The organism is Delftia sp. 60 (assembly GCF_002754395.1).
Lineage (GTDB): Bacteria > Pseudomonadota > Gammaproteobacteria > Burkholderiales > Burkholderiaceae_C > Comamonas > Comamonas acidovorans.
The window spans coordinates 687,455-742,500 of sequence record NZ_PEFD01000001.1 but is presented as its reverse complement, the minus strand read 5'-3'; the positions used below and the strand labels follow the sequence as shown (position 1 = coordinate 742,500).

General features: G+C 62.7%; 55 protein-coding genes and 2 pseudogenes (2 of these 57 running past the window's edge). 26 read left to right on the top strand and 31 right to left on the bottom strand.

Features of this window, described 5'->3' with window-relative positions:
- Nucleotides 1-1,264, top strand: a pseudogene (locus CLV01_RS03380) (ATP-binding cassette domain-containing protein) (it extends 613 nt beyond the left edge of the window).
- 77 nt (nt 1,265-1,341) lie between these two features.
- On the opposite strand, the gene CLV01_RS03375 reads toward CLV01_RS03380, so the two are convergent.
- From CLV01_RS03375 to CLV01_RS03345, 7 genes are all read right to left on the bottom strand, one after another.
- Complete coding sequence (locus CLV01_RS03375) at nt 1,342-2,475, bottom strand: protein-glutamate methylesterase/protein-glutamine glutaminase (protein WP_013800377.1); 1,134 nt, start codon at nt 2,473-2,475, stop codon at nt 1,342-1,344.
- A 15-nt stretch (nt 2,476-2,490) separates the two neighbouring features.
- Complete coding sequence (gene cheD / locus CLV01_RS03370; protein ID WP_012202590.1) at nt 2,491-3,228, bottom strand: chemoreceptor glutamine deamidase CheD; 738 nt, start codon at nt 3,226-3,228, stop codon at nt 2,491-2,493.
- Nucleotides 3,229-3,261: 33 nt separating this feature from the next.
- Nucleotides 3,262-4,152, bottom strand: coding sequence for a CheR family methyltransferase (locus CLV01_RS03365; protein WP_013800375.1), 891 nt, complete (start codon nt 4,150-4,152; stop codon nt 3,262-3,264).
- 26 nt (nt 4,153-4,178) lie between these two features.
- The gene (locus CLV01_RS03360) at nt 4,179-4,667 is read right to left on the bottom strand and encodes a chemotaxis protein CheW (protein ID WP_012202588.1); all 489 of its coding nucleotides are present in this window, start codon (nt 4,665-4,667) and stop codon (nt 4,179-4,181) included.
- A gap of 115 nt (nt 4,668-4,782) precedes the next feature.
- On the bottom strand, nt 4,783-6,981 hold the full coding sequence (locus CLV01_RS03355) for a chemotaxis protein CheW (protein WP_099732392.1): 2,199 nt from the start codon (nt 6,979-6,981) through the stop codon (nt 4,783-4,785).
- A 39-nt stretch (nt 6,982-7,020) separates the two neighbouring features.
- Nucleotides 7,021-7,383, bottom strand: a complete 363-nt coding sequence (locus tag CLV01_RS03350; RefSeq protein ID WP_012202586.1) for a response regulator — start codon at nt 7,381-7,383, stop codon at nt 7,021-7,023.
- 52 nt (nt 7,384-7,435) lie between these two features.
- Entirely contained in the window at nt 7,436-7,882 is a 447-nt protein-coding gene (locus CLV01_RS03345) for a hypothetical protein (protein ID WP_012202585.1), read from the bottom strand.
- A 119-nt stretch (nt 7,883-8,001) separates the two neighbouring features.
- Between CLV01_RS03345 and CLV01_RS03340 the strand changes: the two genes are divergently transcribed.
- Nucleotides 8,002-9,150 carry a hybrid sensor histidine kinase/response regulator gene (locus CLV01_RS03340; protein ID WP_099732393.1) on the top strand — a complete coding sequence of 383 codons (1,149 nt, stop codon included), beginning with the start codon at nt 8,002-8,004 and terminating at the stop codon, nt 9,148-9,150.
- Between the two features lie 39 nt (nt 9,151-9,189).
- Nucleotides 9,190-9,819 carry a response regulator gene (locus CLV01_RS03335; RefSeq protein ID WP_012202583.1) on the top strand — a complete coding sequence of 210 codons (630 nt, stop codon included), beginning with the start codon at nt 9,190-9,192 and terminating at the stop codon, nt 9,817-9,819.
- Nucleotides 9,820-9,867: 48 nt separating this feature from the next.
- Here the strand turns inward: CLV01_RS03335 and fliR are convergent, their stop codons facing one another.
- From fliR to fliF, 13 genes are all read right to left on the bottom strand, one after another.
- Nucleotides 9,868-10,638 carry a flagellar biosynthetic protein FliR gene (gene fliR, locus CLV01_RS03330; protein WP_012202582.1) on the bottom strand — a complete coding sequence of 257 codons (771 nt, stop codon included), beginning with the start codon at nt 10,636-10,638 and terminating at the stop codon, nt 9,868-9,870.
- Nucleotides 10,639-10,667: 29 nt separating this feature from the next.
- Complete coding sequence (fliQ, locus tag CLV01_RS03325; RefSeq protein ID WP_012202581.1) at nt 10,668-10,937, bottom strand: flagellar biosynthesis protein FliQ; 270 nt, start codon at nt 10,935-10,937, stop codon at nt 10,668-10,670.
- 26 nt (nt 10,938-10,963) lie between these two features.
- A complete protein-coding gene (fliP, locus tag CLV01_RS03320) occupies nt 10,964-11,749 on the bottom strand; it encodes a flagellar type III secretion system pore protein FliP (RefSeq protein ID WP_099732394.1) in 786 nt (261 codons plus the stop codon).
- Complete coding sequence (locus CLV01_RS03315; RefSeq protein WP_012202579.1) at nt 11,742-12,077, bottom strand: FliO/MopB family protein; 336 nt, start codon at nt 12,075-12,077, stop codon at nt 11,742-11,744. The genes fliP and CLV01_RS03315 overlap by 8 nt, the downstream gene beginning before the upstream one ends.
- Before the next feature lie 10 nt (nt 12,078-12,087).
- Nucleotides 12,088-12,519 carry a flagellar motor switch protein FliN gene (fliN, locus tag CLV01_RS03310; protein ID WP_013800372.1) on the bottom strand — a complete coding sequence of 144 codons (432 nt, stop codon included), beginning with the start codon at nt 12,517-12,519 and terminating at the stop codon, nt 12,088-12,090.
- Nucleotides 12,509-13,513, bottom strand: coding sequence for a flagellar motor switch protein FliM (gene fliM / locus CLV01_RS03305; RefSeq protein ID WP_012202577.1), 1,005 nt, complete (start codon nt 13,511-13,513; stop codon nt 12,509-12,511). The genes fliN and fliM overlap by 11 nt, the downstream gene beginning before the upstream one ends.
- Before the next feature lie 18 nt (nt 13,514-13,531).
- Nucleotides 13,532-14,107, bottom strand: coding sequence for a flagellar basal body-associated FliL family protein (locus tag CLV01_RS03300; RefSeq protein WP_012202576.1), 576 nt, complete (start codon nt 14,105-14,107; stop codon nt 13,532-13,534).
- Between the two features lie 253 nt (nt 14,108-14,360).
- Complete coding sequence (locus CLV01_RS03295) at nt 14,361-15,872, bottom strand: flagellar hook-length control protein FliK (protein ID WP_099732395.1); 1,512 nt, start codon at nt 15,870-15,872, stop codon at nt 14,361-14,363.
- Nucleotides 15,873-15,875: 3 nt separating this feature from the next.
- Complete coding sequence (gene fliJ, locus CLV01_RS03290; RefSeq protein ID WP_012202574.1) at nt 15,876-16,340, bottom strand: flagellar export protein FliJ; 465 nt, start codon at nt 16,338-16,340, stop codon at nt 15,876-15,878.
- Between the two features lie 65 nt (nt 16,341-16,405).
- The gene (gene fliI, locus CLV01_RS03285) at nt 16,406-17,848 is read right to left on the bottom strand and encodes a flagellar protein export ATPase FliI (RefSeq protein ID WP_099732396.1); all 1,443 of its coding nucleotides are present in this window, start codon (nt 17,846-17,848) and stop codon (nt 16,406-16,408) included.
- Nucleotides 17,838-18,749: a FliH/SctL family protein gene (locus CLV01_RS03280; protein WP_099732397.1), complete on the bottom strand. Its 912-nt coding sequence runs from the start codon at nt 18,747-18,749 to the stop codon at nt 17,838-17,840. The genes fliI and CLV01_RS03280 overlap by 11 nt, the downstream gene beginning before the upstream one ends.
- The gene (gene fliG, locus CLV01_RS03275; protein ID WP_012202571.1) at nt 18,742-19,737 is read right to left on the bottom strand and encodes a flagellar motor switch protein FliG; all 996 of its coding nucleotides are present in this window, start codon (nt 19,735-19,737) and stop codon (nt 18,742-18,744) included. Before fliG ends, CLV01_RS03280 begins: the two co-directional genes overlap by 8 nt.
- A 27-nt stretch (nt 19,738-19,764) precedes the next feature.
- Entirely contained in the window at nt 19,765-21,474 is a 1,710-nt protein-coding gene (fliF, locus tag CLV01_RS03270) for a flagellar basal-body MS-ring/collar protein FliF (RefSeq protein WP_063327630.1), read from the bottom strand.
- Between the two features lie 177 nt (nt 21,475-21,651).
- Here fliF and fliE point away from each other — a divergent pair.
- Nucleotides 21,652-21,968: pseudogene (gene fliE, locus CLV01_RS03265) on the top strand (flagellar hook-basal body complex protein FliE).
- A gap of 457 nt (nt 21,969-22,425) precedes the next feature.
- On the opposite strand, the gene CLV01_RS03260 reads toward fliE, so the two are convergent.
- The 3 genes from CLV01_RS03260 to flgA all read right to left on the bottom strand — a co-directional run bounded on the left by CLV01_RS03260 (nt 22,426) and on the right by flgA (nt 24,037).
- Nucleotides 22,426-22,797 (bottom strand): hypothetical protein, encoded by a 372-nt coding sequence (locus CLV01_RS03260; RefSeq protein WP_012202568.1) that lies wholly within the window; start codon nt 22,795-22,797, stop codon nt 22,426-22,428.
- A gap of 76 nt (nt 22,798-22,873) precedes the next feature.
- Complete coding sequence (flgM, locus tag CLV01_RS03255) at nt 22,874-23,194, bottom strand: flagellar biosynthesis anti-sigma factor FlgM (RefSeq protein ID WP_012202567.1); 321 nt, start codon at nt 23,192-23,194, stop codon at nt 22,874-22,876.
- A gap of 78 nt (nt 23,195-23,272) precedes the next feature.
- A complete protein-coding gene (gene flgA / locus CLV01_RS03250) occupies nt 23,273-24,037 on the bottom strand; it encodes a flagellar basal body P-ring formation chaperone FlgA (RefSeq protein ID WP_013800366.1) in 765 nt (254 codons plus the stop codon).
- A 234-nt stretch (nt 24,038-24,271) separates the two neighbouring features.
- Between flgA and flgB the strand changes: the two genes are divergently transcribed.
- From flgB to CLV01_RS03190, 13 genes are all read left to right on the top strand, one after another.
- The gene (flgB, locus tag CLV01_RS03245; RefSeq protein ID WP_013800365.1) at nt 24,272-24,685 is read left to right on the top strand and encodes a flagellar basal body rod protein FlgB; all 414 of its coding nucleotides are present in this window, start codon (nt 24,272-24,274) and stop codon (nt 24,683-24,685) included.
- A gap of 30 nt (nt 24,686-24,715) precedes the next feature.
- Entirely contained in the window at nt 24,716-25,120 is a 405-nt protein-coding gene (gene flgC / locus CLV01_RS03240) for a flagellar basal body rod protein FlgC (RefSeq protein ID WP_012202564.1), read from the top strand.
- Between the two features lie 34 nt (nt 25,121-25,154).
- Complete coding sequence (locus tag CLV01_RS03235) at nt 25,155-25,817, top strand: flagellar hook assembly protein FlgD (protein WP_012202563.1); 663 nt, start codon at nt 25,155-25,157, stop codon at nt 25,815-25,817.
- Nucleotides 25,818-25,857: 40 nt separating this feature from the next.
- Nucleotides 25,858-27,123: a flagellar hook protein FlgE gene (flgE, locus tag CLV01_RS03230; RefSeq protein WP_099732398.1), complete on the top strand. Its 1,266-nt coding sequence runs from the start codon at nt 25,858-25,860 to the stop codon at nt 27,121-27,123.
- A 29-nt stretch (nt 27,124-27,152) separates the two neighbouring features.
- Nucleotides 27,153-27,893, top strand: coding sequence for a flagellar basal body rod protein FlgF (locus CLV01_RS03225; protein ID WP_013800363.1), 741 nt, complete (start codon nt 27,153-27,155; stop codon nt 27,891-27,893).
- Nucleotides 27,894-27,915: 22 nt separating this feature from the next.
- A complete protein-coding gene (flgG, locus tag CLV01_RS03220; protein WP_013800362.1) occupies nt 27,916-28,698 on the top strand; it encodes a flagellar basal-body rod protein FlgG in 783 nt (260 codons plus the stop codon).
- A 175-nt stretch (nt 28,699-28,873) separates the two neighbouring features.
- Complete coding sequence (locus tag CLV01_RS03215; protein ID WP_063327631.1) at nt 28,874-29,581, top strand: flagellar basal body L-ring protein FlgH; 708 nt, start codon at nt 28,874-28,876, stop codon at nt 29,579-29,581.
- 20 nt (nt 29,582-29,601) lie between these two features.
- The gene (locus tag CLV01_RS03210) at nt 29,602-30,750 is read left to right on the top strand and encodes a flagellar basal body P-ring protein FlgI (RefSeq protein ID WP_012202558.1); all 1,149 of its coding nucleotides are present in this window, start codon (nt 29,602-29,604) and stop codon (nt 30,748-30,750) included.
- Nucleotides 30,747-31,709, top strand: coding sequence for a flagellar assembly peptidoglycan hydrolase FlgJ (gene flgJ / locus CLV01_RS03205; protein WP_099732399.1), 963 nt, complete (start codon nt 30,747-30,749; stop codon nt 31,707-31,709). Before CLV01_RS03210 ends, flgJ begins: the two co-directional genes overlap by 4 nt.
- A gap of 14 nt (nt 31,710-31,723) precedes the next feature.
- Nucleotides 31,724-33,712, top strand: coding sequence for a flagellar hook-associated protein FlgK (flgK, locus tag CLV01_RS03200; protein ID WP_099732400.1), 1,989 nt, complete (start codon nt 31,724-31,726; stop codon nt 33,710-33,712).
- Between the two features lie 23 nt (nt 33,713-33,735).
- Nucleotides 33,736-34,647 carry a flagellin gene (locus CLV01_RS03195; protein WP_257221181.1) on the top strand — a complete coding sequence of 304 codons (912 nt, stop codon included), beginning with the start codon at nt 33,736-33,738 and terminating at the stop codon, nt 34,645-34,647.
- On the top strand, nt 34,551-34,967 hold the full coding sequence (locus CLV01_RS29380; protein WP_257221180.1) for a flagellin: 417 nt from the start codon (nt 34,551-34,553) through the stop codon (nt 34,965-34,967). The genes CLV01_RS03195 and CLV01_RS29380 overlap by 97 nt, the downstream gene beginning before the upstream one ends.
- Nucleotides 34,968-34,988: 21 nt before the next feature.
- On the top strand, nt 34,989-36,281 hold the full coding sequence (locus tag CLV01_RS03190; RefSeq protein ID WP_034398042.1) for an HDOD domain-containing protein: 1,293 nt from the start codon (nt 34,989-34,991) through the stop codon (nt 36,279-36,281).
- Nucleotides 36,282-36,425: 144 nt separating this feature from the next.
- Here the strand turns inward: CLV01_RS03190 and CLV01_RS03185 are convergent, their stop codons facing one another.
- The 6 genes from CLV01_RS03185 to CLV01_RS03160 form a co-directional block, all read right to left on the bottom strand.
- The gene (locus tag CLV01_RS03185; RefSeq protein ID WP_012202553.1) at nt 36,426-36,725 is read right to left on the bottom strand and encodes a flagellar protein FliT; all 300 of its coding nucleotides are present in this window, start codon (nt 36,723-36,725) and stop codon (nt 36,426-36,428) included.
- A 2-nt stretch (nt 36,726-36,727) separates the two neighbouring features.
- On the bottom strand, nt 36,728-37,141 hold the full coding sequence (gene fliS / locus CLV01_RS03180) for a flagellar export chaperone FliS (RefSeq protein ID WP_034399135.1): 414 nt from the start codon (nt 37,139-37,141) through the stop codon (nt 36,728-36,730).
- Between the two features lie 104 nt (nt 37,142-37,245).
- The gene (gene fliD / locus CLV01_RS03175; RefSeq protein WP_099734996.1) at nt 37,246-38,667 is read right to left on the bottom strand and encodes a flagellar filament capping protein FliD; all 1,422 of its coding nucleotides are present in this window, start codon (nt 38,665-38,667) and stop codon (nt 37,246-37,248) included.
- A 181-nt stretch (nt 38,668-38,848) separates the two neighbouring features.
- Nucleotides 38,849-39,718 carry a flagellin domain-containing protein gene (locus CLV01_RS03170; protein ID WP_099734997.1) on the bottom strand — a complete coding sequence of 290 codons (870 nt, stop codon included), beginning with the start codon at nt 39,716-39,718 and terminating at the stop codon, nt 38,849-38,851.
- Between the two features lie 290 nt (nt 39,719-40,008).
- Complete coding sequence (locus tag CLV01_RS03165; RefSeq protein WP_099732402.1) at nt 40,009-40,866, bottom strand: flagellin N-terminal helical domain-containing protein; 858 nt, start codon at nt 40,864-40,866, stop codon at nt 40,009-40,011.
- 248 nt (nt 40,867-41,114) lie between these two features.
- Nucleotides 41,115-43,910: an O-linked N-acetylglucosamine transferase family protein gene (locus CLV01_RS03160; RefSeq protein ID WP_257221179.1), complete on the bottom strand. Its 2,796-nt coding sequence runs from the start codon at nt 43,908-43,910 to the stop codon at nt 41,115-41,117.
- Between the two features lie 346 nt (nt 43,911-44,256).
- On the opposite strand from CLV01_RS03160, the gene CLV01_RS03155 reads away from it, so the two are divergent.
- From CLV01_RS03155 to CLV01_RS03125, 7 genes are all read left to right on the top strand, one after another.
- Nucleotides 44,257-44,481 (top strand): acyl carrier protein, encoded by a 225-nt coding sequence (locus CLV01_RS03155; RefSeq protein ID WP_012202547.1) that lies wholly within the window; start codon nt 44,257-44,259, stop codon nt 44,479-44,481.
- Between the two features lie 5 nt (nt 44,482-44,486).
- Nucleotides 44,487-45,527 carry a ketoacyl-ACP synthase III gene (locus CLV01_RS03150; protein ID WP_099732404.1) on the top strand — a complete coding sequence of 347 codons (1,041 nt, stop codon included), beginning with the start codon at nt 44,487-44,489 and terminating at the stop codon, nt 45,525-45,527.
- Nucleotides 45,524-46,264, top strand: a complete 741-nt coding sequence (locus CLV01_RS03145) for an SDR family NAD(P)-dependent oxidoreductase (RefSeq protein ID WP_099732405.1) — start codon at nt 45,524-45,526, stop codon at nt 46,262-46,264. The genes CLV01_RS03150 and CLV01_RS03145 overlap by 4 nt, the downstream gene beginning before the upstream one ends.
- The gene (locus tag CLV01_RS03140) at nt 46,264-46,905 is read left to right on the top strand and encodes an acetyltransferase (protein WP_099732406.1); all 642 of its coding nucleotides are present in this window, start codon (nt 46,264-46,266) and stop codon (nt 46,903-46,905) included. The genes CLV01_RS03145 and CLV01_RS03140 overlap by 1 nt, the downstream gene beginning before the upstream one ends.
- An 11-nt stretch (nt 46,906-46,916) precedes the next feature.
- Nucleotides 46,917-48,077: an aromatic ring-hydroxylating oxygenase subunit alpha gene (locus tag CLV01_RS03135; RefSeq protein WP_099732407.1), complete on the top strand. Its 1,161-nt coding sequence runs from the start codon at nt 46,917-46,919 to the stop codon at nt 48,075-48,077.
- A complete protein-coding gene (locus CLV01_RS03130; protein ID WP_099735275.1) occupies nt 48,052-48,480 on the top strand; it encodes a hypothetical protein in 429 nt (142 codons plus the stop codon). The genes CLV01_RS03135 and CLV01_RS03130 overlap by 26 nt, the downstream gene beginning before the upstream one ends.
- Before the next feature lie 238 nt (nt 48,481-48,718).
- Nucleotides 48,719-49,927 (top strand): FkbM family methyltransferase, encoded by a 1,209-nt coding sequence (locus tag CLV01_RS03125; protein ID WP_218968174.1) that lies wholly within the window; start codon nt 48,719-48,721, stop codon nt 49,925-49,927.
- A gap of 54 nt (nt 49,928-49,981) precedes the next feature.
- Here the strand turns inward: CLV01_RS03125 and CLV01_RS03120 are convergent, their stop codons facing one another.
- Nucleotides 49,982-51,139, bottom strand: coding sequence for a DegT/DnrJ/EryC1/StrS family aminotransferase (locus CLV01_RS03120; RefSeq protein ID WP_257221178.1), 1,158 nt, complete (start codon nt 51,137-51,139; stop codon nt 49,982-49,984).
- Nucleotides 51,136-52,797, bottom strand: coding sequence for an O-linked N-acetylglucosamine transferase, SPINDLY family protein (locus tag CLV01_RS03115; protein ID WP_099732410.1), 1,662 nt, complete (start codon nt 52,795-52,797; stop codon nt 51,136-51,138). Before CLV01_RS03115 ends, CLV01_RS03120 begins: the two co-directional genes overlap by 4 nt.
- A gap of 375 nt (nt 52,798-53,172) precedes the next feature.
- On the opposite strand from CLV01_RS03115, the gene motA reads away from it, so the two are divergent.
- Together motA and motB are read left to right on the top strand one after the other, a co-directional pair.
- A complete protein-coding gene (motA, locus tag CLV01_RS03110) occupies nt 53,173-54,033 on the top strand; it encodes a flagellar motor stator protein MotA (RefSeq protein WP_012202536.1) in 861 nt (286 codons plus the stop codon).
- A 24-nt stretch (nt 54,034-54,057) separates the two neighbouring features.
- On the top strand, nt 54,058-55,046 hold the 5' portion of the coding sequence (motB, locus tag CLV01_RS03105) for a flagellar motor protein MotB (protein WP_099732411.1). The gene runs 49 nt beyond the window's last position; the window shows 989 of its 1,038 coding nt (coding positions 1-989); it begins with the start codon at nt 54,058-54,060; its stop codon lies beyond the right edge, outside the window.

Below are 55,046 nucleotides of genomic sequence, written 5' to 3'. Positions count from 1 at the left end.
TCCTGGACCGCGTCTCCACGCGCATCGTGGAGCTGGATCGTGGAACGCTGCGCTCCTATCCCGGCAATTTCGTTCAATACCAGCAAACCAAGGAAGATCAGCTGGCCCAGGAAGCCGTGATCAACGCCAAGGCCGACAAGCTGCTGGCCCAGGAGGAGGTGTGGATCCGCAAGGGCGTGGAGGCGCGCCGCACGCGCAGCCAGAGCCGCATCGGCCGATTGGAGCAGTTGCGGGCCAACCGCGCTGCCCGCCGTGATGTGCTGGGCGGGGTGAAGATGGACATTGCCTCGGGCCGGGGCGATGGCTACCAGGGCAAGATCGTGGCCGAGCTGACCGATGTGGCCAAGTCCTTTGGCGACAAGCAGATCGTCTCGCATTTCAGCGCCACCATCCTGCGCGGTGACAAGGTGGGACTGATCGGGCCCAACGGTGCCGGCAAGACGACGCTGCTCAAGATGATTCTGGGCGAACTGGCGCCTGACAGCGGCAACGTGCGGCTGGGTGCGAATCTGCAGGTGGCTTACTTCGACCAGATGCGGCACCAGATCAACATGGATGCCACGCTGGAGGACTTCATCAGCCCTGGCAGCGAGTGGATAGAGATCGGCAACCAGAAAAAGCACGTGAAGAGCTATCTGTCGGATTTCCTGTTTTCTCCGGCACGCGCTCACTCTCCTGTGCGTTCACTGTCCGGCGGCGAGCGCAACCGCCTGTTGCTGGCACGCCTGTTTGCCCGCCCGCGAATGTGCTGGTTCTGGACGAGCCGACCAACGACCTCGATATCGAGACGCTGGAGATGCTGGAAGACCTGCTGCAGAACTACGACGGCACGGTGTTCCTGGTCAGCCATGACCGCAGTTTCCTGGACAACGTGGTCACCAGCACCATTGCCTGGGAAGGGCCGGGCAAGTGGCGCGAATACGAAGGCGGCGTGCAGGACTGGCTGGACCAGTCGCGCCGCAGCCAGGATCTGGCCGAGGCTGCACAGCCCAAGCCTGCCAAGGAAGAGGCCAAGCCGACGGCGGTGCGCAGCGACAGCAAGCCCAAGCGCAAGCTCAGCTACAAGGAGCAGCGCGAGCTCGATCAGTTGCCCGAAACCATTGCATCGCTGGAGGCGGAGCAGAAATCCATTCGCGAGGCCCTCGCCGACGGCTCGCTGTATGCCAACGACAACTCCCGCGCCGTTCAGTTGCACCAGCGCGATGGCGAGATCGATGAGCAGCTGATGGAGGCACTGGAGCGCTGGAGCGCCTTGTCCGAGTAAGCAACGTGTCGAACTGACAAAAAAAGAGCGCCATGCGCTCTTTTTTTCATGGAGGCCGCCAGAGCGGGCCGTTGCGCTCAGATGCGGTGGTGCACCTGGTCCGAACCTATGCGCAGCTTGCCCAGCAAGGCGGCGGCGATCTGGTTGAGGGGCAGCACTTCGTCGGCAGCGCCGTGGGCGATGGCCTCGCGCGGCATGCCGAAGACGATGCAGCTGGCCTCGTCCTGCACGAGGTTGTAGCTGCCTGCATCGCGCATTTCGCGCATGGCGACCGCACCATCGGCGCCCATGCCGGTGAGCATGATGCCGTAGGCGTTGCGGCCCGCGCAGGCGGCCACCGACTTGAACAGCACTTCGACCGAAGGCTTGTGGCGATTCACCGGCGGGCTGTCATCGACCACGGCGACATAGTTGGCGCCGCTGCGCTGCACGGAGAAATGCTTGCCACCCGGGGCGATATAGGCATGACCGGGCAGCAGACGCTCGCCGTGCTGCGCTTCCTTCACGGTCATCTGGCACAGGCTGTTGAGCCGGGCCGCGAAGCTGGTGGTGAAGCCCGGCGGCATGTGCTGGGTGATGACGATGGCCGGGCAGTCGGCCGGCAGATGGGTGAGCACTTCGCGGATGGCCTCGGTGCCGCCCGTAGAGGCGCCGATGGCAACCAGCTTCTCCGTGGAAAGCCGCCCGAGCAGCGACGTCGGTGCAGCCTGGCGCGGCACGGCCGAACCTGCAGAGGAAGCGACCGGCGCTGCCGCGCTGCCTGCGGCAGAGGCTGCACTGCGGGGAGCCACCGGCAGACGCCGTACCTGGGCCACGGCAGCAACGCGGATCTTGTCCACGATCTGCGCGGCCAGTTCCTGCAGGCCGTTGGAGACACCCACGCGCGGCTTGGCCACGAAGTCGATGGCGCCCAGCTCCAGTGCACGCATGGTGACCTCGGCGCCGCGTTCGGTCAGCGTGGAGATCATGACCACCGGCATGGGACGCAGGCGCATGAGCCGGCCCAGGAAGTCGATGCCATCCATGCGCGGCATTTCCACATCGAGCGTGATCACGTCGGGATTCATCTCGCGGATCATTTCGCGTGCGATCAGCGGGTCATTGGCCGAGCCGATGCATTCCATGTCGTGCTGGCGATTGATGATCTCGGACAGCAGACTGCGTACCAACGCAGAGTCGTCCACCACGATCACCCTGATTTTCCTGTCCATTCCTTTGAACCTTCCTCAAAACAGGTCGACCGAGCCGCCTGCCGTATTGCGTGCCACGACGGCTGCATTGCCGCGTGTGAATTCCTGCTGTACCAGCTCCTCCGGATGGGCATGTGCCAGGCGCTTGACCATGGCCTTGCCGCTGGCGGGGAAGAACACCACCTTGCGAGGGTAGATATCCAGCACATCCTCCGAGACGATGGGGATGCGTTCGGTCTGCAGGTACTGCGTGACGAAGGCGGTATTGCGTTCGCCCACGTTCATGGTGGTGAAGTTGTGCATCACCTGCCCGCCGCCGAAGATCTTGGCCTGCAGCGACTCGCGCCGGGCACCGAGCTTGAGCATTTCGTTGATCAGCAACTCCATGGCGTACGAGCCGTAGCGGCCCGATGCATCGGCAGAGTCGCCGTCGGGCAGCATGAAATGGTTCATGCCGCCCACGCGCATGGTGCGGTCCCAGATGCAGGCCGAGATGCAAGAGCCCAGCACGGTGACCAGGATCACGTCCTCGTTGGAGACAAAGTATTCGCCGGGCAGCACCTTGACGGCGTTGTGCTGGAAATGCGGGTCGTAATAGAAGAACGAAGCCTCGCCAGGGTAGCGCTGCTGGCGCTTGAGCTGCTCCAGCGAGGAACGCGGCACCGGATCGCCCGGCGCCGGATAGTCTGCAGCGGTATAGCTGTTGATGCGGGGCATCCGGCGACGCTCCGAGGGCGCCGGTGGCGGTGCGAAGGCAGGGCGGTCTCCGATCATGGGAGCACCCCCTGGCGTGCGGCAGGACCTGCGTCAGCGGCGCTCATAGACGGTCTTCCCCTTGAGCGTGAACAGATCGCGCGATTCACTGAAGTTCTCGGCATGCCCGACGAACAACAGGCCACCGGGCTTCATCACGCGGTGGATGCGCTCCAGCACGCGGCGCTGCGTGGCCGCGTCGAAGTAGATCATCACGTTGCGGCAGAAGACCACGTCGAAGGGGTCGCGGAACGGCCAGTCGTCACGGATCAGGTTGACGTTGAGAAACTCCACCAGGCGGCGCAGTTCGGGCTTGACGCGCACCAGGCCCGCATTGCCGGCCTTGCCCCGCAGGAAAAAGCGGTGCAGGCGCTCGGCGCTCATGCCCTTGATGCTTTCGGCGCGGTAGACGCCGGCCGATGCCGTGTCCAGCACGCGCGAGTCGATGTCGCTGGCCTGCAGCTGAAAGCTAGGCGTGGCACCCAGCGCTTCCAGCGCCGTCATGACGATGGAGTAAGGCTCTTCCCCAGTCGAGGCCGCATTGCACCAGACCTTCCAGGCCGTGCCGGCCGGCTTGCTGCGCAGATGCTGGGCAAAGATCTCGAAATGGTGCTGCTCGCGAAAGAACGCCGTGAGATTGGTGGTCAGCGCGTTCACGAACTCCTGCCACTCCACGCCGTCGGACTGCGACTCCAGCCAGTCCAGGTAGGTGGAGAAGCTGTCGTAGCCCGTCTCGCGCAGGCGCCGCGACAGGCGGCTGTAGACCATGGCGTGCTTGCCATCGTGCAGGCTGATGCCGGCCCGCTGGTAGATCAACGCCTGTACGCGGGCAAAGTCCCGCGACGACCATTCGAATTCGCGCCCCTGGGCCAGGGGCCCGTTGGCATCCCCGTCGTCGGCGACGGGACGTGCGGCCAGTGCCGCATTGGATGAGCCGGATCGCATGAGGGCGCTCAGTGCAAGAACGGGTCTCAGTCGACCGAGGCGACCAGGCCCATGTCCACGTTGTTCATGAGCTTTTCGATGTCCAGCAGGATGAGCATGCGCTCGCCCACGGAACCCAGGCCCAGAATGCAGCCGCTGTCGATGGCGCTTTCGATGTCCGGCGCGGGGCGCACGGCTTCGGGAGCCAGTTCCATCACGTCGCTGACCGAGTCCACCACGATGCCCACCACGCGGTTGCGCAGGTTCAGGATGATGACGACGGTGAAGCTGTTGTATTCGACCTGGGAGCAGTTGAACTTCAGCCGCATGTCCACGATGGGCACGATGGTGCCGCGCAGATTGACCACGCCCTTGATGAATTCCGGCGCATTGGCAATGCGGGTCGGCGGCTCGTAGCCGCGGATTTCCTGCACCTTCAGGATGTCGATGCCGTATTCCTCCTGGTCCAGGCGGAAGGTCAGGTACTCGCGCGCGCCGGTGGCGACGCCTTCTGCGGTCTTAGCGATCACGCTCATTGCTCAGCTCCTCAACTGTCGGGCCCGCGCCGTGGTGGCGAAGGCCATGGTTTCTTGGCGGCGCGCAGGCACTGCCTGCGGCGCCGTCGATTGTGGTCAGGTATCCCTGTCCCGTTCAGTGGCGTGCACGACGCACCAGCGCGCCGGTGTCCAGAATCAACGCCACCGTGCCATCGCCCAGGATGGTGGCGCCCGAAACGTTGGGCACCTTGCGGTAGTTCGATTCCAGGTTCTTGACCACCACCTGGTGCTGGCCCAGCAGCTCGTCGACCAGCAAGGCCACGCGGCTGCCGTCGGACTCGACCACCACCATGATGTTGCTGGACTGGCTGGTGTCGCTGCGCGGCACGCGGAAGGTCTTTTCCAGCGCGAACACGGGCATGTACTCGTCGCGGACCTTGACCAGCTGCGTGCCGTTGGCCACGGTGTTCACGTCTTCGGCCTTGACCAGGAAGGACTCGACCACCGAGGACAGCGGCAGGATGTAGACCTCGTCGCTGACGCCGACCGACATGCCATCCATGATGGCCAGGGTCAGTGGCAGGCGAACGGCCACGCGCATGCCCTTGCCCTGGGTGGACTCGATCTCGACCGAGCCGCCCAGCGCCGCGATATTGCGCTTGACCACGTCCATGCCCACGCCGCGCCCGGACACGTCGGTGACCACGTCGGCCGTGGAGAAGCCCGGCGCGAAGATCAGCTGCCAGACCTCCTGATCGGGCATGTTGTCCGAGACATCCATGCCGCGCTCGCGGGCCTTCTGCAGAATCCGCTCGCGGTTCATGCCGCGCCCGTCGTCGCGCACCTCGATGACGATGGAGCCGCCCTGATGGGAGGCTGCCAGCGTCAGCGTGCCGTGCTCGGACTTGCCGGCCGCCAGGCGGTCCTCGGGCATTTCGATGCCGTGGTCCACGCTGTTGCGCACCAGATGGGTCAGCGGGTCGGTGATCTTTTCGACCAGTCCCTTGTCCAGCTCCGTGGCCTCGCCCAGCGTGATCAGGTCGATCTTCTTGCCCAGCTTGCCGGCCAGGTCGCGCAGCATGCGCGGGAAACGGCTGAACACGGTGGACATGGGAATCATGCGGATGGACATCACCGATTCCTGCAGATCGCGCGTATTGCGATCCAGGTCGGCCAGGCCTGCCAGCAGTTGCTGGTAGGCCGATGCGTCCAGTCCATGGCTGTTTTGCGCCAGCATGGCCTGGGTGATGACCAGCTCGCCCACCAGGTTGATGAGCTGGTCGACCTTGGACACCGACACGCGGATGCTGGTGGACTCCATCTGCGCCTGCTGCGTCTGGGCCGCCGTCTTGGCGGCGGGCTTGGCCACGGCGCCGGCCGGCTGGATGGCCAGCGCGCCATCGGCCTGGGGCATGCCGGGTGCGCCGTTGAAGAAGCCATAGGCCTCATCGGCAGGCGGGATGGCGGCCGAGGCCAGGGCGGCATCGGGGTCGTGCGCATGCTCTTCAGCGGCCAGGGCTTGCGCCGCCACCGCTGCGGGTGCTGCCTCGGCAGGGGCTCCGGCCGCCGTGATGCGGACCTGCTCCTTGGCCACGTGGAAGGCGAACAGATCGAGCAGGTCGTCGTCGGTGGACGAGGTCTGCACGTCAAAGAGGCGGCTTTGCGGCTGATCGCAGGCCAGGTCCTCGATGCGTCCCAGGCCGGGAATGTCGCGGAACAGCTCCTTGATGGCCTCGGCCATCTCCAGGCGCTCCAGCGGACCGATCAGGATATGCAGCGAACGTCCGCCGCTGCTGGGTGCCGTGCCGACGGCGCCGCCCGAGACAGGTGCTGCAGCAACCGGGGCCGGAGCCTGCGCTGGCGCAGCCACAGGGGCTGGAGCTGGGGTCGGTGCGGGAGCCGGCGCTGCCGCTGCAGGTACGGCGCTGCGGCCTTCCGCCAGCGTCTCGATGCGTGCCACCAGATCCGTGGTGGACAGGGCCTCGCCCTCGTTGCCGGCCTGGTGGCGTGCCAGCAGGCTGCGGCTGGCATCAGCCGACTCCAGCAACACATCGACCATCTCCGGAATCGGTGTGATCTCGTGCCGGCGCAGCCGGTCGAGCAGCGACTCCATGCGGTGCGTCAGCTCGGTCACGTCGGCAAAGCCGAAGGTGGCCGCCCCGCCCTTGATCGAGTGCGCGCATCGGAAGATGCCGTTGAGTTCCTCGTCATTGGCCGCTGACAGATCCAGATTCAGCAGCATCTGCTCCATCTGGTCGAGGTTCTCGGCCGCTTCTTCGAAGAAGATTTGATAGAACTGGCTCAGGTCGAAGTCTGCGCCCGCTCCTGCCCCATCCTGGTGTAGATCCGCCATCTTTGGTCCTGCTGTTTCCTGTTGCCCGTACTTATCGGCTCAACGCATTACTTTCTGAATGACTTCGATCAAACGGTTTGGATCGAAGGGCTTGACCAGCCAGCCCGTGGCGCCCGCGGCGCGTCCGGCCTGCTTCATCTGATCGCTGGATTCGGTGGTGAGAATGAGAATCGGCGTGTTCTGGAACTTGGGGTCTTCGCGCAGCTTGCGGGTCAGACCGATGCCATCCAGACGCGGCATGTTCTGGTCGGCCAGCACCAGGTCGACTTGTTCGAGCTGTGCCTTCTCGAGCGCATCCACGCCGTCAACCGCCTCCACAACGCGAAATCCCGCCCCTGCGAGGGTGAACGCCACCATCTTTCGCATCGAGGGGGAATCATCAACAGCCAGAATCGATCGCATGTATAGCTCCAACAGACGGGCAATAAAAGGTAGAAGAGTGCATGGTCAGTGGTCAGAACAGCTCGACCGAGCCAGCATCCATCTCGCTTTGCGTGACGGGATTGGGCCGGTCGGGTATCGCCGGCAGGCCCAGGGAATCGTCCTCCCCCTCGTCCACGCCCATGGTGGCTGCGGCCAACTGGAACGCGCAGCCTTGCAAAATCTTCGTAATATGGGCGATCAACTGGGAGGACATGTCGTGAAACTGCAACTCGGTCACCGCCAACCGAAGCGTGGACCGCGCGGCGTCCAGCTCGGGCAAGGCGCCTAGCGCCTCGCCGGCCAGCTGGCCGTGGGTCTCGTCGAAACGGTCCAGCAGGTTCTGCGTTGCATGATTGAGAAGGCCTTCCAGGCGCTGCAGATCGCGCATCGCCACCAGCAAGGCATCCTGCAGGTCTGCGGCCACCATGACGGGCATGGGGACGGCAGGCTCGCCCGAAGGCTTGTGCATTGACTGCATTGTTACTCCACCACCAGCGTTTCAGCCCAATGTTCGCCATGCTCTGCAGCATGGCCAGCCCTTGTCAATCGTCCCCAGGAATGCAGCGCATCCCTTGATATACACGACCACTTGCATTTATGTTCCAAAATGTATCTCATGATAGCGCCCCCGGGGATGCCAGACCACCGCACAAGCCCTTGCGCATACTGCACATCGAGGATTCGGCGGCCGACCAGGCGCTGGCGCGGCTGAGCCTGCTGCGCGGCGGGCTGGTCTGCGAGATTGTCGCGGTCGACCTGCTCGATGATGCCGCAGCCGCGCTGCAGAGCCAGGCATTCGACCTCATCCTGGCCGACTACCACCTGCCCGGCTTCACGGCGCTGGACGCCTGGGAGCTGGTGCGCCGCCAGCCTGGGCATCCGCCCTTTGTGCTGCTGTCGGGCGCCATCGGCGAGTCGGCCGCCGTGGACGTGATGCGCGAGGGCATCAGCGACTACCTGCTCAAGGACCACATCACGCGCCTGCCCCATGTGGTCTCGCATGCGCTGGAAGTGCACGAGGCCCGCCTGGCGCGCCGCCGCGCGGCGGCCGAGCTGGCGGCGTCCGAGCGGCGCCTGGCCGATCTGACCGAGCACCTGCAGACCTCCACCGAACGGGAACGCGCCAGCATTGCCCGCGAGATCCACGATGACATCGGCGGCTCGCTGACCTCGGTGAAGTTCGATGTGGCCTGGATTGCGCGCAATGCGCCTGAGGGCGGACTGCGCGAGCATGCGCTGGCCGCGCTGGAAATGCTGGAGCATGCGCTGGGTGCAAGCCAGCGCATCATGATGAACCTGCGCCCGCCCGTGCTGGACCAGGGGCTGGTGGCCGCCGTACAGTGGCTGGCCGAGAATTTCGAGCGCCGCACGGGCGTGCCCACCCGGATGCGCAGCAGCCGCGAGAGCATGGACATCGCGCCCGACATCCAGGTCGTGGCCTACCGCACGGCCCAGGAGGCGCTGACCAACGTCGGCAAATATGCCCAGGCGCGCCATGTGGACATCGATCTCTCGGACCGCGAAGGCTTTCTCACGCTGGAGGTGACGGACGACGGCGTGGGCCTGGCCGAAGGCGCGCGCGACAAGCCCGAATCCTTCGGTTTGCGCGGTCTGGGCGAGCGTGCGCGCACCGTTCAGGGCTGGCTGGATGTCAGCAGTCAAGCCGGGCGAGGAACCTCGGTCATCGTCTCCATTCCGCTGGACGATGGCGGCACTTGCCCTAATATCCCGGGCAATGAATGCTGAACGCCATGGCGGCGTGACCCTTTTTCCAGGAGGCCGACTTTGATCCACGTGGTGCTGTGCGACGACCATGCGGTGCTGCGCCGGGGCATCCGTGACACCCTGGCCGAGGCAGTGGACATCAGCGTCACCGCCGAAGCAGGCAGCTATGCCGAGCTGCGCGAACAGCTGCGCACCGCCACCTGCGACGTGCTGCTGCTGGACATCAACATGCCCGGCCGCAGTGGCCTGGAAGCCCTGGCCAGCGTGCGCGAAACCCATCCGCTGATCAAGGTGCTCATGGTCTCCATGTACCCCGAGGATCAGTACGCGCTGCGCTGCCTGAAGGCGGGCGCGCAGGGCTACGCCAACAAGGCAGGCGACCCGGTGTTGCTGATCGAGGCGGTGCGTACCGTGGCCACGGGGCGCAAGTACCTGACGTCCGAAGTGGCCCAGATGCTGGCCGACAGCCTGGCCCAGCCCGCACCCCAGGTGCCGCATGAAAGCCTGTCCGAGCGCGAGCTGCAGACGCTGATCAAGATCGCGGCCGGGCAGCGGCTGACCGACATCGCCACCGAGCTGATGCTCAGCCCCAAGACCGTCAGCGTCTACCGGGCGCGCGTGCTGGAAAAACTGCAGATGAGCAGCAATGCCGAACTCACGGCCTACGCCATCCACAACCAGCTGATCTGAGGCTTTTGCGGCCGACAGGACCGTAAATCTGTTGTTTTTCACAACTGCTTACATTGAAGTGCCAAATACCGCAATGCCGCGCTGCAGCAAGGCGACCAGGGGCTGCTCGAGCAGCGGCAGCGTGGCCATCAATCCCGTCAGGCCCACGGTGAGCGTGACCGGAAAACCCACGGCATAGATGTTCATCTGCGGCGCCACGCGCGAAATGATGCCCAGCACCAGGTTCACGAACAGCAGCATGGCGACCATGGGCAGGGCGATCCAGAAGGCACTGGCGAAGACCGCCGCCCCCATCTCGTGCAGCCGCATCTGGTTGATGGCCTGCAGGAAGCTGCCGTCCACAGGAAACGCCTCGTAACTCTTGAGCACGGCCATCAGCACCAGCAGGTGCCCGTTGATGACGATGAACAGCAGCGTGGAGATCTGGACCATGAAGCGCGCCACGGCGCTGAGCTGGGCATTGGTCGTGGGATCGAAGAAGCTGGCGAAGTTCAGGCCCATCTGCAGGCCGACCACCTCGCCCGCCACCTCCACGGCGGCAAACACCAGGCGCACGGCAAAGCCCACGGCCAGCCCCACGCCGACCTGCTGAATCAGCGTGCCCAGCGCCTGCGGCGAGTTGATGCCGATCACGGGCTGGTCGCCCAGCACGGGCTGCGCGCACACCGCGACCAGAAAGGCCAGGCCGATCTTCAGCCGCATGGGAATGACGCGCTGCGAGAACACGGGGGCCACGGAGAACATGGCCAGCACGCGCAGAAACGGCCAGAGAACGGGCGACAGCCACGCCACCAGTTGGGCTTCGCTGAAGGTGATCACAGTGGCGTTTCCAGTGCGCGGCGAAGGGCTCAGCCCACCGCCTGCGGAATGGTCTCGATGGTGCGGCGGATGAAGTCCACCAGCGTGCTCAGCATCCACGGGCCCGCAATGGCAAACACCAGCACGGCGGAGATGAGCTTGGGCACGAAGGCCAGCGTGGCCTCATGCACCTGGGTCACCGCCTGGAAGACGCTGACGGCCAGGCCCACGGCCAGCACCACGCCCAGCACGGGCATGGAGATCATGAGCAGCAAGGTCAGTGCCTCGCGGCCGAAGGTGAGCACGTATTGGGAGGTCATGGAAGGATTTCCAAAAAAGAGCGGGGCTAGACGGCGAAGCTGGCGGCCAGCGAGCCTATGAGCAGGTTCCAGCCATCGGCCAGCACGAAGAGCATGAGCTTGAACGGCAAGGCCACCAGCACGGGCGACAGCATCATCATGCCCAGGGACATGAGGATCGAGGACACGACCATGTCGATGACCAGGAAGGGGATGAAGATCATGAAGCCGATCTGGAACGCGGTCTTCAGCTCGCTGGTCACGAAGGCGGGCACCAGCACGCGCAGCGGTGCGGTCTCGCTGGTGACGCCTACATCGAGCTTGGCCAGCCGCGCGAACAGCGCAAAGTCCGACTGGCGCGTCTGCTTGAGCATGAAGTCGCGCATGGGCGCCTCGGCCTTCTCAATGGCCTGCTCGAAGGTCACGGCATTCGTGGTGTAGGGCACGTAGGCCTCCTGGTACACGCGGTCCAGGGTGGGGCCCATGACGAACAGCGTCAGGAACAGCGACAGGCCGATGATCACCTGGTTGGGCGGCGCCGACTGCGTGCCCAGCGCCTGGCGCATCAGCGACAGCACGATGACGATGCGGGTGAAGCCCGTCATCATCAAGAGGATGGCCGGCAGGAAGGACAGCGCCGTGAAGAACAGCAGGGTCTGGATGGGCACCGAAAAGCTGGTGCCACCGCTGCCCTGGCCGATGACCAGCGGAAGGCTGGCGGGCGCGCCCTGTGCCCAGGAGGCCAGGGGCGTGGCGCAGCACAGCGCCAGCGCTGCGGCGCCAGCGGCCTGGCTCAGCGTGCGCGCCGGGCGCTTGCAGGAATATTCAGACATTCGCACCGTCCGCAGGCAGGCTGCGCGCTTGCGCCATCGCAGCCGAAAAATCAGCAGGGGCCGGGGCCTGCAGCACATGCAGGCACTGGATGCTTTGCGCCGTGACGCCCAGCACCAGACGCACGGTCTGCGCGCCCTCGCCCACTTCCACCGTCACCACCCGCTGCTGCGGGCCCACGCCCACGGCGCCCAGCACCCGCGACTGCAGGCCGGCCGCGCCGCGCAGCGCAGCCGTGCGCTGCTGGAAGCGGCGCAGCAGCCAGGGCAGAGCGGCCATGGCCGTGACCAGGGCCACCACCGTGAGCAGGGTCGGCCACAGCGGGCCCATGCCGGCGCTCTCAGCCACGGCTGACCCGGCGCAAGCGCTCGGACGGCGTGACCACGTCGGTCAGGCGGATACCGAACTTGTCGTTGACCACCACCACCTCGCCCTGGGCGATCAGGTAGCCGTTGACCAGCACGTCCATGGGCTCGCCGGCCAGTGCGTCGAGTTCGACCACCGAGCCCTGGGCCAGTTGCAGGATGTACTTGATCGGCACCTTGGTGCGGCCCAGCTCCACCGACAGCTGCACCGGGATGTCCAGCACCATGTTGATGTCGTTGACCGGCACATCGCCGCCACCGGCGTAGGGACGCACGGGCTCGCCCGTCAGCGGGCCGCCCTGCTCCTCTTCCAGCTTGGCGTCGCGCTCGCGCTGCTCGTCCAATGCCTCTGCCCAGCCCGAGAACGGATCATCGCCAGCGGGCTTTTGCGTATCTTCAGTTGCCATTGTTTTCTCCCATCCAGCCAGCGTCGGCGCCACGCAGGCAGTTCTCGACGCGGATTGCGTACTTGTCGTTGTGAGTGCCGTACTGGCACTCGAAAATCGGGACGCCGCCAATGGAGGCGCGGATCAGCGGCTCGCGGTCGAGTTCGATGAAATCGCCGGGGCGCATGGCCAGCAGCTGCTCCACCGTGGCGTCGGCACGTGCCAGTTCGGCCACCAGGGTCACCTCGGCGGCCTGGATCTCGCGCTTGAGCACCTTGACCCAGCGGCGGTCCACTTCGATGGAGTCGCCCTGTGTCGAGGAATACAGCACATCACGGATGGGCTCCAGCGTTGCATAGGGCATGCAGATGTGGATGGAGCCCGAGATGTCGCCGATCTCCAGCTGAAAGGCCGTGGACACGACGATTTCGCTGGGCGTGGCGATGTTGGCGAACTGCGGTTGCATCTCCGACCGCTGGTAGCCCAGCTCCAGCGGATAGATGCCGTGCCAGGCCTTCTTGTATTCCTCGCAGATCACGTTGACCAGGCGGTTGATCACGCGCTGCTCGGTGTGCGAGAAGTCTCGCCCTTCGATACGCGTCTGCAGCCGGCCCGTGCCGCCGTACAGCGTATCGATGACACCGAACACCAGCGAGGGGTCGCAGACCACCAGGCCGCTGCCGCGCAGCGGACGGATGGCGACGATGTTGAAGTTGGTGGGCACCACCAGCTCGCGCAGGAAGGCGCTGTAGCGCTGCACCGACACCGTGCCCACGGACACTTCGGGACTGCGGCGGATGAAGTTGAACAGGCCGATGCGGAAGTTGCGGGCAAAGCGCTCGTTGACGATTTCCATCGTCGGCATGCGCCCGCGCACGATGCGCTCCTGGCTGGAGATGTCGTACTGGCGGATGATGCCCGCCTCGACCTCCTCGGTCGTGGATTTCTGGCTCTCGCCGGTCACACCCTCCAAAAGGGCATCGACTTCTTCCTGGGAGAGAAACGAATCGCTCATGGCGCCTGGCCTCCCCGGTTACTGGATGATGAAGCTGGAGAAGAGCACGCGGCGCACCGGGTTCTTGCCAGCGGAGGAGCGGCGGCGCTCGCCGTCTTCGTCCTCGGCATCCTCGTCGCGGCTGCGCTTCTTGGCCTTGGCCTGGTTGCCGTAGCCCAGCGGGGCCGAGACTTCGTTGAGCACGTCGGCGGCCAGGCGCTCCTTGCCTTCGCGCTCCAGCAGTTCCTCGGCCGTGCGCTGGGACACCAGCATCAGGATGCCGTTGCGGATGCTGGGCAGGTATTGCTTGACCGTGGTGGCCGTCTTCTCGTCGGCCAGCTCCAGCGTGATGCCGATCTGCACGAAGCGGTCGCCGCCCGTATCGGACAGATTGACCACCAGGTTGTCCAGCGGCAGGAAGGTGGGCACGGTAACGGCCGCCTTGCTGGCGCTGCCCTCTTCCTCATCGCCGCTGCTGTGGCGCTTGGACAGCAGGATGAAGGCAGCGGCCGCGCCTATGGCCAGGACGGCAATGATGACGATCAGCACGATCAGCTTCTTGCCCTTGGCCGGGGCGGGAGCTGCATTGTTGGCGGCATTGGGTGTGGCAGACACTGGAATTCCTCTGGGTGAGCGGGACCGCCACGCGCACGCGCTTCATGCGCGGCGCCATGACGCAGCAGGCCCATGGCAGGAATTATTCGGCGATTGGACCCCGGACCATGGCCTGAATAAGCGCATGAAACCCCGGTTTCTCGCTGGCTTGATGGCCCTCAAACGCCACAGGCCGGGCAGCTTGTCGCCACCCGGCCTGTTGTGAAAACCCTGAAACGGCGCATGCGCCGCCCCGCAAGAAGCGCAGGAAGAATCAGACGAACAGATCCACCCCGCCCGCTGCCGCGCGGCCACCGCCGGCCTGTGCGGCGCCATTGCCGCCCGTGACACCGGCGGCATCGACCATGGCGCTCACGCGGCCCTGGCGCGCCTGGGCGTCCGCACCCTGTCTTGCCGAATCGCCGCTGCCGGACTGGCCGCCCGCATCCACGCTGACGCCGGCCAGTTGCAGGCCCTGGGCCTGCAGCAGCTCGCGCAGCTGGTCGGCACCATTGCCCAGCCAGTCACGCGCCTGGGCTTCGCTGGCGCCAAAGCGCACATGGGCCTCGTTGCCCTGCAGGCTGACCTGCACCTGGATGGCCCGGCCCTCATGCTCCACGGACAGCGAGGCGTTCTGGTTCTTGTTGTGGACCCAGAAGGCCACCTGCTCGGACACCTGCTGCTCGCGCTCGGTGGAATTGCCCGGCTGGGCCTGGGCGTCGGGCTGGGCAAAGGCCGCGCCATTTTGGCCGGCCGCCTGCTGGCCCAGGGATTGGCCGGCATGGGCCGCGCCCACGGCAGCCGCAACGCCGTGCAGTCCGTTCGCCGCCGACTCCGTGGAGGCGGTGCCGCCGTCACGGGCTCGCTCGAACAGGCCGCGCCATTCTTCGGGCCGCACTGCGGCCATGCCGTTGAGCGCAATGCCCGACGCCAAGGCCGCGTCCTGCCGCACACCGGCCGCCAGGGCCTGGGGCGTGTGTTCATGCGTGGCCTGGGCGGTGGTTGCCGTGCGTGCGGCGGCGGCCGTCAGTGCCGCATCGGACTGCACGGCGGCCAGCACATCGGCGGCCTGGGCCTGTGCCTGGGTACGGCGCGCAGCGCCATCGGTCAGTGCCCCGGCTGCATTGGGGTCCGCAGCGGCAGCCAGGGCCGCAGCATTGGCGCTGGCCGTGGCCAGCGCCGTGCCTGCGGCATCACCGGCTGCGGACTGCGGAGCCAGGAAGGCCGCGTGCGCCACGGCGCCCTGCTCCTGGCGCAGGGCCATCATGGCGGCGCTGCCCCGGCCGGACAGCCAGTCGCCCGCCACGCCCTGCAGCATGTCACGGTCGCCCTTGCCGTCCAGATGGGCGGTCTGCCCGACCAGGCTGAGCCAGGGCGCCTGGCCGTTGGCAGCCAGCGCCATGGCATCGGCCTGCGCCGAGGTGGTCATATCGGTCGGCTCCGCCTGCGGTTGCAGCGGCAGTTGCGGCTGCAGCAGCAGGCCCTGAGCCAGGCCGGGATCGGCCAGCAGGTCTGCGGCATCCTTCAGGCCGTCCTTGGCTGCGCCCTTGAGGCTGGACAGCGCGGAAAGAGCGGCACTGCCGTCCTCGCCCAAGGCCTGGCCGAGGGCGCCCGAGGCCAGCGCCGGCAATCCGCCAATGCCATCCATCGCCGCCAGCAACGAAGAAAAGCCTGCGGCCTGGTCGTTGGAGGGCGGCTGCGTGCCGCGCGCGGAGCGAACGCCTTCCATGGCGCGCTGCATGGCGCTGCGCGCATCGGCGCGCTGTTCGATCTGGTTGGTGGACATGCGTCAAGCCTCCTGGAATGTCAGCCCGAAGCTGCGACGGAAAAACTGGATGGCCGCACGTTCATCGGTCTCCTTTTGCTCGCGGCGCATCTGGCTCAGCGCCAGATCGCGGCGGCGCACCTCGACGACCTTGCGCAGGCTGCTGACCCGCAGCTCGCAGGCCATCAAGGCCTTTTGCGCGGCCTCCAGGCGGATCGCCAGGTCGGCCAGCACCCGCGTCTGCAGGCCGATGGCGTGCTGCAGGCGGTCCATGAACTGGTACTGGTGGAACATGACCTCGGGCTGCACGGACTGGTTTTCCTGCGCGCCCCAGCGCGTCTGCATTTCCTGCACATAGTGCTGCAGCTGTTCCATTTGCGTCTGCGCGGCCTGCTGCGAGCGCAGGCGCTCCTGCACCGCCTGACGCGCCTCGTCGCGCTTGCGCGACGCGGCATCGATGGCCACCATCAAGGCATTCAAGGACGACATACCGGGGTTTCCTCCCTGTGTTCGTTATCGCGTTGGTCGCGTTTTGGCAGTGCCGCGTCGCCGCGTCACGGCCCACCGAGTGCGGCAGCCATGCCCGAGATGCTCTCGTCCATGGAAGCCGACTCGAACATGCTTTGCTGCAGAAAGGCCGCCATGGCCGGCTGCAGGCGTATCGCCTCATCCATCTGCGGGTCCGAGCCCGCCATGTAGGCGCCGACCTGGACCAGGTCCCGCCCCTTCTGGTAGCGCGAATAGACAGCGCGAAAGCGCCGTGCCAGCTCGAAGTGCTCGCGCGAGACCACGTTGTGCATCACGCGCGAGGCCGATTGCTCGATATCGATGGCCGGGTAGTGGCCCGACTCGGCCAGCGCCCGCGACAGCACGACGTGGCCGTCCAAAATGGCGCGCGCCGCGTCGGCAATAGGGTCCTGCTGGTCATCGCCTTCGGACAGCACGGTGTAGAAGGCGGTGATCGAGCCCACGCCGTTGAGGCCGTTGCCGCTGCGCTCGACCAGGGCCGGCAGCTTGGCAAAGCACGACGGCGGATAGCCCTTGGTGGCCGGCGGCTCGCCAATGGCCAGGGCGATCTCGCGCTGGGCCATGGCATAGCGCGTCAGCGAATCCATGAGCAGCAGCACATGCTGGCCCTTGTCGCGGAAATGTTCGGCAATGGCCGTGGCATAGGCGGCGCCCTGCATGCGCAGCAGCGGCGGCGCATCGGCCGGCGCAGCGACGACCACGGCGCGGCTGCGGTCCTGGGCGCCGAGGATGTCCTCGACGAATTCCTTGACCTCGCGGCCGCGTTCGCCGATCAGGCCGACCACGATCACGTCCGCCTGGGTGTAGCGCGCCATCATGCCCAGCAGCACGGACTTGCCCACGCCCGAGCCCGCGAACAGGCCCAGACGCTGCCCCCGGCCCACGGTGAGCAGGGCGTTGAGCGAGCGCACGCCGGTGTCCAGCGTCTCGCGCACCGGGTCGCGGTCCATGGCGTTGATGGGGTTGCGGTCCAGCAGATCGGCGCTCACGTCGGCCAGCGGGCCGCCATGGTCCAGGGGCTGGCCCTGCGAATCCACGACACGGCCCAGCAGGCCGCTGCCAATGGGCAGGCGCAGCACGCCGGCCGCCAGGGACACGGGCGGCTCGACACCGTCGCCAAAGCGCAGCGGTGCGACAAAGGGTTCGGCCGGCGTCACGATGGCGCCGCTGGACAGGCCCTGGATGTCGCCCGCAGGCATGAGAAACGCACGCTCGCCGGCAAAGCCGACAACCTCGGCCAGCACCGGGTCCTGGCCCTGCTGGCGTATCCAGCACTGCGAGCCCACGGGCACCTGCAGGCCCGTGGCCTCCAGCACCAGGCCGGTCAGGCGCGTGAGCGTGCCGTGGGTTTCCAGGGGAATGTCGCCCTGCAGGCGGGCGCGGGCATTGGACAGCAGTTGCTGCCAGGGCCTGGCGGCAGGCTCGGGGGTCAGTTTGGCGGCGTCGGCCAGCGGGGCGTCAACCGGCATCGCGTTCTCCGTCATACCAGGTGGAGACCAGGCCCAGCGCGGCCACGGCGCGGCGCCAGCGCTTGTCCATGCCGGCATCGACCTGGGCGCCGCCCGATTCCACGCGCACATCGCCCTGAGCGACGGAGGCGTCACTGATCCACTGCACCTTGGACTGGGCGCCATGCTCGGCGCGCAGCGCCTCGTCCAGCACGGCGAAGTCGGCGGGGTTCAGGCGCACGGTGGCGGCGCGGCCGTCGGCGGCCAGCATGTCCAGCGCCTCGCGCACCACGGGCAACAGGGCCTGGGGCTGGCTGCGCAGCTCCTGGCGGACCACCTGGCGCGCAATGTCGCAGGCCAGGTTGAGCAGTTCCTGCGCGGCATCCGTCTGCAGCTGCTTGAAGCCGGCATCCAGGCCGGACAGCAGCGCGTCCACGCGCTGCGCCGTCTCGCGGCCTGTGCCGGAGACATAGTCATCCATGTGTTGCTGCCACTGCTGCCGGGCTTCCTGGCGGCCCTGCTCCAGGCCCTCGGCATGGCCTTCGGCGCGTGCCTGTTCCAGCAGGGCATGCAGTTGTTCCTCATCCACTGCGGGGGCGGTGGAGGCCGGGGCGCCCGGCGTGTCGGCTTCGACATCCAGCACCATGGAGTCGGCCTCCAGCCGGGGCGCATCGGAGCGGCCGGGCAGCGACAGGCTGTGAAAGCCCGACGAGGAGGCAGGCGCGCGCGCCATGCCCGCGCCGCCATGCCCAGCCTGGGCACCGGATGCGGCGGGCGCACCCTGGATGTCCGGCAGACCCGCGAGGCTGGGCAGGCTTTTCAGGCCGCCCATGTGGTCCACGGCGCCGAAGCGCCACTGCACCACCTGGCGCTCGTCGATCTCCTCGGAAGGGATGAAGCGCGAGTTCATGCCGTTAGACATAGCTGTCTTCCGCACCGCTGCCGATGGTGATCTGGCCTTCTTCGGCCAGGCGACGCACCACCTTCAGGATTTCCTTTTGCTGCGCTTCCACTTCGGACAGGCGCATCGGGCCGCGGCCTTCCAGGTCCTCGCGCAGCGACTCGGCGGCACGCATGGACATGTTGGCCAGAATCTTGTCGCGCACTTCCATCGAACCGCCCTTGAGCGCGATGATCAGCGTCTCGGACACCACCTCGCGCAGCACCAGCTGCACCGAGCGGTCGTCCAGCTTGACCAGATCGTCGAACACGAACATCTTGTCCATGATCTTCTGGGCCAGGTCCGGGTCGTAGTTGCGGATGGTGTCCAGCACGGCCACGTCGGCATTGCCGCCGAGGTTGTTGATCATCTCGGCCGCCGTCTTGACGCCGCCCAGCGAGGTCTTGCGGATCTTGTCGCCGCCGGCCAGCACCTGGAACAGCACCTCGTTGAGGTCCTTGAGCGCGGTCGGCTGAATGCCTTCCAGCGTGGCCACGCGCAGCATGACTTCGCTGCGGAAACGCTCGGGCAGCTGCATCAGCACGGCAGCGGCCTGCTCGTGCTCCAGGTGCACGAGGATGGCGGCCACGATCTGCGGATGCTCGCCGCGCAGCAGTTCGGCCACGGACAGCGGGTCCATCCACTTGAGGCTTTCGATGCCGGAGACATCGCCGCCCTGCAGGATGCGGTCGATCAGCAGCGCCGCCTTGTCGTCGCCCAGGGCGCGCTTGAGCACCGAGCGCACATAGCCGCTGGCGTCGTCCACCAGCAGGCTTTGCGCGGCCGCGTCATCGGCAAAGCGGTTGATGACGAAGTCCACCTTCTCGCGCGAGACACCGCGCATGTGCGCAATGGTCTCGCCGAGCTTTTGCACTTCCTTCGGGGTGAGGTGCTTGAACACCTCGGCCGCTTCCTCCTCGCCCAGGGAGACCAGCAAGATGGCGGCGTCGTTCAGGCCTCGTTCGTCCATATCTCAGCAATCCGTGTTTTGAGAGGCTCAGGTGGCCTCGCCGTTGATCCAGGTCTTGACGATGTTGGCCACCGCGATCGGGTTCTGCTTGGCCAGTTGGCGCGCCTGCTCCAGGCGCACTTGCTCCTGCGTGGGCGAAAGATCGACAGCGGGTGCAGCCAGCGCCGGACGGTCCAGCTGCTCGCCTTCGATGGCATTGAGCTGTCCGCCCACGGCCACCGTCTTGCGGCCCTTGAGCATGGGTCGCACCAGGCCCAGCAGCAAGATGGCGCCGAACAGGGCCAGGCCGATGGGCACGCCCAGGCTGCGGGCCATGGCCAGCACTTCGGGCTGGCGCCACAGCGGCACATCGGCGGGCACTTCGTCCTGCACAAAGGGCGTGCTGACCAGGTTGACCGAGTCGCCGCGCTCGGCGCTGTAGCCCACGGTCTCGCGCACCAGGGTCAGCAGTTGCGCCTGCTGCGCCGCCGTCAGGCCGCGTGCGGCGGCAGCGACGGTGGCTGCATCGGTTGCCGCACCGGCCGCACCGGCAGCGGCCGGCGCAGGGGCGGCCACCAGAGGCGCATTGATGACCACGGCGGCCGTCAGGCGCTTGATGCTGCCCGTGCTGCCGCGTGTATGGCGCACGGTCTTGTCCACTTCGTAATTGGTGATGGACTCGCGCTTGCTGGCAGCGCGGGCGGCGTTCTGGCCGTCGGCCGCCTGGGGCGCGGGATTGGCGCCGTTGACGGGCGCGGAAGCGTTCTGGGGCGGCTGGTTGCTGGTGGCGCCGGGAATGCCCGTGGGTTGGGGCGGCTTTTGCTCGCCCGAGCTTTCCACCACCTGCTGGCTGCGCACCACGCCCGCGTCGGAGGACTGGTTGGGGCGGTGCTGCTCCGAAGTCGATTCGGTCTGGCTGAAATCCATCTCGGCCGAGACCTGCGCCTTCACATTGTTCTTGCCGACCACGGGCTCCAGGATCTCCAGGATGCGGCGCACGTACTGCTGCTCGATCTGCTGGGTGTAGTTCAGCTGCTGCATGTCCACGGCGTTGGCGTTGCCGTCGGGCGACTGCGACAGCAGTTTGCCCGAGTCGTCCAGGATGCTCACGGCCGTGGGCGCCATCTCGGGCACGCTGGAGGCCACCAGGTGCACGATGCCCGCGATCTGCGTGCGGTCCAGCACGCGGCCCGGGTACAGGCTCAGCAGCACCGAGGCCGAGGGCTTTTGCTGCTCGCGGAAAAAGCCGTTCTGATTGGGCAGGGCCAGGTGCACGCGTGCGCTTTGCACGGCGGCCAGGGCCTGGATGGAACGTGTCAGCTCGCCTTCAAGGCCGCGCTGGAAATTGAGGCGTTCCTGGAACTGGGTGATGCCGAACTTGCTGTTCTCCATCAGCTCGAAACCCGTCACCGAACCCTTGGGCAGGCCCTGGGTGGCCAGCTTCAGGCGCACATCGTGCACGCGGTCGGACGGGATGAGGATGGCACCGCCGCCTTCCGTGTAGCGGTAAGGCACGTTCATCTGCGACAGCTGGGCGACGATGGCGCCGCCATCCTTGTCGCTCAGGTTGGAGAACAGCACCTTGTAGTCCGGCTGGCGGTAGAACATGGCCGCCGCACCCAGGGCGACGACCAGCAGCACGGCGATCGCGCCCCAACGCAGGCGCGCGCCACGGTCCATGGCCGTCCAGCGCTGCTGCAAGGCAGGCTGGGGCACGGGAGTGGCTTGAGGGACAGGGATTTCAGCGACAGCAGACATCTTGGTTCCAGGTGTTCGAGCCCTGCACACACAGGACCCTAGCGTGCTGTCGATTATTCGAAGTCCGCCGCTTCACATTCGCCCGATAAGCGCGCCGTTTGGCCGTCTATTTGCCGCGATGCGAAAACCCTGCCGCCCTACGATCTCGTCATCTTGCTAACTCCGATGGAATGTGTCATGGACCTTCGCATCCCCAGTACCACCTCTCCCTGTACGGCACCCAGCTCCCCAAAGGCGTGGGCGCAGGCGACGCATCGACCAAAGTGGCGGCTGGCGGCTTCAGCCAGGCCCTTCAAGGCGCGCTGCAGTCCGTCAGTTCAGCCCAGAACAACTCCAGCCAGCTGCAGCGTGAGGTGCAGTTGGAGAACCCGGCCGTCAGCCTCGAAGAAACCATGATCGCCATGCAAAAGGCGCAGATCGGCTTCCAGGCCACGATGCAGGTGCGCAACCGGCTCGTGCAGGCCTATACCGACGTGATGAACATGCAGGTGTGAGGACGTCCGGCCCCGGCCGGACCCTCTTTGCCTCCTCAGATCGCAGGCCGCAGACCGCAGACCGAACGGGATTTGCGCGTGCCATTGCGATTGCATTGCGATTGCATTGCCATTGCCATTGCACGGCAGCGTCATTTCCGCGCATTTCGGATCTTGCCGCCTTCAGGGTCCTTGCTTCGTTTTCCCCGGATCTGGCCTCTGGCCGTCCCTCATTCCTGGCCGCCCTTCCTGCGCACGGCCATCCAGCATTCCCCCGCCTCCACCTCTTTGACCGAGCGCAGCCTCATCCCGCGCATGGATGGGTACGCCCAAGCTCCAGCCATGCCTGCGCCCGCTGCACCGATTCATTCAACCGAATCCCAGCCCGGAAAAGACAAAACCCTCGGGCACGGATGCCGGAGGGTTGAGCAGCGGAAAGAAAGAAGAGAGAGAAGAGAGAGAAAAAAGGGACGCGGCTTCAGCTGGCCGAGTGGTAGATGCGCGCCTTGCCCGGTCCGGCATGGGGATGTCCATACAGGTCGCGTCCATACGTGGCCTGGTCCGAAGTCTGGGGAATCAGCGCCGCCGCCTGGCTCTGGGCCACCACGGCCATGCGTGCCAGCTGGTCGCGCTGCATGGCCATCTGCTCGCCCAGCGCCTGGGCGCGTTCGCGCAGCTCCTGCGTCCAGTCGGCCGCGCTGAAGCGCCGGGCCAGCTCGGAGAACGCCGCCATGGCATCGCGCAGCCGGGTGCTGGACTGCTCCAGCGCGACTGCATCCTTCGATTGCAGCGAGGCGGACACCATCCGGACCACCGCGTCCAGGGAATCGAGCATCTCGCTGAGAGTCATGGGACAGGCCTTGCTGAAAAAAGAAAGCGCGTGCTCGCGCCGGAAGGAAAAAACCGAGAAAGAACCGAACCCGCGCTCAGACGCGCGAGTGCGAGAGGAATTCTTCGGAGTTGGCCAGCAGCTTGTCGGCCACGGCGTCGGCGTTCACGCGGAAGGTGCCGTTGGCAATGGCTTCGCGGATTTCCTTGACGCGGTTGGCATCGAAGTCGGCCGTGGCGCGACCAGATTGGTCCAGTGCGCGGGCCGAGGTCGAGAACGACACGGGAACACCGGCCGCCTTGGCAGGCTGGGCCTGGGCGGAGGATTCCTCGGTGGCAATGGTGCTGGCTGTCTTGGGCTGCTTGGCGGCGGCCTGGGAGGCAGCGGCGGGCAGTTCCGGTTTTTGACCTATCTTCATCTTGATTCTCCAATCGCCCTGGCGGCGTGAGGCGCTGTGCCTAGCTTTCGACTGCCTGGAACAAAACTTGAGGTTTTTTTACTGGACCAGCACCACGCCCTCGGGATTCACCACCCCGGAGATGAGCCGGCCATTATCCATGCGAACCCGCACGGTCTGGCCTTCGCCGGCGGCCGACATGGCCTTGCCCGACGATGTGACGGAAAAACCACCACCGTTGACCAGAACGCGCACTTCGGCACCCACCGCGAACAGCGCCGGCGTGCGCAGCATGTTCTGGCGCAGTGCCTGGCCTGCGGCCAGCGGGCGGGAGGCCACCAGGCCCACCCAGTCCTGCTGGTTGGCGTAGACGGCGGCCGATTCCTCGGCCCAGTCCACTTCGGCCTGGACGGCATCGTCGGCCGACAACGGGCGGCCCGAAGGCACGCCGTTTTGCAGCACCCAGGCCGGCCCCCAGGCCTTGACCGTGATGGGCAGGAACACATTCCAGGCCACGGCGCCCTGCAGGCAGCGCAGACCCAGGCGGGTACGGCCCCAAAGGCGCGAGCCTGCGGGCAAATAGGGTTCGACCTTGGCGCAGGCGGCCAGGCGCAGGCGGGGATCGAGCTGACCCATCTGCACTTCCATGCGCAGGGGCAAGGCGCCCGCGCCGGCCATGCCTTGCTGCAGGGCCTCGTCGGCAAAGCGCTGGCCGATCTGGCTGAGCTGGGCTGCACCGTCAGGAGCGTTCTGCGCGAAGGCAGGGCCTGCCAGCGACGCTCCAGCGGCAAGCGCAGCGCATGCGGCGGCGCGAGCGAGGGCTCGGACGGCGGATGGCGAATGGGCGGTGCTGAAGTTCGGCATGGCTGTGGCTCCTGACTTGCTCCGGCCTCCCGTCAGGATGGGTGGGACACCTGGAGCGATGCCAGCAAATATAGGACGAGCGCTCTTTTCCGAAGCGCCGAACTGCGCAGGCAAACGCGCTTTCTTCGCGCTTTAGCGTTCGGGCCCGATTTCCATAATCGACGCATGCCGCAGTCCGTGGGCTGCCGCCATTTCGTCAACCGATCACCGCAAATCCCAGAGGGCGAGGCCGACATGCTCGACAAGATGACTGAACGACTGGACTTCCAGAGCAAGGCGCTGGTGCTGCGCGCCGAGCGCCAGCGTGCAATCGCCAGCAACATCGCCAATGCCGACACCCCGGGCTATGTGGCGCGCGACTTCAATTTCCGCGAGGCGCTGACGGCCGTTACCTCCGGCCCCTCGCCCATGACGCTGGCCAGCGTCAGCCAGGGCGGACACATTCCGCTGCCTGCCGCCGCCTCGGGGCAGAGCGCGCAAAGCCATCTTGGCTACTCGGTGCAGGCCCAGACCAACATGGACAACAACACCGTGGACCTGGACCGCGAACGCGCCAACTTCGTCGACAACGCCGTGCGCTACGAAGCCACGCTGCGCTTTCTGAACGGCCAGGCCAAGACCATGCTGTCGGCCATCCAGGGCCAGTAAGCCGGCGCCACAGATCACAGGAGCTTTCCCATGTCCATGTTCTCCATCTTCAGCATCTCCGGCAGTGCCGTGAGCGCCCAATCGCAGCGCCTGAACGTCGTGGCCTCGAATCTGGCCAACGTTGATGCCGTGGCCGGCCCCGACGGCAAGGCCTACCAGGCGCGCCAGGTGGTCTTCCAGACCGTGGCCATGGGCGAGGAAGGCTCCTCTGGCGTGCGCGTCAGCGCCATCAGCCAGGACAACACGCCCGGCCGCCGCATCCACGACCCCCAGCACCCGCTGGCCGATGCCGAAGGCTATGTGACGCACTCCAACGTCAGCGCCGTGGACGAGATGGTCAACATGATCTCGGCCTCGCGCTCCTACCAGAACAACGTCGAGGTCATGAACACGACCAAGTCGCTGCTGCTCAAAACCCTGCAGATGGGCCAGTGAGCCCCGTCCGCACCACCTTCCAGGAGCCACTCCCATGATCTATGGCGCAGGCAGCGTCGCCAGCACGGCCGACATCAACAACAAGTCCGCCACGAGCAATTCGACCACCGACCCCGCGGCGGCGCAGGACCGCTTCCTGAAGCTGCTGGTCGCGCAGTTGAACAACCAGGATCCAATGAATCCCATGGACAACGCGCAGATGACCTCGCAGATGGCGCAGATCAACACCGTCACCGGCATCCAGCAGTTGAACAAGACCATGGAAAGCATGGCGGGCCAGTTCACCGCCATGCAGGTGCTGCAGGGCACGCAGATGATCGGCCGCACCGTGCTGACCGAAGGCAACACCCTGGGCGTGGGCAAGGAAAAGTCCTATACGGCTGCCTTCGACCTCGAAGGCCCGGCCGCCGACGTGAAGGTGCAGATCACCACCGCCAGCGGCGAGCTGGTGGACACCGTCGAGCTGGGCAGCGGCACCGCTGGCCGCAACTACTTCACCTGGGACGGCAGCAAGTACACGGGCGACGCCAGCCAGCTGCGCTACACGGTGCAGGCCACGAATGCCGACACGGTCGTGGCCTCGACCACGCTGTCGCCCCATGCGGTGCTCGCCACAGGCACCACCGACGGCAAACTGACGCTGGAGCTGGACGACGGCACCAACGTCGCCTACGCCTCCGTCAAGGCCGTGTACTGACCCCCGCACCATCCACCCAAATACATCGCAGGAGCACACCATGGGATTCCAACAAGGCCTCTCGGGTCTGAACGCCGCCAGCAAGAACCTGGACGTGATCGGCCACAACATCGCCAACGCCAACACCACGGGCTTCAAGTCCTCGCGCGCCGAGTTCGCCGAGGCCGTGGCCAGCGCCGTGGGTTCGGCCAGCGGCCAGAACAGCGGCATCGGCGTCAATGTGGCCGCCGTGACCCAGCAGTTCCGCCAGGGCCCGATCACCACCACGGGCAACAACCTGGACGTGGCCATCAACGGCAACGGCTTCTTCGTCGTGCGCCAGCCCGACGGCAGCACGGCCTATACGCGCGCCGGCAACTTCGGCCTGGACAAGCAGGGCAACCTCAAGACCGTGCAGGGCGACAACGTCATGGGCTACCCCGTGGACGCCACCACGGGCAAGGTGCTGGCCGGCGGCCAGCCCGTGCCCATGGTCTTTCCTTCGGGCCAGCCGATCGCTGCCAAGACCACGACCAAGATCGACGTGTCGCTGAACCTCGATGCGCGCGCCACGCCCGCAGCCGGCAACTCCACCGCCACGCCGCCCGTGCCCGCCACGCCGCGCGCCACCTATGGCACATCGGTCAATGTCTATGACAGCCAAGGCGTGGCCACACCTGTGCAGATGTACTTCGAGAAGGGCGCGACCCCCAATACCTGGGTGGTCTATGACGGCCTTGATGACCCGACTGCAACGCCACCCAAGACGGCCAAGGTGCTGGCAACGCTGAACTTTGACGCCGCAGGCAAACTCAACACAGTCGCGCCCAACCCCGCTGTTGCCACCATCCAGACCAACAATCCCAATTCGCCAACCCCGGGCACCGTCAGTGTGACGCTGGATTTTTCCAACGTCTCCCAGTTCGGCTCCAAGTTCGCGGTCAGCAGCCTCAAGCAGGACGGCTACACCGCAGGCGCGCTCACCGGCATCAATGTCGGCAACGATGGCTCCATCGTGGCCACCTACTCCAACGGCGTGACGCGCACCGAGGGCCAGCTGGCCCTGGCCGCCTTCACCAACACCCAGGGCCTGGGCGCCGTGGGCGACAACAAGTGGGTGGAGACCTCGGATTCGGGCCCGGCCCTGAACGGCACGGCCGAGTCGGGCACCTTCGGCTCGCTGCGCTCGGGAGCGCTGGAAGACTCCAACGTGGACCTGACCGCCGAGCTGGTGAACATGATGACCGCGCAGCGTGCCTACCAGGCCAATGCCCAGACCATCAAGACCCAGGACCAGGTCTTCTCGACCCTGGTGAACCTGCGCTGATAGCCAAGAACTGAGTCAGGAGAGCCGGCATGGACCGCATCATCTACACCTCCATGACGGGTGCCAACGCAGCGGCGCAGCGTCAGTCCGTGCTGGCCCACAACCTGGCCAATGCCGGCACCAACGGCTTCCGGGCCGAAATGTCCACCTTCCGCTCCGTGCCCCTGCAGGGCAGCGGCGCGGGCACGCGCGTGTTCGCGCTGGAGGCGACCTCCGGCTACGTGGACACGCCCGGACCCACCCAGCGCACGGGCCGCGCACTGGACGCCATGGCCATGGGCCGCGCCTGGTTCGCCGTCCAGGGCCTGGATGGCCAGGAGGCCTACACACGCAACGGCGTGTTCGAGGTTTCCCCCGAGGGCCAGCTGGTCAACAGCAACGGCCAGGCCGTGCTGTCCGACGGCGGCGGCCCCATCGACATTCCCCCCGAGTCCACGATCACGCTGGGCTCGGACGGCACGCTGACCGCCAAGACCGGCAACCAGCTGCCCGTGGCCGTGGGCCGCGTCAAGCTGGCCACGCCGCCCGAGGACGCCGCGCTGGTGCGCGGCAATGACGGCCTGTTCCGCACGGGCGACGGCGATCCGCTGCCCAACGACGAGAACGCACGCCTGCTGTCCGGCGCCATCGAAGGCTCGAACGTGAACTCGGTGGAGACCATGGTCGGCATGATTGCCGCCGCCCGCCAGTTCGAGACCCAGATGCGCCTGCTGCAGACGGCAGAAACCAATGACAAGACGGCCAGCCAACTCTTGAGCATGAACGGCTGAAAGCACTGAAAAGGAAAACGCCATGATCAATTCACTGTTCATATCCAAGACCGGCATGGAAGCCCAGCAGACCCAGCTGGACGTGATTTCCCATAACCTGGCCAACGTCTCGACCACGGGCTACAAGCGCGCCAGCGCGGTGTTCGAGGATCTGATCTACCAGAACCTGCGCCAGTCCGGCTCGCAGACGACCGAGCAGAACCAGTTGCCCACGGGCCTGCACCTGGGCCTGGGTGTGCGCACGGTGGCCACCTCGCGCAATTTCCTGCAGGGCGCCCTGCAGCAGTCCAACAATGCGCTGGACGTGGCCATCGACGGCAACGGCTTCTTCCAGGTCAACATGCCCGACGGCACCACGGCCTATACCCGTGACGGCTCCTTCCAGGTCGATGCGCAGGGCCAGCTGGTGACTGCCAGCGGCATGCCCATCGCCAACGGCGTGACCATTCCCCAGGGCGCGACCAAGGTGTCGATCAGCCCCGAGGGCGTGGTCAGCGTGACCATGGCCGGACAGGCCGCGCCCCAGCAGGTGGGCAATATCGCGATGAGCCAGTTCATCAATCCGGCCGGCCTGGAGCCGCGTGGCCAGAACCTGTTCACCGAGACCGCTTCCTCGGGCCAGCCCCAGCAGGGCCAGCCCGGCGTCAACGGCATGGGCATGATCAAGCAGGGCTACCTGGAAGGCTCGAACGTGAACGTGGTGCAGGAGCTGGTGACCATGATCCAGACCCAGCGCGCCTATGAAATGAATTCCAAGGCCATCACGACTTCGGACCAGATGCTGGCCAAGCTGGCGCAGCTGTAATCGATCTCTCCCCCTGAGCGGCTTCGCCGCTTCCCCCTCTCTCGCTGCGCGGGAGGGGGACGACACCCTCGGTGCGGGGCGGCCCTTCCTCGGTGTCCCTGGGCTGGGACATGCCAGTTCTCGAGGGTGGGGTCTGCATGCGCAGCCATGAACCATTGAACCCGGGAACATCGCCATGACCCAACGAATCTTCTCCCTTTCCGCGACGGGCACGTGCCTGGCGCTGGCGGCAGTCCTGTCGGGCTGCACGACGCTCAATGACCCGCCGCCCGTGGACATGCCGTCCACTGCGCCTCCGGTGCTGATGCCGGCCGCGCCCGTGGCGGGCAGCCCTACGGGCAGCCTGTTCAATGCCGCCAGCTACCGTCCCGGTTTCGAGAACCGGCGCGCGCGCCTGGTGGGGGACATGGTGACGGTGCAGATCGTGGAGCGCGTGACGGCCAGCCAGAAGTCGGATTCGGGCCTCAAGCGGTCCAACAAGACCACGGCGGGGATTTCTGCGCTGCCGCTGTTCTCGGGCAATGCGCTGGCCAATCTCAAGGACCGCTCGAACATCGGTTTCAACAACAACAACGACTACACGGGCTCGGGCTCGACGTCGAGCGACAACACGTTCACGGGCGCCATCAGCACGACGGTGGTCGATGTGCTGCCCAACGGCCATCTGGTGATCGCCGGAGAAAAGCAGATCGGCGTGAACCACAACGTGGATGTGCTGCGCTTCACGGGCACGGTGGACCCGCGCACGATGCAGCCCGGCAGCCTGGTCGCATCGACCCAGGTGGCCAATGTGCGCGTGGAATCGCGCAGCCGCGGACAGGCCGGGGAAGCGCAGTCAATTGGCTGGTTGTCCCGGTTCTTTTTGAACGTTATGCCGTTCTGATTCTCCGGAGAATGGACAGCATGAAAGTACTGTCCATGCTCCTGACATTGCGCCAAGCGCAGCGCCCCTTCTGGGTTGCAGCCGCCCTCGGCGCCAGCATGCTGACCCTGCCGGCGCATGCAACACGCATCAAAGAGGTCGCTGCCATCCAGGGCGTGCGCAGCAACCAGTTGACCGGCTACGGTCTGGTGGTCGGCCTCGACGGCACGGGCGACCAGACCACCCAGATGCCCTACACCAAGCAGGCCCTGGCCAATTACCTGGAGCAGATGGGCATCTCGCTGCCCGCCACAGGCAATTCGGGCCAGCTGCAGCTCAAGAACGTGGCGGCCGTGATCGTCACCGCCGAACTGCCGGCCTTTGCCCAGCCGGGCCAGGCCATCGACGTGGTGGTCTCCTCCGTGGGCAATGCCAAGTCGCTCAAGGGCGGCACCCTGGTGGCCACGCCGCTGCGCGGCGCCGATGGCGAGATCTATGCGCTGGCCCAGGGCAACCTCGTGGTCGGCGGCGCCGGCGCCTCGGCCGGCGGCTCCAAGGTACAGATCAACCACCTGAGCGCAGGCCGCGTGCCGCAGGGCGCCCAGGTCGAGCGCGCCGTACCCACACCGATCAACGAAGGCGACAGCATCACGCTGGGCCTGAACGCCACCGATTTCCAGACCGCCGACAAGGTGGTGCGCGCCATCAACCAGCGCATGGGCCAGGGCGTGGCACAGGCGCTGGACGGGCGCACCGTGCGCGTGTCCGCGCCCCAGGACCCGGGATCGCGCGTGCGCATGATCGCCGAGATCCAGGAGATGCCGATCGAGACCTCCAAGCCCTCGGCCAAGGTCGTGATCAATGCACGCACGGGCTCCATCGTGCTCAACCAGGCCGTGACCCTGGGCCCCTGCGCCATCGCGCATGGCAACCTGGCCATCACCATCAGCACCACGCCGGTGATCAGCCAGCCCGGCGCCTTCTCGCAGGGCCAGACCGTGGTGGCCCAGAAGTCCGACATCCAGATCAAGCAGGAGCCCGGCAACATCATCAACATGCCCGGCTCCCCGCAACTGACCGACGTGGTGCGCGCACTCAACACGCTGGGCGCCACGCCCCAGGACCTGCTGGCCATCCTGCAGGCCATCAAGGCAGCAGGCGCCCTCAACGCCGAACTGGAGGTGATATGAGCATCGCACTTCCCAACGGATCGCAGACTGCGGCCAGCAATGCGCTGGCGGCCGACGCCCGGTCCCTCAACGCACTCAAATTCGCGGCCGGCGAGAACAGCCCGCAGGCCGCGAAGGAAACCGCCAAGCAGCTGGAATCGCTGTTCATGCGCGAGATGATCAAGAGCATGCGCGAGGCCACCATGAAGTCCGGCCTGCTGGACAGCGCACAGGGCAACCTGAGCACCGACATGCTGGACCAGCAGCTGTCGGTGGCCATGTCGGGCCAGCCCGGCGGCCTGTCGGATGCCATCACGCGACAGCTGGCCCGCACCATGGGCTCGGAAGCCGCCGAGGATGCCGAGATCTCCGTGCCCTCCACACTGAGCATGAGCCGCATCGCCTGGCGCAGCACGGCCGGCAGCGCCAATGGCACCACAGGTGCCTGGAGCGGCAGCCGCAGCAGCGCGGCCCATTCCGTCAACGCCTACGCGCCCGCGCCCAAGGGCCGTGACAACTTCGTCGCCCACCATGGCGACGCCGCTGCACGCGTGGCGCAGGAAAGCGGCATTCCGGCCGCCTTCATGCTGGGCCAGGCCGGACACGAGACCGGCTGGGGCAAGAGCGAAATCAAGAATGCCAATGGCAGCAATGCCCACAACCTGTTCGGCATCAAGGCCGGCAAGGGCTGGACGGGCAAGGTCGCCGAGGTCACGACCACCGAATACATCGACGGCGTGGCGCGCAAGGTCACGGCCAAGTTCCGCGCCTACGACTCCTACGAGGAGTCCTTCCGCGACTACGCGCGCCTGATCACCAGCAATCCGCGCTACGAGAAAGCCATGGGAAAGACCGACTCGGCCCTGGCCTATGCGACCGAGCTGCAGAAAGCCGGCTACGCCACCGATCCCGAATACGCCAGCAAGCTCAGCCGCGCCATCCAGAGCGCCGTGCAGAGCGCGGCACGTGCCCAAGCCTAACCAGAGAACACGTCATGAGCCTTTTGAACGTCGGGTCCCGCGCCCTGATGGCGAACCAGATCGCCCTGCAGACCACAGGCCACAACATCGCCAACGTCAACACGGCCGGATATTCGCGCCAGAGTGTGGCCTTCCAGACCTCGCCGGGCCAGAACATGGGCAGCGGCTACATCGGCAATGGCGTGGATGTGAACACCATCCTGCGCAACTTCAATGACCTGCTCAACCGCCAGGCAGCCACGGCCAGCGCCGTGTCGGCGGCCGACTCGGCGCGTGCCACCTCGCTGGCGCAGATGCAGGAAGTGTTCGGCGGCGGCAAGACCGGCCTGGGCGCGGCGATCACCGACATGATGAATTCGTTCGGCGACGTGGCCGGTGCGCCCACCGACCCGTCGGCGCGCCAGGTGGTGCTCACGCGCATGAACGAGCTGGCGGCGCGCTTTCGCTCGGCATCGGCCCAGCTGGACGAGCTGGACTACAGCGCCAAGCAGCAGATGGGCAACGATGTGACCGTGGTCAACAGCCTGGCCGGCCAGGTGGCCACGCTCAATGCGCAGATCAGCCGCTCCATCGCCTCGGGCCAGACGCCCAACGACCTGCTGGACCAGCGCGACCAGCTGGTGCGCAACATCAACAAATACGTGCAGACCAGCCAGATCCCTGCGGACGACGGCAGCATCAGCCTGTTCGTGGGCGGCAGCCAGCCGCTGGTGCTGGGACCCAATTCCGCCCAGCTCACGCTCAAGGAAGCCACCGAGTTCCCGGGCAGCGGCAAGATGGCCCTGTACTTCCAGCAGCCCGGCGGCCAGAACGTGGAACTGACGCCCTCCATGCTGGGTGGCGGCGAGATCGCCGGCCTGCTGCAGTTCCAGGGAAGCGACCTGACCGAGGGCCGCAACCTGCTGGGCCGCATGGCCCTGGCCATTGGCGACTCGCTGAACGAGCAAAACAACCTGGGCCTGACGCTGTCGGGACAAAGCGGCAGCAATCTGTTCAAGCTGTCCATGGTCAGCAACGGCTCGACCACGGGCGCGCAGTGGACCGGCGCCACCACGCCGACGACCACGGTGGTCGACTCCAGCCAGCTCAAGGCATCCGACTACCAGATCGTCTTCGGCAGCACGGCGCCGGCAGGCAAGGTCATCCGCCTGTCGGACGGCAAGGTCACGGACTTCACCGACATGACCGACCTGAGCTCCAAGGAGATCGACGGCCTGCGATTCGACCTCAAGGCCGAAGGCGTGTCGGGCAACACCGTGCTGTTCCGCCCCATGGCGGCGGGCGCCCACGACATCCAGGCCGCCGTGCACTCGCCCAATGACCTGGCCGTGGGCAATCCCGTCACGGCCAGCATTGAATCCAAGGGCGAGGCCACCCTGAAAATGGTTTCGCTCCAGGCCAACTCGGGGCTGGTACTGCCCCCCCTGGGAACACCGGGCAACAAGGGCGGTGTGGCATTGAGCTTCGTTCCTGGACCGCCCGCAGGCTATACCGTCACAGGCACTAGCACACCTCCCAAAGGAGCGCCTACGCCCTATACGCCAGGAACCACCGTAGTGCCCTACACCTCCGGCCAGTCCATCGAAATCGACGGTTGGTCCGTCACGCTGACAGGCACGCCCCATGATGGCGACGTGGTCCGCATCGGCAATGCACTGGATCCCCAGTACAGCAATGCCTACCAACGCGACGCCGGCAACGCCAGCTCCTTCCTGGCATTGCGCGACTCCAAGTTGTTCGATGGCTCAACCACGCTGAGCGACGGTTTTTCCACCGCCATGGCCCAGGTCGGCACCCGCACCCAGAGCGCGCAGTACGCGGCCAAGCTGTCCGAGACCATTGCCAAGAACCTGGAGGCGGACCGCACCGCCGTCTCGGGCGTGAACCTCGACGAAGAGGCCGCCAAGCTGCTGCAGTACCAGCAGTCCTACCAGGCCTCGGCCAAGATGCTGCAGGTCGCGCAAAGCATTTTCGACAGCGTTCTGCAGACCGTAGGCCGCTGATCACCGGACAGGAGCATTCCACCATGAGCATCTCCCGCATTGGCACGGCCAACATGTACGACAGCACCATCAACAACCTGAACTCGCGTCAGACGAGTCTGGTGGACCTGATGGAAAAGACCACCTCCGGCAAGCGCGTGGTGCGCGCCAGCGACGACCCCGTGGCCGCCGCCCAGGCCGAACGCGCGCTCACGCGCATCTCCCGCTCTGAGAACGACCAGCGTGTGCTGGGCCTGCAGCGCGATGTGATCGCCCAGGGCGAATCCAAGCTGGGTACGGCCCAGGACGCACTCAAGGACTTCCGCGACAAGATCCTGGCGGCAGGCAACGGCTCCTATGACCAAAAGGCCCGTGATGCGCTGGTGCAGGAACTCCAAAGCCTGCGCGACCAGGTCTTGAGCTACGCCAATGCCAAGGACTCCAATGGCATGCCTCTCTTCCGGGGACTGGGCAGCAAGGAAGACCCCCTGACCAGCGGCACGCCTGGCGCGAGCTCCCAGTTGCAGGCAGGCCAGTCCACAGGCGGCGAGAACGGGCTGCCGATCGCGCTGGACGGATTCTCGACCTGGATGAACGTGCCTACGGGCAACGGCGTGTTTTCCGTCTCGCGCCAGTCGGTGGCCGGCAGTTCCGCCTACGCGAGCCTGGGTACCGTAACGGATCCCAGTCAACTGACCAGTGACACCTACACCATTGCCTTCGTCAAGGACCCGGTCACCAACGCCGTCACCTATAGCATCGACGCCTTCAACCCCCTGCCCGCCCCCGGGGCACCACAACCAACAAGGTTCCCGCCGGTACGGCCTTCCCCGCCGACGGCAAACTCACCGTGGACGGCATGTCCGTCGGCATTTCGGGCAACCCGGCCACCGGCGACACCTTCAAGCTGGCGCCCAGCCAGCGCACCGACCTGTTCAGTGTGCTCGACGGCGTGATTTCCGCAGTCAAGAACGGCGGCACGGACCCTGGCGGCATGCAGCAAGGGCTGGCACGCGGCCTCAACGAACTCGACGCCGGCATGAGCCGCGTCCAGGCCATGCGCAGCTTCGCCGGCGACCAGCTCAACCGCGCCGACCGCCTTGAAGACGACATGAAGAACCAGGCGGACCAGCAGGAAGCAGCGCGTTCGCGGGCCGAAGACATCGATATGATCAAGGCCCTCTCCGATGTGGACATGCAGAAGGTGGGCATGCAGGCTGCCTTGCAGTCCTATGCCTCGATCCAGAAACTGTCACTGTTCAACTTCATCAACTGATAGCCACCCGCGCATGCATCCATGGTCCAGTCCGTCCTGAGCTCTCTGACCCTCGGCTATAGGCCGCTCTGGAACCAGGCCCGCCGTCTGGCGGGCGTGCAGCTTTATCTTCACGAGGAACCCGGCGTCCAGGCCGACGTGGCCCACCTGCTGCGCATACTGCGCGAGACCTGGGGCACGCAGTCGCCGCCGGTACTGCTGTCGCCCCAGTCGCGCCAGGTGCTGTGCGACCTGCTGGAAAACGCCTCCAAGGGCAGCCCCTGGATCGAGGTGCGCGGCGACTGGCTGCAGGACTCCGCCATCTACGACCTGGTGCGCCAGGCCCATGCGCGCGGCCTCATGCTGGTGTGGCGCGGGCCACTGTCCGATGTGCCCGACGCCCAGGCCGCCCACTGGTTTGCCAGCAGCCTGCTGCACCTGCCGCCCGAAGGCGCTTCGGGCATGCAAAACCAGACAGCGCTTGCGCTGCAACAGGCCGCCCAGGCAGCCCAGGCACCGACCAAGCTCCAGGCCCTGAAGCAGGCCGCCAGGCCCGCACCCACCCTGCCGCCCCTGCAACTGCTGGGCGGCCAGATGTACGAGGGGCTGGACAGCCTGGCCCTGACCGATCTGTGCCTGGACAGCTTCCATGCGGGCGCCATCGCTGGCTGGCCCGTGGCCGATACGCTGCATGCCCAGCGCCATCACGCCGCCCTGCCCAGCCGCGACACCGTGCTCGCACTGATGCGCGCCGTCGATGCCGAGCAATCGATCGAGGCCTTCGAGCAGATCCTGGGCGAGGACCCCATCCTGGCCTATCGCTTCATGCTCTACACCAACTCCGCAGCCCTGGGCCTGCGGGGCAATGTGGACTCGCTGCGCCGCGGCCTGGTGATGCTGGGATACGGCACGCTGCAGCGCTGGCTGTCCGACCAGCTGCCCCACGCCTGCACCGAGCCCAGCCTGGTGCCCGTGCGCACCGCCATCCGGCTGCGCGCCAGCCTGACCGAGCGACTGATCGAGGCCGGCATCAGCCACGACCTGCAGCGCGAGGTCTATCTGCTGGGCCTGCTCTCGCAGCTGGACCAGCTGCTGGGCGAGCCCCTGCCCACCGCGCTGCGCCGCATTCCCGTGTCCGAGCGCGTCTTCGACGCCGCAGTGACGCGCACCGGCCCCTACGCGCCGGCCCTGCTCATGGCCATTGCGCTGGAGTCCGACGATCCCGCACCGATTCGCCAGCTGCGCGAAGAACACGCCTTCGAGATCGAGGACGTGAACCGCATCCTGCTGCGCATGCTCAGCGAACTGCAGGTGCAGCCCGCGCCTGCGGCCTGATCAGTCCACAGCGGCCGGGCGGGAAGCCTCAGCCGCCGCTGGCATCCGCAGATTCCGCCCATAAAAAAACCGCCTGAACATCAGGCGGTTTTTTTTGTGTCCGGCAGGAAGGCTGCGGATGCAGCTCCTGCCGATCTGCCCTGCTCAATGCATGGCGTGGGGCTGGCCGTCGAACATGTGCTCGAACTGTGCCAGCCAGGGCTCGGCCAGCGTGCGGATCTGGGCATCGTTGCGCAGGATGCGCTGCATGATGCGGGCCTTCTCCTTGCGCTGATCGGGCGCCAGCGGCTCGTCATGCGACTTGAGCCGCAGCTGCTCGATCAGCACGGCACAAGTGCCCTCGTAGCGCGTCACCCCCTCCCAATCCTTGTTCTGTGCGGCCTGCAGCATCTTGGCGCTGCTGTCTTCTATGGCACGGTAAAAGTCAATCAATGTCAGCTCCATTTCTAGGTCCCGGCAACGGCTGGCGTGTTGGCGATGTCGCGCCAACCATGGGCAATCGGAGCCAGCACATCCTGCGCGCTTTGCAGCAGCGCCGCGTCATTGCGCAGATTGGCCAGCGTCAGCTGGGTAATGCTGTAGTCGTAGACAGAAATCAGGTTCTGGGCCAGCTCGCCACCTTCATCGGGATTGACGGAGGCCTTCAGGCCTTCTTCCAGAATGCGCACGGCCTTGCCGATCTGCACCCCCTTCTCACCGATGTCGCCACGCTGCAGGGCTCCCTTGGCCGCGTTCAGCGATTTTTCGAGCGCGTCGAACAGCAGCTGAATCAGCTGGTGGGGCGATGCGCCGTCCACGGAGGACTGGACGCCGACCTGGGCGTAGGCACTTGCAGCACGGCGGTTGAGCGATGTGTACATGTTCGTTTCCTTGATGTCTTGTTCTTCGGCTGCAATGCCTGAAAATTTAGAGGCACCGGGCATTGGTTACAGAAAACACGACCGCCGCTCCGCATGGCTCCTGTCTATTTATTCCACTGGGAAACCTGTTGGTTCATGTAGGCACTCAGCCCCGAGTAGCCGCTCATCTTCTTGTCCAGGGACGCGTACTGCTCACGCAGGCGCTTTTCCAGCGAATCCGCTTGATCATTGACCCGGTCCTGCGACTTGCCGTTGCTCTTCTTGAGTTCCTGCAGGCTCTTGCTCTTGGTGTCGAAGGTGCCATCGAATTCCAGCGCCTTGCGCGTGAAATCCTTCATGCGCGCAGCCAGGCCCTGCGTATCAGGCTGCCCGTCCGTTCCCACTGCGGCAAACATCTTGCTCATGGACTCGGGGTCCTTCAGCGCTGCCTCGAGCTTGGTCTTGTCGCTGGCAGTCGTGCCGAAGGCCAGCTTGCCACCCTTCTGGATCTGTATGCCCATGTCGGACAGGCGCTTGAGCGTGTCAGCGCCGCCCGAGACCGTACCCGAGATCACACTGCGCAGGCTGTTGGTCATGCCCACCGTAGTGGAGTCCCCTTGCAGCACGCCGGCAGCCTTGCTCTCGGCGTCGTACTTGGTCGAACTGGCCAACGCGTCATTGAGCCCGTTGTAGGCATCCATGAAGGCCTGGATCTTCTTCTTCAAGGCATCGGTGTCCGAGGTCACCGTCACCGTCACCGGAGTAGCCGCCGCTGTCACCTGGTTCACAGTGATGTTGAGGCCGGGCAGAGTCTGCTTGAACTCGTTGGTGGTCGATTGCACCGTGATGCCATTGACAGTGATCTCGGCGTTCTGGGCGTACTGCGCCACGGAGCCCGCAGTGCCCGCACCATTGAACGCCAGGGCCGAAAGGCTGGCATCCCCACTGGCACCGACGGTGAAACCAGCATCCGCGCCCGTGCTGCGCGAGCGCAGCACGAGACGTTCACCCTGGGCATCCTTGAGCACCGAGGCCACCACGCCGGCGCCCTTGCTGTTGATGGCCTGGACCACGTCCTCCAGCTTGGCGCCCGCCGCGATATCAATGTCCAGCGGCGTGCCGGGATTGCTGAATTGGGTTCCGCCCTCGTTCCAGGTGCCCATTGTGATGGTGAGCTTGCCCGCGCCGAACTGCGTGGCCGTCGGCATGATACCGGTGGCCACCGATTGGCTACGCGCCAGCTTGTTCACCGAGATCACCGAAGATCCGGGCAGCGCATTGGCGTCCGTAACCGTAACCCCCACGGCCGTATTGGTCGTGGCGGCATTGGTCAGGCGCCATGTATCGGCATCGGCCAGCGAAGTGGCCGCATCCTGAAGCGTGGACATCAGGGACTTGATCTGTCCGAATGTGGATATCTTGGAATCCAGGACGGACGCTTTTTGCTGAAGCGGAACCAGTGACTGCCTTTGCAGGGCCACCAGTTTGGCGATCATCGTCTCGTCCAGGCCGCTACCGCTGATGCCAGCTGAACTCAAGGTGGCCATGACCATCCCTTTCTAAGTGCAGAACACCTCCGCGCCATGGCGCAGAGCGCGTCCTTGCGAACACGCACACCAAATGCCCAAGGGCATTCCCCGGTATCTTATCGACCGGTTCTTCTGGAACCTGAGGCTTTTCTTGGCCACGCCCCGCGCAGCCAGACTCAAAAGCCCCGCAGGCTCCCTCTTACTGGATCAGCTTGAGCACCGACTGGGGCAGTTGGTTGGCCTGGGCAACCATGGCTGTACCGGCCTGCTGCAGGATCTGCGTGCGGCTCAGGTTCGCGGTTTCGGCGGCAAAGTCGGCATCCATGATGCGCGAGCGTGCAGCCGCTGTGTTTTCCGAGGCAACCTGCAGGTTGGAAATTACGGCCTCAAAACGATTCTGCGCAGCACCGAAAGTGGCACGCGTGTTGTTGACTTCATCCAATGCTGTGTCGATGGCAGCCATCGACAGACGTGCGTCAGCGGCGGAGCTACTTGCACCAAGCAGGGAGCCCAAGGCGCCACTCAGCGTTGGGGGTGTTCCAGTAACGCCCAATCCCCCAGGCGCAGCAACTGACAGATTCACAGCAGAAATCGTGATCTGATTGTCTGCCCCGGTGTTGGCGCCCACCTGGAAAACTGTCGCGTCCGTACTATTCAGCAGTTGGCGACCATTGAAGCTTGTACTTCCAACTATGCGTGCAATTTCCTGCGCTAGCTGCTGAAACTCTTTGTTCAACGAGTCACGGTCTGTGGAACCGTTGGTGTCGTTGGCAGCTTGAACTGCAAGTTCGCGCATGCGTTGCAAGCTATCGCCGATCTTACCCAGCGCGCCTTCGGCCGTCTGCGCCATGGAAATGCCGTCATTGGCATTGCGCATGGCCACATTCATGCCGCGCACCTGGGCGTTCATGCGTTCGGCAATTGCCAGACCCGCCGCGTCGTCCTTTGCACTGTTGACACGCAGACCCGAAGACAGGCGCTGCATGGTCGTGCTCAGAGACGACTGAGACGTGCTGAGATTGCGCTGGGCGTTAAGCGAAACAAGATTGGTGTTGATGATGGATGCCATGGGCAGCTCCTCGTTAGGCATGAACAATGGCCAACCGTTCGACGACCCCAAGCCGCCAGAACGCCAGAAAGCACGCCAGGACTTCCAGCTCTGCCTATCTGATGCCAATGATTGTGCGGAAAAGCCCTTGCGCCAAAGCGCCGATAAAGCCCATGATCGGACGCCAATTCACCCTTCGAACACCCTCTTCGCCCACTCTTTCGGCCATAAAAAAACCCCAGGCAGATGCCTGGGGCTTGGAGAATTCCGGCCGCCTCCTGCTTGGGGAGGCAGCCGGACTCGTACTGCGATCAGCGCAGCAGGGCCAGGACGCCCTGGGGCAGCTGGTTGGCCTGGGCCACCATCGCCGTGCCGGCTTGCTGCAGGATCTGCGAGCGGCTCAGGTTGGCGGTTTCCGAAGCGAAGTCGGCATCCATGATGCGGCTACGGGCCGAAGCGGTGTTCTCGGAAGCCACTTGCAGGTTCGAGACCACGGCCTCGAAGCGGTTCTGCGTGGCACCCAGCACGGCGCGCTCGGAGTTAACCTTATCCAGGGCCGTATCCAGGTTGCCGATCACGGTCGCCAAAGCGGTAGCATCCAGCGCTGCGGCTGCCGTGTTGCCGATAGAAGCGCCGGTGATGGCTGCGATGTCGGTATCAGTGCCCAGATTGGTCGTGGTCACCTTAATCGTGTCCTGAGCCGAGGTGTTAGCACCGACTTGGAATGTGAAGCCGTCCGTGGTGGCGTCAGTGCTCAGAATCTTCTTGCCGTTGAAATCAGCGCCCTTGATCACGCGGTCGATTTCCTTGCCCAGCTCGACGAATTCCTTGTTCAGCGAAACCTGGTCCTTGGCACCGTTGGTGCCGTTACGGGCCTGCACAGCCAGTTCACGCATACGCTGCAGGGCGTCGGTCACCTTGGACAGGGCGCCTTCAGCGGTCTGGGCCATCGACACACCGTCGTTGGCGTTCCGCACAGCCACGTTCATGCCGCGGACCTGGGCGTTCATGCGTTCTGCGATGGCCAGGCCAGCGGCGTCATCCTTGGCGCTGTTGACGCGCAGGCCGGACGACAGGCGCTGCATGGTGGTGGACAGCGAGCTTTGCGAAGTAACCAGGTTGCGCTGGGCGTTCAGCGATTGCACGTTGGTGTTGATAGACATGGCCATGGTGACAACTCCTAATAAAGTCAGTTACGTCGCCGCCACGGTGCCCTCGCTTATCGCAAGGCGGGCGGCGGCGGCCCAATCCGACCATCGGCCGCTTTCACATCGAATTACGCGGCTTTTGGTGGGCTCAGGACTTTTTGTCCCTCTGCTGAGTTGGTTTTCGGAGCTGCCCCGGCGAACTTTAGGGGGACTTCACAAGATTTTTTGCACCGCGCGGCATGGCCATACGCGCGGTGCCTGGTTCGCTGTTACAAAACGGGCGCCACAGGAGCGGCCACACCCAGATCCTCATAGGAGACACGCAGATCCACAGGCTCCTGCCCCTGGCACCAGCGGGTCCAAGCCTGGCGCATCCCCATCGCCAACGAGCGCGCCACAATGTCCGCCTGCTGCGGCTCCTGGGCCTGCAGGCGTGCGCGCAGCCCCTGGCGTATCTGCTGCAGCTGCGGCAAATGTGCCTGCCAGTACGTAGCCTGGTCCAGCAATTGCGCCAGGTCCCGCGCTGCAAAGCCCTGGTCCAGGCCCACACGAGCCATAACTTCAGCCGACTGCCGCCCCGCCAACAGCTCCCCCATCAGCGTCAGCGTGGGCACACCCATCCACAGTGCGTGGTTGGTGACCACTCCGCCCGTGAACGGCAGAGTATCCAGGCAGATATCTATGTCATGGTGGGCCTGCAGATAGTGCTCGAATCCCATCTGCTCCACAAAATCGACGCGCTGCGCGGCCACGCCCTCCTCGGCCAACCAGTCACGCAGGTGCTGGGGAGGACCGGAACGAGGGCAGGCCGCGATCTTCAGCCGCGCCGTGGGCAGGGCGCGCAGCACTTCACCCCAGACGGCAACCACCTTGCGGTTGATCTTGGACAGGCGATTAAAGGAGCCAAACGTCAGGTGGCCGTTGCCCAGGGCCGGCAGCGGCGCCACGGCTTCCTGGTGAATGCCGCCGTCGAAGACATAGGCCAAGGGCAGGCGCATTATCTGCTCGGTGACCTGCGTCTTGACTAGGCCATGATCCAGTATTAGATCGCTAAGTACGATGTAGTCCATGGTTTCCAAGCCAGTGCTGCCTGGGTTGCCTATCCAAGTCAGTTGCACCGGTGCCGGACGTACCGCAAACAAATCCAGTCGATGGCCCCGCGTGTGGCCACTGAGATCAATCAGCATGTCAATGCCGTCGGCCTGGACCAAGGTGGCTAGAGCCTGCACATCCATATCGCGGACGCCGCGCCACAGTTGGAACAGCCCTTGGAACTCCTGGGTAACCTCGTCGTGGATCTCGTTGTTGCAATAGGCGATGTGGACCATGCCGCCATGCTTTGACAACTCGCGCATCACGGGCAGGAAGAACTTGGCTGCCGCATGTTTGCGCAGATCGCCGGACACAAAGCCCACACGCAATACCTTGCTAGGATCCCTAACATTGGTGAACTCCACGCGTTGCATACAGGAGTAGATCTGGCTCATAAGGGCCCCATACTCGCGGTTAGCACGCCCCACCGAAACCGCCGAGGAACTCGGCGAGTGGATCATCGCGAACAACCTCGCGCTATAGGCCGGCTCGTAGTCCGGATGCAGCTGCGCCAGTTCGTCAAGTTGCTGCATGTGGCGCGACGCATCACCACTGCGCTCCAAGTAGGCGGCCCTTTGAAACATCAGCTGACGATCGCCCGGCAAACGCTCCAACGCTTCGCGCAAAGCCAAATCGAGCGCCGGCAAATCGCGCATCTCCAGCAGTACCTGACAACGCAGGGTATGTGCACGGGCATTGTCGGCGTCGATCTGCAACGCCCGAGTGAGCATTTCCAGAGCCCCGTCCCATTTCTTTTGCGCAAACAATGTGAAGGCGGTTTCGCAATACAGCACCACATTCACCGGCTGCAGCTGCAGCGCCTTGAGCAGGCAGGTTTCTGCTTCCGCCAGCCGCCCTCCTTCACAGAGCAACAGGCCCAGCTTGAGCAGCAAATCCAGGCTCTCTGGCGCGATATGGAGCGCCATCCGGTAGGCTGTTTCCGCTTGGAGCATCCAACCCGCTTGGCTCAATACTTGCGCGCTAGCTAGGCAAAGCCGTAAGTCCTGAGGCCGCTGCTTCATCAGTAGCACCAAAAATTGAGCGCACTCCTGGAGCCTGCCCGTGCCCAGTAGTGCTGCCGTCAGGCGCGACAAACTATCAGCGTCGTCTGGATCCAGCAGCAGCGCGTTCACATAGCAAGGCAGGCTGTCCTCGGTACGGTCCTGGGCACAAAGTGCATCGCCCAGATGCGAGAAAGCCTGGGTCCAATGCGGCCGCAGCGCCAAAGCCGCGCGCATGGCCCGCTCGGCCTCGGCCGCGTGGCCTGCCTGCAGGCAGATGCCCCCCAGGTTGAACTGCACCTCGGCATCGCGCGGCAGCAGGCTGGCCGCCTGGCGCGCTGCCTGCAGGGCCGCCTCGATGCGGCCACCCGCATGATCGGCTGCCGCCTTGAGTTTCCAGACCATGCCGCTCTTGGGATACTGGCGCACCAGCGAGCCCGCCAGCTGACTGGCCTCGGCATGCTCCCGCTGGGAGAACAGCTGCATCAGCAGCCGCAGTTGCGCCTCGGGCACCCGGCCCCGTCCATCGCCGGCAGCAGGCGCCATCTCCGGCTCAGCCGGCCCCAGCGGCCAACGCGCGGCCTGCTCCTCCAGAAACGCTGCGGCCTGGGCGCCCTGCACCAGAGCCACATCCTTTTCCAGCTGCTCCAGCGCAATCTCCTGCATGCCGTTGGCCCGTGCCACGTCGATCAGCGAGATGGCCATGCCCAGCAGCCCCTCGCGGATCAGCATGTGGATGTACAGGCGCCAGTAGCCAAAATCCGCAGGCCGCACGCCGATGGCCGCCTCCAGATAGGGCAGCGCCTCTGCGCTGCGCAACTGGTGCAGACCCAGCAACTGGGCCATGCCGTGCAGGGCTTCGGCCTGGGCAGGCTCCAGTTCCAGCACCTTTTCATAGGCTTGGCGGGCCTGCTCGAACTGCCACTGGTCGTGCAACTGGCGGGCCTGCTGCAAATGCTCGTTCGTATTCATCTTGGTCATCAAGGTTGCGGGCAAGCGCCCCACCACAGGCCCGGCACCCAGGCCGACACCCGCACAAATACCGCCATCGTGCAGGCAAGCGCGTCGGCACGGCGCCTGGATAAGCGGGAACAAACCGCATTTCTTCCACTTTTACCAGGTGGCCCGGCCACCGCCCAGGGAGCCATGTGCCATCATCTCCGGGATTCGCTAGGACAGCATCACCCCGCACAGCATCGGAACAGGACTCGCTTTCGCCTACAGTTTCACCCTTCCGGCGCAGAGGCGCTCTGCGAAAATTCATCGAAGCGTCTGCCCTCATAGACGGGCGCGTAGCCCTTTTTCAGGAACCCATCCCATGCCCTCCATTGACCAATTCATCGAAAGCTTTCTGACCGCCGTAGACTTCCAGGAAGCCGTCGAAGTGACCCCCGAAACCGAGCTCAGGAGCCTGCCCGAGTGGGACTCCCTGGCTGCGCTGGGCGTGATCGTCATGTTCGATGTCGACTACGGCAAGACCATCACCGGGGACGACCTCAAGAACTGCTCGACGATCACCGACCTCTACAAGCTGCTGGGATAATCACCATGGCGCTGTCCACTCTGCACAACGTCCGCTTCGCGGGCATGGCCAGTTGCGTTCCTCGCCGCATTCTGGACAATCTTTTAGATTGCCCTCCCCAATTGCGTTCCGAACGCGAGCGCCTAGTACGTAATATTGGCATCCGCAATAGACGCATCTGTCATGAATGGCAATGCTTCTCCGACTTGGCTTTTGATGCCGCTAATAGACTGCTTGAAGACCTAGGTTGGCAGCGCAATGAAATTGACGCACTCATTGTGATCTCCCAATCGCCGGACTATCCGATGCCATCTACAGCTATTATTCTGCAAGATCGTCTTGGTCTTCCGCAGACGGCTATTGCCTTCGATGTTAATCTAGGGTGCTCCGGCTACCCTTTTGGACTACATTTGTTAGGCAGCATGATCTCAGCAAGTGGTATTAAAAAAGGTTTAATACTCGTCGGCGATAAATGTGCCTCCGTCCAAGACCCGTTGTTCTCTGATGCAGGAACAGCTACTGCGCTGGAATTTGACTCTCAAGCTGAGCCAATGCATTTCAACCTTAATAGCGATGGAAGTGGCCATCGAGCTATTATGCTACCTGTAGGCGGGCATCGAGAACCTTTTAGCGCCGAGCATCTCATACCGACCAAAGATGAGAACGGCTTCAAACACTGGCCCAACGCGCTGCATTTGGATGGCCCCGCTGTATTGAGTTTCTCCACACAAAAGGTTCCTCCTGCAGTAGTTCAGCTAATTGACTACGCAGGCATTAAGAAATCCGACATTGACTACTTCATTTTTCATCAAGCCAATCGGATGATAAATGAAACAATTCGCAAAAAACTTGACCTTTCCACCGAAAAGACACCCACTACGCTACACGATTTTGGTAATACGAGCGGCGCATCTCTACCCATTACAATTACAGCCCAACTTCGCGAGAGTCTTATGAACTCTAATAGTAAGCTACTTCTTAGTGGATTTGGAATTGGCCTTTCATGGGGATCATGCATTTTGAATACAGATAAATCAACAGTCTTCTCAGAACTGGTAATCTCATGACAGATGCATTCAGCCTAAATGGGAAAACCATTCTTATTACAGGAGCAAGCTCTGGAATAGGTAAGCAAATTGCCTGTAGCTGTGCAGAGGCAGGTGCCAGCGTCATTGTATCAGGGCGCGACAGTGAAAGACTGCATGCAGTATTGACATCTTTACCCGGATCGGGACATAGCTCTCTAATACTCGATCTCACCAATGATGTTGCGCTGAAGTGCGCAGCAGAGATGGTAGAAAAAATTGATGGTGTGGTCCACTGCGCTGGCATATCTATGCTGTCACCACTGCGACTGGTCACTCGATCACACATCGAAATTCAATTATCATCCAATCTTATCGGCCCAATGTTGCTAACAAAGCAGCTATTACTTCGAAACTCCATAAACCAAGGTGGATCAATAGTTTTCATATCCTCAATCTCTGCACACATTGGTGTTCACGGTGTATCTTCTTATTCTGCAAGCAAAGGCGCACTTGAGGCAATGGCCAGAAGCCTTGCAATGGAGGTAGCAAAGAAGAGAATGCGCGTCAATTGTCTTGCTCCTGGCCTTGTACAAACCCCCATGTATGAGGCTGCCGTGAGTACAACCGGCGGATTAGAGGAAACGATAAAAAATTACCCACTAGGAATTGGAAAACCTGAAGATGTGGCATATTCAGCCATTTTTTTACTCTCTAATGCGAGCCGCTGGATTACAGGCACAACCTTGGTAATAGATGGCGGCCATACTGTTGGCTAATGAAGCGCAAAAAACTGATCATTATAGGAGCCGGCGGCTTAGGCCGTATCGTACACGATGTACTATCTCAAGACGAAGAGGTACTTAATGCATACGAATTGCATGGCTTTCTTGACACGCGACCAGATATCGATTTACCACCAGAATTACAAGAAAAGGTTATTGGATCGCCATTGACGCACGAGCCACAGCTCGATGAGATCTTTATACCGGCAATCGGGGACCCCAATTGGCGTAAAAAACTTCTAGCCCCATTGATATCTAGAAACGCAGAGTTTTACAGCTATACCAGAAAAGCCTCTATAGCCGCACGATCGCAAATAGGACATGGTGTTTTTATCACCCCAGGTGCAGTTATTTCCACGGACTGCCGTATTGGTGATTTTTCTTATATTGACACTTATGTCATACTCGGTCATGACGTCCAAGTGGGGAAATATTGCATGATTGGTGCAATGAGCTTTATGGCAGGCGGTGTTCAGGTAGGCGATGGAGTCGCCATGCACCCGCGAGCCACCATCTCAAAAGGAGTTCATCTAGGAAATGATTGCATTATCGGCATTGGATCTGTTGTGGTCAAAAACGTCGCGGCCTGTTGCACAGTCTTCGGCAATCCTGCCAGAAATATTTTCACATCTTAATTCATACCATAATGCCGAAGACAATATTGCCTCCAGAATGCTACACTCAAGATAAATGGCTTGAGTTTGAGCACAAGCATATTTTCAAAAAATTATGGTTACTAGCTTGTTTAACTCAACAATTGAGAAATGAAAACGACTTTGCCACTTGTGACTTGGCTGGAGTCCCTATTTTTTTACAGAATCTTGAAGGGAAAATAAAAGCTTTTCGCAATTCTTGTCCGCACAAAGGCATGCCAATTCAAACGGAATTGTGTGGCAACAGGAAAGCTCTATGCCCTTATCACGGATGGAGTTTTGACTGCAATGGCAAAGTCCGAGGCATACCAAATGCAGGCCTTTATCAATTTTCCAGCGAAGAAAAAGAATCCCTAGGACTAGAAGAGTACCCTGTCGCCATACTGGGGAATTTTATTTTTATTAATTTTGAAAAAGACCCTCCACACATAGAGGATCAATTCAACGCATCTCTAATCAGAATACTGAAAGATGCATCAAATCATTTCTCAAGCGAAATTTCATACACCACGTTTGAATGTGACTATAACTGGAAGTTGAATTTCGAGAATGTTACAGACTTCAATCACATAAAATTTGTACACCCAAAGTCTTTCGCTCCATTAATCGATTTCGCAAAAGACGGCGCTTATAGCGAAACCTTCAAAAATACATCTAAAATATTTGATGAGAAATTCTCTACCGGTGAAGAAATCAGACAATCATCTCCGAGAGTTTCAACAAAAGACATTAGCTTTTGGGGACGCGCTCCTTTACCATACAAAGAACGTTGGTATTCAAAATTCCTAGACGCCTGCGACATCGGCGGACATTTTGCATGCCACATATTCCCAAATGTCAATTTTGGCTCCATACACGGAGAGAATTTCTTTCTACAGCAATTTAATCCGATAACACCCGGAAGGTTTCTCTACCGATCTTGGGTATTCACCTCTAAAACAAGAGATGCGAAATCTCTACCACATCTTCTTTGGGGAATACACCACGCCGAGAAAAGAGTAATTGATGAAGATCGAGTTTTACTTGCAAAACTTCAAAAATCCTTAAGCTCAGGCGAACGGGTTGGTTATGTCGGAAATCACGAGCACCCTCTAATATCTATAGGGAAATGGTATATGGAGAAATACAATGATTCTCTCGAAATCCCTCACTAAGCCTTTGCTTATTGTTGGACCAGACAACTCGGTCAATAATACTTTTGGCTTGGCAAAAATTTCTGCGCCTACAAGACGCTTGGAGAAACTAATCGTCCCAACAAAGGACTACTACGGATTCGACCTCTCAGGCCTTGAAAAATACTCCCCAGATGAATGGCGTATTTGCAGCAGCACAAATGAATTTTATTTGAATGATGTCCGCAGAGTTTTTCACGAATTGATGATAAAAAGAGGCTTCATTGAAGAATCCATTATATCACCAAACGCATATATACACGAAAGCGCCATAATTGGAGAAGGCTGCATAATACATAGCGGCTGCTCCATTGATGCCGATGTGAATATAGGAAAAAAACACTACTACGGCCAAACACATGCATTGGAGAACATACGGCTATAGGTGAATTTGTCACATTGGAATCAAATGTATCCATAAGAGAGCACGCTCACATAGACTCCCACACTCTTGTATCTGCAAATAGTAGTATTGCTCGGATGGTTAAAATAGGAAAATACTGCTATCTCAATCAACAAAAACAATACACAGAATCTCTGCAAGATTATACATCAATATCCTCCATTTTCTCTAATCCAGTTAGAGCATATATCTAATCAACAACCAATTGACTAACAAAACCATGATCAACTCCGCGATCGATATAGCTTCCGCTCCCCCCATGGATAAATTCATGCAGGTTTTGGAAGAATATAAAAGGGATCCTCACTTTTGCATTCCAATCAAGGTTCGCGAAATTCTTGAGAAATATAAAAACAATTCAAAATTTATTTTGCTTGGGAGCAAGGATTTTTCGGCAGCGCTTGCAGCAGCCATCCCTGGAAAAGGAATAGTGCTTCATGTTGTCGATGATTTTAAATGCCACAAAGGCCTGCAATTCGCCGGACTGGATATCATATCGACCGATAAATTCCTTGATCTAGCAAAGAAAGATAGCTCCATCATCGCCATCAACTGCTGTCGATTCGATTACTCAAAGAGATTTTTTGATGAAATTTGCAGAATCCATGAAATCCCTCATTTAAACCATGAGCAAGCCGCTAGAGCTCTAGACCTAAACTCGACTTTAGATTATCGACTTGCCGATTGGGGGGGAACCATACTAGAGCGAGCAGATGAATTCCTAGCCCTAGAGAATAGACTCGCCGACACATACTCAAAAGAAAGTCTATTAAGAGTATTGACTTTCCATCTGAGCACAGACCCCGAATGGTATCAGAATATTTCTAGACCTTACCCCACTCTCTATTTCCGATCCGGCTTATTCAATTTTAGTGATAATGAGAAATTTGTTGATTGTGGAGCATCTATCGGAGAATCAACTACGGCCTTACTTGGAACCACCAAAGGAAGCATTGGTCACTCATGGCTGATTGAGCCCGATAAATTCAACATAAAAACCCTGCAGAGCTTACTTAAGAAATACGATGGGACGTATCTTCAAAACAAATTATCACTACATCCTTATGCGGTGGGAGAAGAAATATCGGAAGCCCCCTTCCATCACATGGGTGGCCACGGAGGCTGTATTGCAGCTACAAACGATAGTTCATTAGGGAAAGTCGATATTCGCCCGGTGGACTCCATAATAGATGACATTCCCACTTTTATCAAAATGGACATTGAGGGCTTTGAACTCCCGGCACTCAAAGGCTGCACTCGCTCCATCCAAGCAGGCCATCCCAAACTTGCGATTTCTGCTTACCACAGATCAACTGATCTACTAGACATACCCGCCTTCATTGATTCCATTTCAGATGGATACAGGATTGGCTTGAGACATCATACAGATGATCGCTGGGATACTTGCCTTTATTTCTATAAAGATTAAAATCTCCAAAAGCAGAGAATTTCTTACACTTTAATTCTCTGCTGAAATAACTGATTATTCTACCCGAACAGCATCAATAATACGCAGACGATGACTTTCTTGCATTCTCAAAAAAAATGGCAATCCCAACAACGATCCTGATAATGAATCCGCATTTGGCGTCTCCAATTTTTCGCACAACGAAATAAGAGCCGGCATAAGATGCAAAAGCGGCTGATACCACCGACGAGTGGTTATTCTCGCCTCTTCGCATCTCTTCTCCAGTTTCATCCGAGCATTTTCATCAGAAAGCCGCGCACAAAGTAATGTCGGTGCTTTCAATGCACCGCCACCCCCTTCTGTCTGCCAACGCAACGCTCCTCTACTAGCAATTGTCAGAGATTCCTTCATCTGAGCTTCAAGCAATCTGCGTTGCTGTGCATGTGATTCCCAAAAAGAAAGTGATGCCAGCCCAATAGCCGCATGATACTCACTCAACTTTGCATTAGTTCCCAAACTGGCCAAAGCCCCAATTTGTACAGAATGTCCTTTCTTCAAATTGATCCCAAAATTTGAAAGCTCACGCACTTTCTCAGCTAAACCATCACGCGTTGAAACTACGAGGCCTCCTTCTGCAGCAGGCAAGCTTTTCGTTGTATGCAGACTGAACACCAAAGTCCCTCGGGCTCCTTGCAACCACTGGCTGCCATAAGATGCAGCCGCATCAATAACGACAGGCACACCGGCCTGCTCCTCAAACTGGTGCCACGCGTGCATATCATGCGGCATTCCAAAAGTTGCAACTGGCATAACAGCATCCACTTGAGTGCGAGCACAAGCCTCAGCAGCAATATCAGGCGTCAGCATCCAATTACTGGCGTCCACATCGGCAATTATTGGAACATGACCTACTCTCAATATCGCTGTTGCTGTTGCCACAAAGGTGAACGCTGGAAGCAATATCCGTGACCCTGCTGGCAGGTCTAGCGCTTGGAGAACGAGTTCCAAGCCCAATGTTGCATTGGCAACTGTGGTCAGATTCTCAACGGATACTTCAAAGCGCTGTGCGAACTCAGCCTCTAATTCATCCACCAGCGGTCCAAAGTTAGAATAATGCCGCGATGCATGCATACGCTCCAACCACGGCATTAATTGCTGGGGCGATGGCATATCAGGAACAAGTAAGGGCACCCATTCGCTAGTCGCTAAAACATCCATTCCATTCCGAATCATGCGACTGCTCCAGTTTCTGCAAAAGCAGATTCGAGATCCATCGTAATGCTGAGATTTTTCAAATCACTGCTCAGCCAATTTATCCACATTAACCGGTAAGCCTTTTCAAGGTCGGTTGTGCGAGAAGCATAGTCCATTAGTACGCTGCGCTCTAAATTGGAGCGCACCGATAGCCGCATTATTCGCAGTCGTTCAGCATCCCCCATCAAATGCAGTGCAGCTTTAATGTATTCATTAATATCAGAGGCAATCTCACCACCAAAACCCAGACCTTGCAGGGTACGCGCGGTAGATGCATCCACCGCTCGCTCCGCATCCAGCGCCACAATCGGTAGCCCCATCCACAACGCATGCAAGGTCGTCGTCCCCCCGGAAATGGGCGAGGTATCCAACGCCACGTCGGCGATATGCCCCAGTTCCATGAAACCATCGAGCGGCTGCTGATGCAGCACGGACACGCGGTCCAGCGGCATGCCGGCGGCCTCCACGCGCGGCTGCATGTGGGCTTGCGCAGCGTCCGGGTCCTGCTCCTTGACCATGATGATCAGACGCGCGTCCTGGCGTTCGTGCAGGATGCGCGCCCAGACCGCCAGCATCTCGTCGGTGATCTTGGCGGAGTTATTCAGGGAGATCAGTGTGGGATAGCCATTGCGCAGCATGGGCGGCTCTTCGCAAATGGGCGAGTACTCCGGCGGTGCGTAGCTGGCCATGCAGGCCAGTTGAAACAGGTTCTCGGAGTAATACGGAGCGTGATTGGGCGGCGCGATACCTGCATCCACCAACCGGTAATCCATGGCCTTCATCCCCAGCGTATGCATATAGCCCAGCCAGGTCACCTGCACGGGTGCGGCGCGGCGGGCGAAGACTTCCAGGCGGTGGCCCAGGGTGAAGCCTGACAGGTCCACCAGCACATCGATGCCGTCGGCGCGGATCTGTTCGTAGAGCTGGTCGTCGGTCTGCTCGACCGCATCGTGCCAGTGCGGCACCAGGGCGCGCAGCTTCTCGGTCATCTTGTCGGGGCGGCCGCTGGAGTAGACGTGGATCTCGACGTTGTCCGGGTTGTGGTGCTCCAGCACGGGCCGCATGAAGAAAGCCACCGAGTGCTGGCGGAAGTCGGCCGTGACATAGCCGACCTTGAGCTTTTTGCGCGGGTTGCGATCGCGCGGCGGAAAGGGCTTGGCGTTGCGGGTCAGCGGGTCGGCGAAGCGCCGGCCCCAGTCACGCGCCACTTCCAGGGATTTGAGCGGATCGCTACTGGTGTGCGAGTGGATGTAGGCCCGCGTCATCCAGTGCGTGTTCTCGTTCTTGGCGTGGCGGCAGGCGTCGTCGATCAGGTCGCAGGCCTCCTGCCTGCGCCCCGTGCTGAACAGGGCCAGTGCCAGCAGTCGCTGGGCGTTGGGCATGCGGGGCTCTATCTCCAAGGCCATCTGCAACGCTTCCATGGCCTGCGGCCAGATGCTCATGCGCACGTAGACAAAGCCGATGTGCAGCCAAACCTTGGAGTTGCGCGGGTCCCGGGCCACCAGTTGCGCCAGATCCGACAGTGCCTCCAGGAACTGCGCGCGATCGACCATGGCGCGGATGCGGGTCAGCTCGCTGTCGATGCTGGGCGGCTGCGCAGCGGCAGCAAAGGCGTTGGCAAGAGGTGAAGATGGCATGGCGATGCAGCAGAGGAAGTATCAGGCCGGCCCGCGGTCGGCCCGCGGTCCGCACGCTTGTGCGCGCGGTGACACAAAGAATAAAACTGTGCCGACTATCCTCGCATGCGCGCCACGCGATCCGCTATTAAGCGCCCGCCTTGCAAGACTCAAACAGGCACCGATTTGCCGGCCTTTTTGGGCTTTTGGCGCGCAGCGGCGCGTTTACACCTGCATCTCAGGGCTCTCAAGTATTGATGCCTGCGGTCGATAGCTTGACAAGCCATGGGTTCGTCGATGGCCGCCACCCCGCCACGGCCCAGTGTCAAAACAAGCGCGCATTTCCAAGCCAGTTCCGACTTTTCCATCGGGACACCTCTGACAGAATCCACTCCCATGCTTGTCATCATCGGATACATCGTCGCCTTCGGTTGCATCTTCGGCACCTATGTGCTGCACGGGGGCAACGTCCAGGTCATTCTCAAGGCCCTGCCCTTCGAGATGGTGACCATCGGCGGCGGCGCCATCGGCGCCTTCATCGTGTGCAACCAGCCCAAGGTGCTCAAGGCCACGGCCAAGGCCATCCCTGGCGTGATGAAGAGTTCGCGCTACACCAAGGCCCGCTTCATGGAGCTGATGGCCCTGCTGTACGAGATTCTGCAAAAGGCCCGCAAGGAGGGCCTGATGTCCATCGAAAGCGATGTGGAGGCACCCAACGAGTCGCCCATCTTCACCAAGTACCCCGAGCTGCTGGCCGACCACCATGTGGTGGAGTTCCTGACCGACTACCTGCGCATGATGGTGTCGGGCAACCTCAACTCCCATGAGATCGAGTCGCTCATGGACAGCGAGATCGAGGCGCATCACGCCGAAGCGCATGCCCCGGTCAATGCGTTGACCCGCCTGGCCGGCGCCCTGCCCGCCTTCGGGATCATTGCCGCCGTGCTCGGTGTGGTGAACACCATGGGCTCGGTGGGCCAGCCGCCTTCCGTGCTGGGCGGCATGATCGCCTCGGCCCTGGTCGGTACCTTCCTGGGCATTTTGCTGGCCTATGCGCTGGTGGAGCCCATGGCCGGCCTGGTGGAGCAACGCGCCCAGGATGCTGCCAAGGAACTGGAGTGCATCAAGACAACCTTGCTGGCCAGCATGCAGGGCTACAACCCTGCCACGGCCATCGAGTTCGGCCGCAAGGTGCTGTTCTCCACCGAACGTCCCGGGTTCCTTGAACTGGAAACCCACGTCAAGGGCAAGAAGTAATCCTGCGTCCAGCAGCGTCAAGCCATGGCAGAGAAAAAGTTACAGCCGATCATCATCAAGCGCGTCAAGAAGACGGCGCATGCACCCCACGGCGGTGCCTGGAAGATCGCCTATGCCGACTTCGTGACCGCGATGATGGCCTTCTTCCTGCTGATGTGGCTGCTGGGCTCCACGGCCAAGGGTGAACTGCAGGGCATTGCGGCGTATTTTTCCTCTCCGCTGAAGGTGGCGATGGCCGGCGGCGACGGTGCGGGCAACAGCTCCAGCGTGATTCCCGGCGGCGGCAATGATCTGGCCAAGGTGCACGGCCAGGTGCGGCGCTCGGAGGCGGCGGACAGCTCCAACCGGCGCACCAGCGTCGATGCAGGCCGCGCTGACCAGGCCCAGGTGGATTCCAACCGCATCAAGGCGCTCAAGGCCAAGGTGGACGCGATGATCACCAGCAATGCGCGCCTCAACGAATTCCGCTCGCAGATCCGCACCGACGTGACGCCCGACGGCCTGCAGATCCAGATCGTGGACGAGCAAAACCGCCCCATGTTCGACAGTGGCAGCGCCATGGTCAAACCCTACATGCGCGACATCCTGCGCGAAGTGGGCGCGGCCCTGGCGGGCGCGGAAAACCGCATCAGCCTGTCCGGCCATACCGATGCCGCCCCTTACGGCAATGCCGACCGCGGCTACAGCAACTGGGAGCTGTCGTCCGACCGTGCCAACGCCTCGCGCCGCGAGCTGGTGGCGGCCGGCATGCCGCTGAACCAGCTGGCCCGCATCACCGGCCTGGCCAGCAGCGACCTGCTGCTGCCCGATGATCCGCGTGCCCCGCAGAACCGGCGCATCACCATCACCGTGCTCACGCAGGAGGCTGAAAAGCGCCTGCTGGGCCACCGCGGACCTGTGACACGCAACGCCTTGCCGCCCTCATTGGCCGGCGGCAATGGCGGCACGGCGAATGCGGCCATCACCGAATCCGCAACCGGCGAGACCGCTGCGCAGCCCGCCGCCACCTCGCC

What these genes read in the sequence shown, in the direction of transcription:
- flgA (WP_013800366.1), bottom strand. Translation starts at nt 24,037, where the DNA reads ATGCCGAACTTCAGCACCGCCCATTCGCCATCCGCCGTCCGAGCCCTC.
- CLV01_RS03210 (WP_012202558.1), top strand. Translation starts at nt 29,602, where the DNA reads ATGAAAGTACTGTCCATGCTCCTGACATTGCGCCAAGCGCAGCGCCCC.
- motA (WP_012202536.1), top strand. Translation starts at nt 53,173, where the DNA reads ATGCTTGTCATCATCGGATACATCGTCGCCTTCGGTTGCATCTTCGGC.
- CLV01_RS03295 (WP_099732395.1), bottom strand. Translation starts at nt 15,872, where the DNA reads ATGTCCACCAACCAGATCGAACAGCGCGCCGATGCGCGCAGCGCCATG.
- CLV01_RS03160 (WP_257221179.1), bottom strand. Translation starts at nt 43,910, where the DNA reads ATGAATACGAACGAGCATTTGCAGCAGGCCCGCCAGTTGCACGACCAG.
- CLV01_RS03215 (WP_063327631.1), top strand. Translation starts at nt 28,874, where the DNA reads ATGACCCAACGAATCTTCTCCCTTTCCGCGACGGGCACGTGCCTGGCG.
- CLV01_RS03340 (WP_099732393.1), top strand. Translation starts at nt 8,002, where the DNA reads ATGTTCCAAAATGTATCTCATGATAGCGCCCCCGGGGATGCCAGACCA.
- flgJ (WP_099732399.1), top strand. Translation starts at nt 30,747, where the DNA reads ATGAGCATCGCACTTCCCAACGGATCGCAGACTGCGGCCAGCAATGCG.
- CLV01_RS03315 (WP_012202579.1), bottom strand. Translation starts at nt 12,077, where the DNA reads ATGGGCCCGCTGTGGCCGACCCTGCTCACGGTGGTGGCCCTGGTCACG.
- flgC (WP_012202564.1), top strand. Translation starts at nt 24,716, where the DNA reads ATGTCCATGTTCTCCATCTTCAGCATCTCCGGCAGTGCCGTGAGCGCC.
- flgB (WP_013800365.1), top strand. Translation starts at nt 24,272, where the DNA reads ATGCTCGACAAGATGACTGAACGACTGGACTTCCAGAGCAAGGCGCTG.
- CLV01_RS03350 (WP_012202586.1), bottom strand. Translation starts at nt 7,383, where the DNA reads ATGCGATCGATTCTGGCTGTTGATGATTCCCCCTCGATGCGAAAGATG.
- CLV01_RS03345 (WP_012202585.1), bottom strand. Translation starts at nt 7,882, where the DNA reads ATGCAGTCAATGCACAAGCCTTCGGGCGAGCCTGCCGTCCCCATGCCC.
- flgE (WP_099732398.1), top strand. Translation starts at nt 25,858, where the DNA reads ATGGGATTCCAACAAGGCCTCTCGGGTCTGAACGCCGCCAGCAAGAAC.
- fliG (WP_012202571.1), bottom strand. Translation starts at nt 19,737, where the DNA reads ATGGACGAACGAGGCCTGAACGACGCCGCCATCTTGCTGGTCTCCCTG.
- fliF (WP_063327630.1), bottom strand. Translation starts at nt 21,474, where the DNA reads ATGTCTGCTGTCGCTGAAATCCCTGTCCCTCAAGCCACTCCCGTGCCC.
- flgK (WP_099732400.1), top strand. Translation starts at nt 31,724, where the DNA reads ATGAGCCTTTTGAACGTCGGGTCCCGCGCCCTGATGGCGAACCAGATC.
- flgG (WP_013800362.1), top strand. Translation starts at nt 27,916, where the DNA reads ATGATCAATTCACTGTTCATATCCAAGACCGGCATGGAAGCCCAGCAG.
- CLV01_RS03115 (WP_099732410.1), bottom strand. Translation starts at nt 52,797, where the DNA reads ATGCCATCTTCACCTCTTGCCAACGCCTTTGCTGCCGCTGCGCAGCCG.
- CLV01_RS03125 (WP_218968174.1), top strand. Translation starts at nt 48,719, where the DNA reads ATGATCAACTCCGCGATCGATATAGCTTCCGCTCCCCCCATGGATAAA.
- CLV01_RS03195 (WP_257221181.1), top strand. Translation starts at nt 33,736, where the DNA reads ATGAGCATCTCCCGCATTGGCACGGCCAACATGTACGACAGCACCATC.
- CLV01_RS03120 (WP_257221178.1), bottom strand. Translation starts at nt 51,139, where the DNA reads ATGATTCGGAATGGAATGGATGTTTTAGCGACTAGCGAATGGGTGCCC.
- CLV01_RS03260 (WP_012202568.1), bottom strand. Translation starts at nt 22,797, where the DNA reads ATGACTCTCAGCGAGATGCTCGATTCCCTGGACGCGGTGGTCCGGATG.
- CLV01_RS03185 (WP_012202553.1), bottom strand. Translation starts at nt 36,725, where the DNA reads ATGGAGCTGACATTGATTGACTTTTACCGTGCCATAGAAGACAGCAGC.
- CLV01_RS03150 (WP_099732404.1), top strand. Translation starts at nt 44,487, where the DNA reads ATGGCGCTGTCCACTCTGCACAACGTCCGCTTCGCGGGCATGGCCAGT.
- fliP (WP_099732394.1), bottom strand. Translation starts at nt 11,749, where the DNA reads ATGTCTGAATATTCCTGCAAGCGCCCGGCGCGCACGCTGAGCCAGGCC.
- CLV01_RS03375 (WP_013800377.1), bottom strand. Translation starts at nt 2,475, where the DNA reads ATGGACAGGAAAATCAGGGTGATCGTGGTGGACGACTCTGCGTTGGTA.
- CLV01_RS03130 (WP_099735275.1), top strand. Translation starts at nt 48,052, where the DNA reads ATGATTCTCTCGAAATCCCTCACTAAGCCTTTGCTTATTGTTGGACCA.
- cheD (WP_012202590.1), bottom strand. Translation starts at nt 3,228, where the DNA reads ATGATCGGAGACCGCCCTGCCTTCGCACCGCCACCGGCGCCCTCGGAG.
- CLV01_RS03140 (WP_099732406.1), top strand. Translation starts at nt 46,264, where the DNA reads ATGAAGCGCAAAAAACTGATCATTATAGGAGCCGGCGGCTTAGGCCGT.
- CLV01_RS03360 (WP_012202588.1), bottom strand. Translation starts at nt 4,667, where the DNA reads ATGAGCGTGATCGCTAAGACCGCAGAAGGCGTCGCCACCGGCGCGCGC.
- CLV01_RS03170 (WP_099734997.1), bottom strand. Translation starts at nt 39,718, where the DNA reads ATGGCATCCATCATCAACACCAATCTTGTTTCGCTTAACGCCCAGCGC.
- flgM (WP_012202567.1), bottom strand. Translation starts at nt 23,194, where the DNA reads ATGAAGATAGGTCAAAAACCGGAACTGCCCGCCGCTGCCTCCCAGGCC.
- CLV01_RS03235 (WP_012202563.1), top strand. Translation starts at nt 25,155, where the DNA reads ATGATCTATGGCGCAGGCAGCGTCGCCAGCACGGCCGACATCAACAAC.
- CLV01_RS03145 (WP_099732405.1), top strand. Translation starts at nt 45,524, where the DNA reads ATGACAGATGCATTCAGCCTAAATGGGAAAACCATTCTTATTACAGGA.
- fliM (WP_012202577.1), bottom strand. Translation starts at nt 13,513, where the DNA reads ATGAGCGATTCGTTTCTCTCCCAGGAAGAAGTCGATGCCCTTTTGGAG.
- CLV01_RS03365 (WP_013800375.1), bottom strand. Translation starts at nt 4,152, where the DNA reads ATGCGATCCGGCTCATCCAATGCGGCACTGGCCGCACGTCCCGTCGCC.
- CLV01_RS03135 (WP_099732407.1), top strand. Translation starts at nt 46,917, where the DNA reads ATGCCGAAGACAATATTGCCTCCAGAATGCTACACTCAAGATAAATGG.
- CLV01_RS03280 (WP_099732397.1), bottom strand. Translation starts at nt 18,749, where the DNA reads ATGTCTAACGGCATGAACTCGCGCTTCATCCCTTCCGAGGAGATCGAC.
- fliI (WP_099732396.1), bottom strand. Translation starts at nt 17,848, where the DNA reads ATGCCGGTTGACGCCCCGCTGGCCGACGCCGCCAAACTGACCCCCGAG.
- CLV01_RS03165 (WP_099732402.1), bottom strand. Translation starts at nt 40,866, where the DNA reads ATGGCCATGTCTATCAACACCAACGTGCAATCGCTGAACGCCCAGCGC.
- fliS (WP_034399135.1), bottom strand. Translation starts at nt 37,141, where the DNA reads ATGTACACATCGCTCAACCGCCGTGCTGCAAGTGCCTACGCCCAGGTC.
- CLV01_RS03190 (WP_034398042.1), top strand. Translation starts at nt 34,989, where the DNA reads ATGGTCCAGTCCGTCCTGAGCTCTCTGACCCTCGGCTATAGGCCGCTC.
- CLV01_RS03155 (WP_012202547.1), top strand. Translation starts at nt 44,257, where the DNA reads ATGCCCTCCATTGACCAATTCATCGAAAGCTTTCTGACCGCCGTAGAC.
- fliD (WP_099734996.1), bottom strand. Translation starts at nt 38,667, where the DNA reads ATGGCCACCTTGAGTTCAGCTGGCATCAGCGGTAGCGGCCTGGACGAG.
- fliN (WP_013800372.1), bottom strand. Translation starts at nt 12,519, where the DNA reads ATGGCAACTGAAGATACGCAAAAGCCCGCTGGCGATGATCCGTTCTCG.
- CLV01_RS03225 (WP_013800363.1), top strand. Translation starts at nt 27,153, where the DNA reads ATGGACCGCATCATCTACACCTCCATGACGGGTGCCAACGCAGCGGCG.
- fliQ (WP_012202581.1), bottom strand. Translation starts at nt 10,937, where the DNA reads ATGACCTCCCAATACGTGCTCACCTTCGGCCGCGAGGCACTGACCTTG.
- CLV01_RS29380 (WP_257221180.1), top strand. Translation starts at nt 34,551, where the DNA reads ATGTCCGTCGGCATTTCGGGCAACCCGGCCACCGGCGACACCTTCAAG.
- CLV01_RS03355 (WP_099732392.1), bottom strand. Translation starts at nt 6,981, where the DNA reads ATGGCGGATCTACACCAGGATGGGGCAGGAGCGGGCGCAGACTTCGAC.
- fliJ (WP_012202574.1), bottom strand. Translation starts at nt 16,340, where the DNA reads ATGTCGTCCTTGAATGCCTTGATGGTGGCCATCGATGCCGCGTCGCGC.